This window comes from Streptomyces gottesmaniae (assembly GCF_031845845.1).
In the GTDB taxonomy this organism is placed as follows: Bacteria; Actinomycetota; Actinomycetes; order Streptomycetales; family Streptomycetaceae; genus Streptomyces; species Streptomyces akebiae.
Genome location: NZ_JAVRFJ010000028.1, coordinates 57672 through 113538, shown reverse-complemented (window position 1 = coordinate 113538; position 55867 = coordinate 57672). Strand labels below are relative to the sequence as shown.

The 55867-nt window shown below is 71.6% G+C and carries 56 protein-coding genes, 1 pseudogene and 1 riboswitch (2 of these 58 only partly in view); of the genes and pseudogenes, 27 read left to right on the top strand and 30 right to left on the bottom strand.

What is annotated here, in order from left to right; genetic code table 11:
• Together RM704_RS28715 and RM704_RS28710 are read right to left on the bottom strand one after the other, a co-directional pair.
• A protein-coding gene (locus RM704_RS28715) for a DUF397 domain-containing protein (RefSeq protein ID WP_033529020.1) crosses the window boundary here: on the bottom strand, positions 1–132 show its 5' portion. Its footprint begins 93 nt before the window's first position; 132 of the gene's 225 nt are visible here — the first part of the coding sequence; the start codon lies at positions 130–132; its stop codon lies off the left edge, out of view.
• A 9-nt stretch (positions 133–141) separates the two neighbouring features.
• The gene (locus tag RM704_RS28710; protein ID WP_033529021.1) at positions 142–1002 is read right to left on the bottom strand and encodes a helix-turn-helix domain-containing protein; all 861 of its coding nucleotides are present in this window, start codon (positions 1000–1002) and stop codon (positions 142–144) included.
• 248 nt (positions 1003–1250) lie between these two features.
• On the opposite strand from RM704_RS28710, the gene RM704_RS28705 reads away from it, so the two are divergent.
• Positions 1251–1709, top strand: coding sequence for an ATP-binding protein (locus tag RM704_RS28705; protein WP_033529022.1), 459 nt, complete (start codon positions 1251–1253; stop codon positions 1707–1709).
• Here RM704_RS28705 and RM704_RS28700 read toward each other — a convergent pair.
• The 4 genes from RM704_RS28700 to RM704_RS28685 form a co-directional block, all read right to left on the bottom strand.
• Positions 1681–2319 (bottom strand): DUF6328 family protein, encoded by a 639-nt coding sequence (locus RM704_RS28700; protein ID WP_311591357.1) that lies wholly within the window; start codon positions 2317–2319, stop codon positions 1681–1683. The two genes, RM704_RS28705 and RM704_RS28700, sit on opposite strands and share 29 nt — an antisense overlap.
• 77 nt (positions 2320–2396) lie before the next feature.
• Positions 2397–2870, bottom strand: a complete 474-nt coding sequence (locus RM704_RS28695) for a C40 family peptidase (protein WP_033529023.1) — start codon at positions 2868–2870, stop codon at positions 2397–2399.
• A gap of 3 nt (positions 2871–2873) precedes the next feature.
• Positions 2874–3044: riboswitch (cyclic di-AMP (ydaO/yuaA leader) on the bottom strand.
• A gap of 372 nt (positions 3045–3416) precedes the next feature.
• Positions 3417–3734, bottom strand: coding sequence for a hypothetical protein (locus RM704_RS28690; protein ID WP_033529024.1), 318 nt, complete (start codon positions 3732–3734; stop codon positions 3417–3419).
• A 7-nt stretch (positions 3735–3741) separates the two neighbouring features.
• Positions 3742–4383 carry an ATP-dependent Clp protease proteolytic subunit gene (locus RM704_RS28685; protein WP_033529025.1) on the bottom strand — a complete coding sequence of 214 codons (642 nt, stop codon included), beginning with the start codon at positions 4381–4383 and terminating at the stop codon, positions 3742–3744.
• Positions 4384–4616: 233 nt separating this feature from the next.
• On the opposite strand from RM704_RS28685, the gene RM704_RS28680 reads away from it, so the two are divergent.
• The gene (locus RM704_RS28680) at positions 4617–4895 is read left to right on the top strand and encodes a type II toxin-antitoxin system Phd/YefM family antitoxin (protein WP_033529111.1); all 279 of its coding nucleotides are present in this window, start codon (positions 4617–4619) and stop codon (positions 4893–4895) included.
• Positions 4896–5115: 220 nt separating this feature from the next.
• On the opposite strand, the gene RM704_RS28675 is transcribed toward RM704_RS28680, so the two are convergent.
• Positions 5116–6171 (bottom strand): ABC transporter permease, encoded by a 1056-nt coding sequence (locus RM704_RS28675; protein ID WP_033529026.1) that lies wholly within the window; start codon positions 6169–6171, stop codon positions 5116–5118.
• Between the two features lie 100 nt (positions 6172–6271).
• Between RM704_RS28675 and RM704_RS28670 the strand changes: the two genes are divergently transcribed.
• The 8 genes from RM704_RS28670 to RM704_RS28635 all read left to right on the top strand — a co-directional run bounded on the left by RM704_RS28670 (position 6272) and on the right by RM704_RS28635 (position 13662).
• Entirely contained in the window at positions 6272–6901 is a 630-nt protein-coding gene (locus RM704_RS28670) for a TetR/AcrR family transcriptional regulator (protein ID WP_033529027.1), read from the top strand.
• Between the two features lie 226 nt (positions 6902–7127).
• Entirely contained in the window at positions 7128–7430 is a 303-nt protein-coding gene (locus RM704_RS28665) for an urease subunit gamma (RefSeq protein ID WP_033529112.1), read from the top strand.
• A 12-nt stretch (positions 7431–7442) separates the two neighbouring features.
• Positions 7443–7754, top strand: coding sequence for an urease subunit beta (locus tag RM704_RS28660; protein WP_033529028.1), 312 nt, complete (start codon positions 7443–7445; stop codon positions 7752–7754).
• Positions 7747–9468 (top strand): urease subunit alpha, encoded by a 1722-nt coding sequence (locus RM704_RS28655; protein WP_033529029.1) that lies wholly within the window; start codon positions 7747–7749, stop codon positions 9466–9468. The genes RM704_RS28660 and RM704_RS28655 overlap by 8 nt, the downstream gene beginning before the upstream one ends.
• Positions 9468–10142: an urease accessory protein UreF gene (locus RM704_RS28650; protein WP_033529030.1), complete on the top strand. Its 675-nt coding sequence runs from the start codon at positions 9468–9470 to the stop codon at positions 10140–10142. Before RM704_RS28655 ends, RM704_RS28650 begins: the two co-directional genes overlap by 1 nt.
• A gap of 240 nt (positions 10143–10382) precedes the next feature.
• The gene (gene ureG, locus RM704_RS28645) at positions 10383–11066 is read left to right on the top strand and encodes an urease accessory protein UreG (protein WP_033529031.1); all 684 of its coding nucleotides are present in this window, start codon (positions 10383–10385) and stop codon (positions 11064–11066) included.
• Positions 11054–11908, top strand: a complete 855-nt coding sequence (locus tag RM704_RS28640) for an urease accessory protein UreD (RefSeq protein ID WP_438828960.1) — start codon at positions 11054–11056, stop codon at positions 11906–11908. Before ureG ends, RM704_RS28640 begins: the two co-directional genes overlap by 13 nt.
• 164 nt (positions 11909–12072) lie before the next feature.
• Positions 12073–13662 (top strand): alpha/beta hydrolase, encoded by a 1590-nt coding sequence (locus RM704_RS28635; RefSeq protein ID WP_033529032.1) that lies wholly within the window; start codon positions 12073–12075, stop codon positions 13660–13662.
• A 104-nt stretch (positions 13663–13766) separates the two neighbouring features.
• Here RM704_RS28635 and RM704_RS28630 read toward each other — a convergent pair whose 3' ends face one another.
• The 3 genes from RM704_RS28630 to RM704_RS28620 all read right to left on the bottom strand — a co-directional run bounded on the left by RM704_RS28630 (position 13767) and on the right by RM704_RS28620 (position 17359).
• The gene (locus RM704_RS28630) at positions 13767–14792 is read right to left on the bottom strand and encodes an NAD-dependent epimerase/dehydratase family protein (RefSeq protein WP_033529033.1); all 1026 of its coding nucleotides are present in this window, start codon (positions 14790–14792) and stop codon (positions 13767–13769) included.
• 196 nt (positions 14793–14988) lie between these two features.
• Positions 14989–15708: a lysophospholipid acyltransferase family protein gene (locus RM704_RS28625; protein WP_033529034.1), complete on the bottom strand. Its 720-nt coding sequence runs from the start codon at positions 15706–15708 to the stop codon at positions 14989–14991.
• 367 nt (positions 15709–16075) lie between these two features.
• Positions 16076–17359 carry a CdaR family transcriptional regulator gene (locus RM704_RS28620; protein ID WP_063774495.1) on the bottom strand — a complete coding sequence of 428 codons (1284 nt, stop codon included), beginning with the start codon at positions 17357–17359 and terminating at the stop codon, positions 16076–16078.
• Between the two features lie 200 nt (positions 17360–17559).
• Here RM704_RS28620 and RM704_RS28615 point away from each other — a divergent pair, with 200 nt between their 5' ends.
• The 4 genes from RM704_RS28615 to RM704_RS28600 are packed head-to-tail and all read left to right on the top strand — an operon-like array spanning position 17560 to position 21373.
• Complete coding sequence (locus RM704_RS28615) at positions 17560–18492, top strand: substrate-binding periplasmic protein (protein ID WP_033529035.1); 933 nt, start codon at positions 17560–17562, stop codon at positions 18490–18492.
• Positions 18493–18501: 9 nt separating this feature from the next.
• The gene (locus tag RM704_RS28610) at positions 18502–19278 is read left to right on the top strand and encodes an amino acid ABC transporter permease (RefSeq protein WP_033529036.1); all 777 of its coding nucleotides are present in this window, start codon (positions 18502–18504) and stop codon (positions 19276–19278) included.
• The gene (locus tag RM704_RS28605; RefSeq protein WP_033529037.1) at positions 19275–20078 is read left to right on the top strand and encodes an amino acid ABC transporter ATP-binding protein; all 804 of its coding nucleotides are present in this window, start codon (positions 19275–19277) and stop codon (positions 20076–20078) included. The genes RM704_RS28610 and RM704_RS28605 overlap by 4 nt, the downstream gene beginning before the upstream one ends.
• Positions 20075–21373, top strand: a complete 1299-nt coding sequence (locus tag RM704_RS28600) for an NAD(P)/FAD-dependent oxidoreductase (RefSeq protein ID WP_033529038.1) — start codon at positions 20075–20077, stop codon at positions 21371–21373. Before RM704_RS28605 ends, RM704_RS28600 begins: the two co-directional genes overlap by 4 nt.
• Before the next feature lie 110 nt (positions 21374–21483).
• Here the strand turns inward: RM704_RS28600 and rocD are convergent, their stop codons facing one another.
• From rocD to RM704_RS28585, 3 genes are all read right to left on the bottom strand, one after another.
• Positions 21484–22710 carry an ornithine--oxo-acid transaminase gene (rocD, locus tag RM704_RS28595; RefSeq protein WP_033529039.1) on the bottom strand — a complete coding sequence of 409 codons (1227 nt, stop codon included), beginning with the start codon at positions 22708–22710 and terminating at the stop codon, positions 21484–21486.
• Entirely contained in the window at positions 22707–23537 is an 831-nt protein-coding gene (gene ddaH / locus RM704_RS28590; RefSeq protein ID WP_033529040.1) for a dimethylargininase, read from the bottom strand. Before ddaH ends, rocD begins: the two co-directional genes overlap by 4 nt.
• Before the next feature lie 122 nt (positions 23538–23659).
• Entirely contained in the window at positions 23660–24151 is a 492-nt protein-coding gene (locus tag RM704_RS28585; protein ID WP_033529041.1) for an Lrp/AsnC family transcriptional regulator, read from the bottom strand.
• Positions 24152–24253: 102 nt separating this feature from the next.
• Here RM704_RS28585 and RM704_RS28580 point away from each other — a divergent pair, with 102 nt between their 5' ends.
• The 4 genes from RM704_RS28580 to RM704_RS28565 all read left to right on the top strand — a co-directional run bounded on the left by RM704_RS28580 (position 24254) and on the right by RM704_RS28565 (position 28560).
• Positions 24254–25021: a LytR/AlgR family response regulator transcription factor gene (locus RM704_RS28580; protein WP_033529042.1), complete on the top strand. Its 768-nt coding sequence runs from the start codon at positions 24254–24256 to the stop codon at positions 25019–25021.
• Between the two features lie 9 nt (positions 25022–25030).
• Complete coding sequence (locus RM704_RS28575) at positions 25031–25390, top strand: hypothetical protein (RefSeq protein ID WP_033529043.1); 360 nt, start codon at positions 25031–25033, stop codon at positions 25388–25390.
• Positions 25391–25450: 60 nt separating this feature from the next.
• The gene (locus tag RM704_RS28570; protein WP_033529044.1) at positions 25451–27196 is read left to right on the top strand and encodes a sodium/solute symporter; all 1746 of its coding nucleotides are present in this window, start codon (positions 25451–25453) and stop codon (positions 27194–27196) included.
• A 143-nt stretch (positions 27197–27339) separates the two neighbouring features.
• Positions 27340–28560, top strand: coding sequence for a sensor histidine kinase (locus RM704_RS28565; protein WP_033529115.1), 1221 nt, complete (start codon positions 27340–27342; stop codon positions 28558–28560).
• Between the two features lie 45 nt (positions 28561–28605).
• Here RM704_RS28565 and RM704_RS28560 read toward each other — a convergent pair whose 3' ends face one another.
• From RM704_RS28560 to RM704_RS28530, 7 genes are all read right to left on the bottom strand, one after another.
• Entirely contained in the window at positions 28606–28761 is a 156-nt protein-coding gene (locus tag RM704_RS28560) for a hypothetical protein (protein WP_033529045.1), read from the bottom strand.
• A gap of 22 nt (positions 28762–28783) precedes the next feature.
• Positions 28784–30799 (bottom strand): serine/threonine-protein kinase, encoded by a 2016-nt coding sequence (locus RM704_RS28555; RefSeq protein ID WP_033529046.1) that lies wholly within the window; start codon positions 30797–30799, stop codon positions 28784–28786.
• Between the two features lie 16 nt (positions 30800–30815).
• Complete coding sequence (locus RM704_RS28550) at positions 30816–32372, bottom strand: DUF6777 domain-containing protein (protein ID WP_311591356.1); 1557 nt, start codon at positions 32370–32372, stop codon at positions 30816–30818.
• Positions 32373–32577: 205 nt separating this feature from the next.
• Positions 32578–33522 (bottom strand): cytochrome c oxidase assembly protein, encoded by a 945-nt coding sequence (locus RM704_RS28545; RefSeq protein WP_033529047.1) that lies wholly within the window; start codon positions 33520–33522, stop codon positions 32578–32580.
• 162 nt (positions 33523–33684) lie between these two features.
• Complete coding sequence (locus tag RM704_RS28540; RefSeq protein ID WP_033529048.1) at positions 33685–34710, bottom strand: 6-phosphofructokinase; 1026 nt, start codon at positions 34708–34710, stop codon at positions 33685–33687.
• 243 nt (positions 34711–34953) lie between these two features.
• Positions 34954–35685 (bottom strand): type 1 glutamine amidotransferase, encoded by a 732-nt coding sequence (locus tag RM704_RS28535; protein ID WP_033529049.1) that lies wholly within the window; start codon positions 35683–35685, stop codon positions 34954–34956.
• Between the two features lie 38 nt (positions 35686–35723).
• Complete coding sequence (locus RM704_RS28530; RefSeq protein WP_033529050.1) at positions 35724–36962, bottom strand: Mur ligase family protein; 1239 nt, start codon at positions 36960–36962, stop codon at positions 35724–35726.
• A 152-nt stretch (positions 36963–37114) separates the two neighbouring features.
• Between RM704_RS28530 and def the strand changes: the two genes are divergently transcribed.
• The gene (def, locus tag RM704_RS28525; protein WP_192829721.1) at positions 37115–37654 is read left to right on the top strand and encodes a peptide deformylase; all 540 of its coding nucleotides are present in this window, start codon (positions 37115–37117) and stop codon (positions 37652–37654) included.
• A gap of 143 nt (positions 37655–37797) precedes the next feature.
• Here the strand turns inward: def and RM704_RS28520 are convergent, their stop codons facing one another.
• On the bottom strand, positions 37798–38442 hold the full coding sequence (locus RM704_RS28520; RefSeq protein WP_033529052.1) for a TetR/AcrR family transcriptional regulator: 645 nt from the start codon (positions 38440–38442) through the stop codon (positions 37798–37800).
• Positions 38443–38615: 173 nt separating this feature from the next.
• Here RM704_RS28520 and RM704_RS28515 point away from each other — a divergent pair, with 173 nt between their 5' ends.
• Together RM704_RS28515 and RM704_RS28510 are read left to right on the top strand one after the other, a co-directional pair.
• Complete coding sequence (locus RM704_RS28515; RefSeq protein WP_033529053.1) at positions 38616–39842, top strand: acyl-CoA dehydrogenase family protein; 1227 nt, start codon at positions 38616–38618, stop codon at positions 39840–39842.
• Between the two features lie 45 nt (positions 39843–39887).
• Complete coding sequence (locus RM704_RS28510) at positions 39888–40550, top strand: TenA family protein (protein ID WP_033529054.1); 663 nt, start codon at positions 39888–39890, stop codon at positions 40548–40550.
• A 25-nt stretch (positions 40551–40575) separates the two neighbouring features.
• On the opposite strand, the gene RM704_RS28505 is transcribed toward RM704_RS28510, so the two are convergent.
• The 5 genes from RM704_RS28505 to RM704_RS28485 all read right to left on the bottom strand — a co-directional run bounded on the left by RM704_RS28505 (position 40576) and on the right by RM704_RS28485 (position 45380).
• Entirely contained in the window at positions 40576–40809 is a 234-nt protein-coding gene (locus RM704_RS28505) for a DUF6213 family protein (protein WP_033529055.1), read from the bottom strand.
• 25 nt (positions 40810–40834) lie between these two features.
• Positions 40835–42220: an NADP-dependent succinic semialdehyde dehydrogenase gene (locus RM704_RS28500; protein WP_033529056.1), complete on the bottom strand. Its 1386-nt coding sequence runs from the start codon at positions 42218–42220 to the stop codon at positions 40835–40837.
• A gap of 64 nt (positions 42221–42284) precedes the next feature.
• Complete coding sequence (locus RM704_RS28495; protein ID WP_033529057.1) at positions 42285–42752, bottom strand: NUDIX hydrolase; 468 nt, start codon at positions 42750–42752, stop codon at positions 42285–42287.
• Positions 42749–44287 (bottom strand): ATP-dependent DNA ligase, encoded by a 1539-nt coding sequence (locus tag RM704_RS28490; protein ID WP_033529058.1) that lies wholly within the window; start codon positions 44285–44287, stop codon positions 42749–42751. The genes RM704_RS28495 and RM704_RS28490 overlap by 4 nt, the downstream gene beginning before the upstream one ends.
• Positions 44288–44441: 154 nt before the next feature.
• Entirely contained in the window at positions 44442–45380 is a 939-nt protein-coding gene (locus RM704_RS28485) for an NAD(P)/FAD-dependent oxidoreductase (protein ID WP_033529059.1), read from the bottom strand.
• Between the two features lie 78 nt (positions 45381–45458).
• On the opposite strand from RM704_RS28485, the gene RM704_RS28480 reads away from it, so the two are divergent.
• The 6 genes from RM704_RS28480 to RM704_RS28455 all read left to right on the top strand — a co-directional run bounded on the left by RM704_RS28480 (position 45459) and on the right by RM704_RS28455 (position 50813).
• On the top strand, positions 45459–46055 hold the full coding sequence (locus tag RM704_RS28480; RefSeq protein ID WP_033529060.1) for a helix-turn-helix domain-containing protein: 597 nt from the start codon (positions 45459–45461) through the stop codon (positions 46053–46055).
• 114 nt (positions 46056–46169) lie between these two features.
• A complete protein-coding gene (locus RM704_RS28475) occupies positions 46170–47147 on the top strand; it encodes an NADPH:quinone oxidoreductase family protein (RefSeq protein WP_033529061.1) in 978 nt (325 codons plus the stop codon).
• Entirely contained in the window at positions 47144–48328 is a 1185-nt protein-coding gene (locus RM704_RS28470; RefSeq protein WP_033529062.1) for an acyl-CoA dehydrogenase family protein, read from the top strand. Before RM704_RS28475 ends, RM704_RS28470 begins: the two co-directional genes overlap by 4 nt.
• Positions 48325–49428 (top strand): acyl-CoA dehydrogenase family protein, encoded by a 1104-nt coding sequence (locus RM704_RS28465; protein WP_033529063.1) that lies wholly within the window; start codon positions 48325–48327, stop codon positions 49426–49428. Before RM704_RS28470 ends, RM704_RS28465 begins: the two co-directional genes overlap by 4 nt.
• 203 nt (positions 49429–49631) lie before the next feature.
• Positions 49632–50501 carry a phosphatidylinositol-specific phospholipase C/glycerophosphodiester phosphodiesterase family protein gene (locus tag RM704_RS28460; RefSeq protein ID WP_033529064.1) on the top strand — a complete coding sequence of 290 codons (870 nt, stop codon included), beginning with the start codon at positions 49632–49634 and terminating at the stop codon, positions 50499–50501.
• Between the two features lie 117 nt (positions 50502–50618).
• Complete coding sequence (locus RM704_RS28455) at positions 50619–50813, top strand: hypothetical protein (protein ID WP_033529065.1); 195 nt, start codon at positions 50619–50621, stop codon at positions 50811–50813.
• A 31-nt stretch (positions 50814–50844) separates the two neighbouring features.
• On the opposite strand, the gene RM704_RS28450 is transcribed toward RM704_RS28455, so the two are convergent.
• The 4 genes and pseudogenes from RM704_RS28450 to RM704_RS28435 form a co-directional block, all read right to left on the bottom strand.
• Positions 50845–52071 (bottom strand): phosphodiester glycosidase family protein, encoded by a 1227-nt coding sequence (locus RM704_RS28450; protein ID WP_438828959.1) that lies wholly within the window; start codon positions 52069–52071, stop codon positions 50845–50847.
• Between the two features lie 57 nt (positions 52072–52128).
• A complete protein-coding gene (locus RM704_RS28445) occupies positions 52129–52503 on the bottom strand; it encodes a DUF779 domain-containing protein (protein ID WP_033529067.1) in 375 nt (124 codons plus the stop codon).
• A 72-nt stretch (positions 52504–52575) separates the two neighbouring features.
• Entirely contained in the window at positions 52576–54099 is a 1524-nt protein-coding gene (locus tag RM704_RS28440; RefSeq protein ID WP_052146204.1) for an alginate lyase family protein, read from the bottom strand.
• A gap of 140 nt (positions 54100–54239) precedes the next feature.
• Positions 54240–55867 (bottom strand): annotated as a pseudogene (locus RM704_RS28435) (pectinesterase family protein); it runs 435 nt beyond the window's last position.

Genomic DNA, 55867 nt, shown 5'->3' with positions numbered 1-55867 from the left:
GCCGGCCCAGCGGCCGGACGCGGGACGGGCCGTCTCCACGCAGTTGTTCATTCCCGTGCTGCGACTGCTGCGCAGCCATCGCACTCCGCGTAGTTCGGTACTGGTGGGTACGTTCCGAGGCAGTGCGGACATGGTGCCTCCTTACGCGCCGGCGGCTAGCCCGGCGATGTAATCCAACGAGTCCTCGGGCGAAAGGGCGTGGATCTGAAGGGCGTTGAAGGCCTCGACATACGCCTTGAGGTCTTCTTTCCGTTCGAGGTAGAGGCTACTCGTCAAGTGGTCGAGAACAACCACGTCCAGATCAGATGTGCTCCTAAATGAGAAAATTACGAAAGGGCCCGTGACGCCGATGTGGGCCCCGGCAGTGAACGGCAGCACCTGCAGTCGCACCTGGGGAAGGCGGGCCGCCTCGACCAGCCGGTCCAACTGCCGGGCCATGATCTCGGGCCCGCCCACCTCACGTCGCAGAACGCCCTCGTCGAGCACGGCACTCAGCTTCAGCGGCGGGTTCCCGCGCAGCACCTCCTGCCGCGCCAGCCGCACCTCCACGAGCGCGTCGAGTTTGTCGTCTTCCAGCCCCTCCACCGCGGCCCGTGTCACCGCCCGCGCGTACTCAGGAATCTGCAGCAGACCCGGCACCACCGAGGTCTCCAGCGTCCGCATCCCCCCGGCCTGCGACTCCAGGCTGATGAAGTCCCGGTACGTCGGCGGCAGTACGCCCCGGTACGCGTGCCACCAGTTGTGCCGCCCGCCGCCGTCCTCGGAGCCCGCCAACGCCAGGAGCAGCTCCCGTAATTCGGTGTCGTCGACCCCGTACGCGTCCAGGAGCTTGCGTACGTCCGCGGGCTTCACCCCGCTGGCCCCCGTCTCGATCCGGCTCACCTTGGACTGGTGCCAGCCCACGCGATGGGCCGCCTCGATACTGGTGAGCGCGGAACGGGTGCGCAGGACACGCAACTCGGCACCGAGCCTGCGGCGGCGCACCGCCGGACCGTACTGCATGGGATTCTCCTTCCGCCCGGCGCGCGAAGGTCGGGGTGACGACAGAGGATGGACGACAACCCCATCCAAATACGCTCGGCCGTCGGATAGTTCACCGCTTCGAGCGACAGATATATGCATATCTTGGTGGATCGCCACCCGTGACAGCCCAGGTAGTGGCAGTCTGGCGCGAAGCACCAGTCCGGGACCGTAGTCGAACCATCCGCTCCCTGTCGGACACCGGTCCCGTGGGAAAGGGACGCCTCGCCATGGCAGATCACCTGGAAGCATCCGTCACTCTGCCGAGCGATCCCGCCTCGGTGTCCACGGCCCGGAACTACGTCGCCGACGTGCTCGCCGAATGGGGCCTGCCGGGCGACACCGACATCGCGGACACCGTGCGCCTGATCGTGTCCGAACTCGCCACCAACGCCGTCCAGCACACTCTCGGTCAGTCACCCACGTTCACCGTGGACGTCGCCCTCGACCGGGACGAGCAGCTGCGTATCGGTGTCACCGACAGCCATCCACGCTTCCCGAAACGGCTGCCGGCCGCCGTCCAGCAGGACAACGGCCGGGGCATGGTCATCATCCGCTGGCTGACCGCCGAGTGCGGCGGCAGGCTCAGCGTCAGACCCACCCGGGAGGGCGGTAAGACAGTGGCGATCGAACTGCCGTGGACGGTCCCCGCGCAGCCGGTCAGCGCGAGCGGTCCGCAGGAGACCTGACGAGATCCGTGTCCGTGTCCGTGTTCGGGGGCGTAGACGTGGGCGTGGACGTGGTTGTGTTCGTGGCCTTGTCCGCGGGCTGCGCCGGTGTTGGTGGCCGTTCCGGTGTCGTCGAGTCCGCGCGGTCGGCGCGGTCGGAGAGACGGCCCACCAGTTTCGGGAGCACGGCCCACAGGAGCAGGCAGATGAGGAAGGTGCCGGCCCCGGCGGCGATCCCGGCCTTCCGGCCGAGCGTCACGTCCACGACGAGCAGGACGGATCCGGTGAAGGCCGGCATCAGCACGATCAACCCCGCGCTGGCCAGCCGGGACGAGACCTGGACGATGACGGGCTTGGCGTTCTGCTGGAAGAGCGAGCGGTGCAGGGCGGCCGGGGCGGTGAAGAGCGTCGCCGCGAGGACCGCGAGCAGCAGGGTGACGACGTACGTGGCGCGCTGGACCGAGTCAAGGTCGGGGAAGCGCGGGGTGAAGGCCAACGTCAACAGGAACGCGAAGAGGATCTGGACACCCGTCTGGGTGACGCGCAACTCCTGGAGCAGCTCGGCGAAGTTGCGGTCGGCGCGTTCGAGGGGGGTCTCGTTGCGTGCGGGGCGGGTGCGTTCGTCGGCCATGGTCGAACGGGTATCCAAAACCGCCGGTCGCACGCCTGCCGGGGGCGGCGGAGAACTCAGCCGCCCCCGACGGTGGGTCAGCGGACCCGGCCGTACCAGACGTTCTTCGTCCAGAGCTTCTGCAGTCGGACGACGTCACCCGTCTTCGGCGAGTGCCAGATCTTTCCCTTCCCCGCGTAGATACCGACGTGGTAGACGTTCGAGCCCGAGTGGAAGAAGACCAGGTCTCCGAGCTTGCGGCTGCTCGCGGAGATGTGCTTCGTCTTGTTGTACTGCTGCTGAGCAGTACGGGGCAGCTTCTTGCCCGCCTTCTTGAACGAGTAGAGCGTCAGCCCTGAGCAGTCGAACCTGCTCGGGCCCGTGGCGCCGTACTTGTAAGGGGAGCCCTTCTTGGAAGCCGCGACCTTGAGTGCCTTCGACGCCACCGTGGCGGCCTCGGCGTCGGCTGCGACGCCCGGGACCACGATGCTGCCGCTGACAGCGGCGATGGTCAGAGCCGAGGCCGTGCCGGCCCGGGTCAACAGCGACGGGACACGATTCAGCGCAGTCATGCGCAACCCTTCGTCAGCCGCCTGTGAAGGATGACCTGTCGGATTCGGGCTGGCGAAGTTGCCCGGCCGCTGACGCGGCTTCACCCCAAGGGCTGCTCGGCGCGGTCATGGCTTGACCGTTCCGGCGACCCGTCGTGCTTGGGTCCTCCACTCCTGCCGATGCACTTCTGTCGACCGGTCATCCGGGTAGCGGCAGGACTCGGCGTCCACCCGGATCGCCCCGCCGCTGCGGCGGGGGCTTGTCGTCAGGAAGGGATCTTGGCGTACGGACGTCCGAAAATCCCAACGGAACCGTGGATTTGTGGTCTTACTCACCACTCGCCCGTTCGGGTGGACAGAACGTTTTCGGCTGGTGTGTCCAGGCGGTCGAGGACGTCCGCACCAGCACCGGAATGAGGTGTTCCGGCCGCGTGCCAGCCATGTTGCGCAACTTCACAGGTCCTCACGACGTATGGGCCGATAGGTCGATCGCGGTAGGCCGTCCGGACGGCACGAAACCTGGACCGGACGCCCCGTCAGTAGTACGGCGACCGCCCCGGGGTCGGTTCAGGCCGGCGAGTCCTCGGGCTCCGGCGGCAACGCCACCCGGCCCGCCCGTCGCTCGCCGTCCAGGACCCGCAGGGCTCGCGCGAGCGTCGGGGCGTGCACCTCGTTCTCCCCGCGCCTGTGCATCAGTTCGAGCGCGTCGCGCAGAGCGGTCGCCTTGGCTACGAGCGCCTGCGCCGCGCGCAACCCGCGGTACGTATCGCCCGGTCGGGCCGGATTGATCCGGCCGAGCAGATCGACGACGTCCAGGTAACGGTCGATCAGCTCGGCCTCGGCGCGCGTGAGCGCGGGCAACGGCGGCAGTTCGGGCGGGAGCATCGACGGCTCACCTCGCGCCGGGGAGCGTGCGCGTGGTCCTGTGGCTCGGGATCACCCGATCGGCCAGGCCGTACTCCACCGCCGCCTCCGCGTCGAGGAACTTGTCCCGCTCGATGTCGGCGCTGATCCGCTCCGGGCTCCGGCCCGTGTGCCGGACGAGCATCTCCTCCAGCCTGCGGCGATTGCGCGTCAGTTCCTGGGCCTGGATCGCCAGATCGCTGGCCTGTCCCTCGATCCGGCCGGCCACCGCGGGCTGGTGGATCAGTACGCGCGCCCCCGGAAGCATGAACCGCTTGCCCGGTGTGCCCGCCGCGAGCAGCACCGCGGCGGCCGAACCCGCCTGCCCCAGGCAGACGGTCTCCACGTCGCAGGTGACGAAGCGGAGGGTGTCGTAGATCGCCGTCATCGCGCTGAACGAGCCGCCGGGCGAGTTGATGTACAGCGAGATGTCGCGGTCCGGCGACTGGTGCTCAAGGTGCATGAACTGCGCCATCACGTCGTTCGCCGACGTGTCGTCGATCTGCGTCCCGAGGAACACGATCCGTTCTTCCAGCAACTTGGCGTACGGATCCATCGTTCGGTGACCCGCACTGGTGCGCTCGGTGAACTCGGGCAGCACCTGGCGGGCCGACGGTCGGTTCGCGGGCATGGGACACGCCTCCTCTGATCGACTCTGTCAAAAATGTACAGGACGTACGTATGCGGGGAGGAGGGGATCGGCCGAAAGCGAAAATTCCCATGGAGCCGGCTCCGCAGGGAACGTGTGAGCGGTTCGGGTCGTCGGGCGGCGCGCGGGCGGGGGTGGGGGCGGGATCGGCGGAGGGGCCGGAAGGGGATCTTCCGGCCGGGGTGGTGCGGGGCGCCAGGTCTAAGCTGGGCTCCATGGCCTACGAGATTCCGGTGACGCAAGCCAGGGCTGAGCTCGCCGATCTGATCAACCGCGTGGTCTACGGCGGCGAGCGCGTCGTCGTGACGCGGCACGGAAAGCCCCTCGTCGCCCTCGTCTCCGCAGTCGACCTGGAGCAGCTCGAAGCCCTTCAGGAGCCGGCCGACGAGCCGGTGATCAGCGCCGTCTCCCGAGTCCGCGAGGTCGCACCCGCGGCGCGGGAGCAGCAGCGGTTCGGCATCGCGGCCGAGCATAGGGGGCCGGGGGCTTCCTGATGGCGCCGCGCCACGCCGGCACCGCACGTCAGTGCTGCCGGATGAGGGCTGCCAGGAGCATGCCCGAACGCGCACACTCTCCGAACGCGCACTCCCCGGAACGCACGCGCCCGGCGGAGCGCTGCCCGTGACGGTTGCCCGATGACCGCCGCCGAAACGACCGTGCGCCCCCGTCCGCTACAGCGGGGGCGACGGCCGTGCGGGGCAGCGGTCGGGCGAGTCAGTGGGCCGGGACCGGGGCCGGGGTCGGGGTGGACGGTTCGCTGGACCGGGTGCGGCGCTTGAGCAGGTCGCCCAGGAGGATCGCCGTCAGACCGAGGGCGGCCCACGCGGTCAGCACCAGGGTCGGGGCCAGGGCACCGGCGCCGTCGAAGAACGCCACCGACCTCAGGAGCGACGCCCCCGCACCCGGCGGGAGGAGCTGACCCAGGGTGCCCACCGGCTCGGGGAGCATCTGGGGTGCCGAGGAGGCGCCCGCGAACGGGTTGCCGAGGAACACGATCAACAGGGCGCCCAGACCGAGGCCCGCCCGGCCCAGCAGGGAGGCGAGTCCGGCCACGGTGGCGCCGACGGCCAGGGTCGCCAGGCTCAGCACACCGGCTTCGGCCCACCAGTGGCCGCCGAGCAGGCCGAGCCAGCTGTCGGCGAGGGTGGCGGCAGCGGTCCCGACCAGCGCGGCGGCCCCGATCAACGCGCCGACCGCGCGCCCACGGCGCAGCCCGAACAGGGTGACCATGGCGCCGGACGCCGTACCGGCCAGGGCCAGGGGCAGCACGCTCGAACCGAAGGCCGCGCCCCGCGGGTCGTTCGCCGGGCCGGCCACCACGTCGGTGGTCGTCACCCGGACGCCTTCCTCGGCGGCCTGCTGCGTCACGGCCTGCTGCAGTAGCTGGGCGACCATCGGGCTCGCGGCCGAGGCGGTGAGCAGCTTGGGCCCGGACCGGGTGACGACCACCGCGCCGTATACGGTCCGGTCCTCGATCGCGTCCCGCGCGGCCGCCTCGTCGGCGTAGCGGTGGATCTCGAACGCGCCGTCCCGCTGCTTCAGTTGCTGCTCGACCTGGGCCACGGCGGTCGCCGGTCCGGCCACGCCGAGCGGCAGGTCGCGGGGTGCGGTGCGGGCGTTGGGCCAGGCGAAGGCCCAGAGCGCGAGCGCCGCGACGAGCGGGATCAGGACGATCACCGCGACCATGCGGCGGCCGGGGGGTAGCGAGGGGGTCGTGGGCACCGTACCGGTGGCCTGGGGCGCGGTGGGTGCAGCGGATGGGGCGGACATGGCCTCTCCTTAAAAAGAAGGATCGTTCGTTTTCTTGAAATCACCATGCTCCGGGGTGTCGCGCTTGTCAAGAAGGAACGTTCGTTTTACGTTTGGTGGCATGCCCCGCGTATCCCAGGAGCGTCTAGACGCCCGCCGCCGCCAGATCCTCGACGCCGCCGCCCGCTGCTTCGCCCGCAACGGCTTCCATGCCACGTCCATGCAGGACGTGCTGAAGGAGGCCGACCTTTCGGCCGGGGCGGTCTACCGGTACTTCAGCGGCAAGGAGGAGCTGATCGCCGCGATCGTCCGCACGGTCCTCGGTGAGGTGCGCGAGGCGTTCGAGGAGGCCGCGAAGGAGGGCCCGCCTCCGCCGCCGGATGTGCTGATCGGCACCGTCATGCGCCGGATCCTGCACCGGCAGCCGTCGCTGGGGGAGGCGGGGGAGTCCCTGTATCCGAGGCTGATGGTGCAGGTGTGGGCCGAGACGCTGCGCAACCCCGAGCTGCACGCCATCCTGGAGGACGGTTTCGCCCAGGTCCGCAAGCCGTGGATCAAGATCGTCGAGGGGTACCAGGACGCCGGTCTGATGCGGGCCGACATTCCCGCGATCAGCGTCGCGCGGACCATGGTGGCGCTCGCCCAGGGGTTCGCCGCCCAGTACGCGCTCTTCGGGGACGTGCCGATCCAGGTGGTCGAGCTGGGAGTGAAGGCGCTGACGAGCATGGGGGACCCGCAGGCCCGGGACTGAGCGGGACCGGGCGGGGACGTGCGGTGCCTGCCGGGGGAGGGAGCACCCGGCAGGCGGCGGGGCGGGCGCGGCGCGGGGACCACGGTCCGGCGCGCGGGGATCACGGTCCGGTTAACGTCGCCGAAACGCCGCCCAATTAGCCTGCGGCCACGCCACCAGCGAATTTGCCCGGTGGTGAGGCAACCGGATCCCGCACGGTCCGGAGCGAGGATGTGAGGTGGACGCCGTGCAACTGACCCCGCACGAGCAGGAGAGGCTGCTGATCCATGTGGCGGCCGACGTGGCGGAGAGGCGCCGGGCCCGCGGCCTGAAGCTGAACCACCCCGAGGCCGTCGCGCTCATCACCGCGCACCTCCTCGAAGGCGCGCGGGACGGCCGTACGGTGGCCGAACTCATGGCGTCCGGGCGGCAGTTGCTCACCCGGGACGATGTCATGGAGGGCATCCCCGAGATGATCCACGACGTCCAGGTCGAGGCGACCTTCCCGGACGGCACCAAGCTCGTCACCGTCCACGACCCGATCGTCTGAGGGGGAGTGCCCGTGATTCCCGGAGAGATCCTGTTCGCCTCGGATCCGATCGTCTACAACGAGGGCCGTGAGGTCACCCGGCTCACCGTCCTCAACGCCGCCGACCGGCCCGTCCAGGTCGGCTCCCACTACCACTTCGCCGAGGCCAACCCCGGCCTGGAGTTCGACCGCGCCGCCGCGCGCGGCAAGCGGCTGAACGTCGCCGCCGGCACCGCCGTGCGTTTCGAGCCCGGGATCCCCGTCGACGTCGAACTCGTACCGCTCACCGGCGCCCGTGTCGTGCCCGGCCTGCGCGGGGAGACCGGAGGTGCTCTCGATGCCTGAGATCTCGCGTGCCGCGTACGCCGACCTGTTCGGCCCCACCACCGGAGACCGCATCCGGCTCGCCGACACCGATCTGCTCGTCGAGATCGAGGAGGACCGCTCCGGCGGGCCCGGACTCGCCGGGGACGAGGCCGTGTTCGGCGGCGGCAAGGTCATCCGCGAGTCCATGGGGCAGGCGCGTGCTACGCGCGCAGAAGGCACACCGGACACGGTCATCACCGGCGCGGTGATCATCGACCACTGGGGCATCGTCAAGGCCGACATCGGTATCCGTGACGGCCGGATCACCGGTATCGGCAAGGCCGGCAACCCCGACACCATGGACGGCATCCACCCCGACCTCGTCATCGGTCCCGAGACGGAGATCATCGCGGGCAACGGGCGGATCGTCACCGCGGGCGCCATCGACGCCCACGTCCACTTCATCTGTCCGCAGATCGCCGACGAGGCCCTGTCGTCCGGTGTCACGACCCTGGTCGGCGGCGGCACGGGACCGGCGGAGGGCTCGAAGGCCACGACCGTCACCCCCGGCCCGTGGCACCTCGCCCGGATGCTGGAGGCGATGGAGCAGTACCCGCTCAACATCGGCTTCCTCGGCAAGGGCAACACGGTCTCGCACGAGGCGATGCTGTCCCAGATCCGTGGCGGCGCCCTCGGCCTCAAGCTGCACGAGGACTGGGGCTCGACCCCCGCCGTCATCGACGCCTCGCTGACGGTCGCCGAACGGACCGGCATCCAGGTCGCCATCCACACGGACACCCTCAACGAGGCCGGTTTCGTGGGGGACACCCTCGCCGCGATCGCCGGACGCGGCATCCACGCGTACCACACCGAGGGCGCGGGCGGCGGCCACGCGCCCGACATCATGACCGTGGTCTCCGAGCCGCACGTCCTGCCCAGTTCCACCAACCCGACCCGCCCCTACACCGTCAACACCGCCGAGGAACACCTCGACATGCTGATGGTCTGCCACCACCTGAACGCGGCCGTGCCGGAGGACCTGGCGTTCGCCGAATCCCGGATCCGGCCGTCGACCATCGGCGCCGAGGACATCCTGCACGACCTGGGCGCGATCTCGATCATCTCCTCCGACGCGCAGGCCATGGGCCGGGTCGGCGAGGTCGTCCTGCGGACCTGGCAGACCGCGCACGTGATGAAGAGGCGCCGCGGCGCGCTCCCCGGTGACGGGCGCGCGGACAACCGACGAGTACGTCGATATGTCGCCAAGTACACGATCAACCCGGCGCTCGCGCAAGGCCTCGCCCGGGAGATCGGGTCCGTGGAGAGCGGGAAGCTCGCCGACCTCGTGCTGTGGGAGCCGGCGTTCTTCGGCGTCAAGCCGCAGCTCGTGATCAAGGGCGGGCAGATCGCGTACGCGCAGATGGGCGACGCCAACGCCTCCATCCCCACGCCGCAGCCGATCCTGCCGCGTCCCATGTACGGGGCGATCGGGCGGGCCCCCGCCGCGAACTCGTTCAACTTCGTGGCGCCGCTCGCCATCGAGGACGGGCTGCCGGAGCGGCTGTCGCTGGGGAAACGGTTCGTGGCCATCGAGTCGACCCGGGGGGTCACCAAGGCCGACATGCGGGAGAACGACGCGCGGCCCGAGGTGCGCGTCGACCCCGACAGCTTCGCCGTGCACATCGACGGGGAGTTGGTGGAGGCCACGCCGGCCGCCGAACTGCCCATGGCCCAGCGTTACTTCCTCTTCTGATGTCCCGGGCGACTCTTCTCGTCCTGGCCGACGGCCGCTTTCCCGCCGGGGGGCACGCGCACTCCGGCGGGGCCGAGGCGGCCGTCAAGGCGGGGTCGATCACCGGGGCGGAGGGGCTGGAGGCGTTCTGCCGGGGGCGCCTGCACACCGTCGGGCTGGTGTCGGCGTCTCTCGCGGCGGCCGCCGCGCTGGGCGTCGACCCGGGCGAGCTGGACGCGGCCGCCGACGCCCGTACGCCGTCGCTCGCGCTGCGGGTCGCCTCGCGGAAGCTGGGGCGGCAGTTGATGCGGGCGGCGCGGGCCACGTGGCCCTCCGGGGAACTGGACGCGGTGGCGCGGGTGTTCCCCAAGGGGGCGCATCAGCCGGTCGTGCTGGGGGTGGCGGCCCGGGGCGCCGGGCTCGGTGCGGACGATGCCGCGTACTGCTCCGTGTACGAGAGCGTGAGTGGGGCGGCGAGTGCGACGGTGCGGTTGCTGAGTCTCGATCCCTTCGCCGCGACGGGGGTGTTGGCGCGGTTGGCTCCTGAGATGGATGTCGTGGTGGGGGCGGCGGTCGAGGCGGCGCGAGGGGTGTCGGTCGGTGGCGTGGGAGTGCTGCCGGCGGCTTCCGGGCCGTTGTCGGAGATCAGCGCGGAGGTGCATGCGGCTTGGCCGGTGCGGTTGTTCGCGTCCTGAGCCTGGTTCGCCCCCGCCGCCCCTACCCGTCCCGTCCTCCAGGGGCTGCGCCCCTTCGACCCCGGACGTCCGTCCAGTGGGGGTTGTTCGCGCAGTTCCCCGCGCCCCTGAAGAGCAGGGGCTGGCCCCGTGCTTTCTGGCCCGCAAAGCCTGGCCTTCCAGGGGCGCGGGGAACCGCGCGAGAACCCCGACCCACCCGCACCCGTCCTACCTGACCCATCCGAACAAGGAGCCGCAGTCATGCATCTCGACCACACCCACTCCCACGACGGCCCCTCAGCCATCGGCGCGGACGCGCATCGGCCCGACGGGACCCGGCGTGCCCTGCGCGTGGGGCTCGGTGGGCCCGTCGGGTCCGGTAAGACGGCGACGGTCGCCGCGCTGTGCCGGGCGTTGCGGGACGAGTTGTCGCTCGCGGTCGTGACGAACGACATCTATACGCGCGAGGACGCCGAGTTCCTGCTGAAGGAAGCCGTGTTGCCGCCGGAGCGGATCACCGCCGTGGAGACGGGGGCGTGCCCGCACACGGCCATCCGGGACGACATCTCCGCGAACCTGGAGGCCGTGGAGGACCTGGAGGACGAGGTCGGTCCGCTCGACCTCATCCTCGTCGAGTCCGGCGGTGACAACCTCACCGCCACCTTCTCCAAGGGGCTCGTCGACGCGCAGATCTTCGTCATCGACGTGGCAGGCGGGGACGACATCCCCCGGAAGGGCGGGCCCGGTGTCACCACCGCCGACCTGCTCGTCGTCAACAAGACGGACCTCGCGCCGTACGTCGGGTCCGACCTCGCCCGGATGGCCGCGGACGCGAAGGCGCAGCGTGCGCAGCTGCCGGTGGTGTTCCAGTCGTTGCGTGGTGAGTCGGGGGTGGCGGAAGTCGCCGCCTGGGTGCGCGAGAAGCTCGCGGCGTGGACGGCATGACGGCGGTCCGAGGGGCTGCCGTGGACCGGGACCGGGGCCGGGACCGGGACAGGGGCCGGGACATGGGCCGGGACCGGAACAGGGGGACCACCGGCGTCAGGGCCACCGCGCGTATCGCGGCCCGCGTCGACGGGCGGGGCGGTACGGCCCTGCCCGTGCTGGAGAGCGACGGGCCGCTGGCGTTGCGCCGCACCCGGGGGAGGGGTGACGCGGCGCGGGTCATGCTGGTCGGGGCGATGAGCGGGCCGCTCGGCGGGGACCGGTTCGCCGTCGAGACGGAGGTCGGGGAGGGGGCCCGGCTGGACGTCGGGTCGGCCGCCGCGACGATCGCGTTGCCGGGGCAGGCCAAGGGGGAGGCTCACTACGGCGTACGGATCGACGTGGCGGCGGGAGGTGAACTGCGGTGGCTCCCCGAGCAGTTGATCTCCGCCAACGGCAGCGATCTGGCGGTCTCGACGCGGGTCGAACTCGCCGCCGGGGCGCGGTTGGTGTTCCGCGAGGAGCAGGTGCTCGGCCGGACCGGTGAGGAACCGGGGCGGTTGCGGAGTCGGCTCACCGTGCTGCTCGACGGGCGGCCGTTGCTCGATCAGGAGGTGGCCTGTGGGCCCGGGGCGCCCGGCGGCTGGGACGGACCCGCGGTGCTGGGCGGACACCGGGCGTTGGGGCAACTCCTCGTCGTACGACCGGAGTTCGTCGTCGAGCAACCCGAGCCGCGGGTGCTGGCGGAGACCGCCGCGCTCACTCCGCTCGCCGGACCCGCCGTGCTCGTCAGCGCGCTCGCGACCGACGCGCTGCGGCTGCGGCGCGTGCTCGACCAGGCCCTTGCCGAGCTGGACGGTTGAGCGGGCGTGCGCTCCGGCATCCGCTGAACGGGACTTTCCGCACCGGTTATCGGATTAGTAAAGAACGTGTCGGCCCCCTGTTCGCAGGTGCCTCACAGGTACGAGGATCCCCGTGACCATTCGAAACTTCGAATCGATGTACGGGGAGTTCCCTCTTGAGAGGTATGAGGCCGACGAGAAGGGCGGGAGCGTTCGGCTCCGCCGGACTGCTCGTCACGGCGACCCTGATAGCCAGCGCTGTCACCGCGCCCGCGGCCGGCGCCGCGGACGGCGCGAGTGCGCGGGACCGCGAGGCCAAGGGTGTCGCCGTCGCCGCCGCGAAGGCGGCGAAGGAGGGCGTCACTTGGCAGGACTGCCCCGAGAGCTGGGGGCTGGAGAAGCCCATCCAGTGCGGTTGGGTCACCGTGCCGCTGGACTACGCCAAACCGAACGGCAAGCAGATCAAGCTGGCCGTGGACCGGATCGGCAACACCGGGACGAAGGAGGAGCGTCAGGGCGCGCTCGTCTACAACCCCGGCGGTCCGGGCGGCTCGGGCCTGCGCTTCCCGCGTCGGGTCACGACCAAGAACCCCTTGTGGGTCAACACGTCCAAGGCCTACGACTTCGTGGGCTTCGACCCGCGGGGTGTCGGCAAGTCGGCGCCCATCTCCTGTGCCGACCCCGAGGAGTTCGTGAAGGCGCCCAAGATGGACCCGGTCCCGGACTCCGAGGCCGACAAGCGCAAGCAGCGGAAGCTCGCGGCGAAGTACGCGGCCGGCTGCAAGGAGCGCAGCGGCGCGATGCTGCCGCACATGACCACCCCGAACACCGCGCGTGACCTGGACGTCATCCGGGCCGCCCTCGGGGAGAAGAAGCTCAACTTCCTCGGTGTCTCGTACGGCACGTACATCGGCGCCGTCTACGGCACCCTCTTCCCGAACCGCGTGCGCCGCATGGTCGTCGACAGCGTGGTGAACCCCTCCCGCGAGAAGATCTGGTACCAGGCCAACCTGGACCAGGACGTCGCCTTCGAGATGCGCTGGAAGGACTGGACGACGTGGGTCGCGGCGAACGACGCGACCTACCACCTCGGTGACACCCAGGCGAAGGTGCAGGCGAACTGGCTGAAGCTGCGCGCCACCGCGAAGAAGAACCCGATCGGCGGGCTGGTCGGTCCGGCCGAGCTGATCTCCTTCTTCCAGAGCGCCCCGTACTACGACTCCGCGTGGGCGCCCACCGCCCAGGTGTGGAGCAAGTACGTCGCCGGTGACACCCAGGCGCTCGTCGACGCGGCCGCCCCGGACCTCGGCGACACCGCGGGCAACGCCGCCTCCGAGAACGGCAACGCCGTCTACACGGCGGTCGAGTGCACCGACGCCAAGTGGCCCACCAGTTGGAAGAAGTGGGACCGCGACAACACCCGGCTGCACAAGAACTACCCGTTCATGACCTGGGCCAACGCCTGGATGAACCTGCCGTGCGCCACCTGGCCGTCCAAGCAGTACACCCCGGTGGACGTGAAGACCAGGAAGGGCCTGCCGCCCGTCCTGATCGTCCAGTCCGAGCGGGACGCGGCCACGCCGTACGAGGGCGCCGTCGAACTGCACAAGCGGTTCAAGGGATCCCGGCTGATCACGGAGAAGAAGGCCGGCTCCCACGGAGTCACCGGCCTGGTCAACCCGTGCGTCAACGAGCGCGTGGACACCTACCTGCTCACCGGCGAGGTGGGCAAGGCCGACGTGACGTGCGCCCCGCACGCCACGCCGACCCCGTAGGACCAGCAGGGCCGTAGGGCCGTGAAAGCGGCGAGGGGCGACCGTCGATGACGGTCGCCCCTCGCTCGTGCGCCCCTCGCTCGTGCGCTCATGTGCTCATGTGCTCACGCCTGGCGTCCAGCCAGCCAGGCGTCCTCCGCCGCGTAGTCGAAGAGGTCCCCGTACACCTCGGCCATCTTCGGGTAGGCCTCCCGCCAGTCCCGTCCGCCCGCGAGCCGGCCCTCGATCCAGGCGACCGTCTCCGGCAGCGACTCGGCGTACCGGACCACCGGCCGGTAGCCCAACTCCCGCTCGGCCGCGGACATGTCGCACACCACGGGCACCGGCACGGACCACGGGGTGTGGCCCACCGTGGGCGACGGGGCGGGGCCGTCGACGAGCACGTTCTCCGTTCGTACGCCCATCACCGCGTCGACGGCGGCGGCGATCTCCACGACGGTGGGTGCGTCGGGGTCGACCGCGTTCAGCGCCCGGGAACCGGGCCGGGCGGCGGCCAGCCGGGTCAGCTCGGCGATGTTGTGGACGCTCGCCGGATGGAAGCGGCTGGCACCGCCGTGCGCGAGGATCCGGCGCTCTCTGCCGTCCAGGTTGCGCTTCACGAAGTACAGCTCGCGCGGGGTACGGCAGTGCGGCCCGTGGATGGCGCCCGCGCGCAGCAGGGTCGTGGGCAACCGGTCGGCCCCGGCGAGGAGTTCACGCTCCAGGCCCGCCTTGCGGGTGCTGTACGAGGTGTCGCCCGGCTGGATCGTGCGCTGGCTCTCGGGCAGGGGCAGCGGGTACTCGGGGAAGCCGCCCGGCTCCGCCTGCGTGTCGAAGTTGCGGCCCTTGTCGTCCTCGTACACCGAGACGCTGGAGACGACGACCGCCGAGCCCACCCGGTCGGCCAGCGCCAGCAACTGCCGGGCGTGTTCGGGACCGTAGGCGACCATGTCCACCAGCACGTCGCAGCCGTCACCGACCGCGGCCGCGAGCGCCGCGTCGTCGCTCCGGTCGGCGGAGACGGTCCGTACCTCCTCGGGCCAGCCGTCGTCCCGGCCGCCGCCCCGCGAGACGGCCGTCACCGCCCACCCGTCGCGCGCCAGCGCGCCCACGGCCACCCGGCCGATCTGTCCCGTCGCTCCGACCACCACAGCACGTCGTGTCATGGCCCCGACCGTACGACGCCCGGGTGCCGGGCGCCGGGACGCTCTGCTACCGGCAGAACACCTTGCCTTCCTGCCGCCCTGCCGCCGAGACATCAGAACATCAGGGCATCAGGGCGCTAGGAAGCCTGGACACCGTCCGCCGTGGGCAGGCCCCGACTCGGTGTGATCCGCCCGGGTCCGCTCAACTCAGTGGCAGGCGCGGGAACTTGCGCTCCTTGGCCGCGGCGGCCTCCTCCGCCTTCACGACGGCCGCGTACTGGTCGACGTACTCCTGCTCGGAGAGTGTGAGGATCGCGTACATGATCTCGTCGGTGATGGCCCGCAGCACGGCCTTCTCGTTCTCCATGCCCTCGTAGCGGGAGAAGTCCAGGGGCTTGCCGAAGCGGATGACGACGGGGTGGATGTTCGGGATGACCTTGCCCGGGGGCTGCGCCTCGAAGGTGCCGATCATGGCGCACGGGATGACGGGCACGCCGGCCTTGAGCGCCATGACCGCGACGCCGACCTTGCCCTTGTAGAGACGGCCGTCGTGCGAGCGGGTGCCCTCCGGGTAGATGCCGAGGAGTTCGTCCTTGCTCAGCACGCCGAGCCCCTCGCGGATGGCGGCCTGGCCCGCCTCCTTGCCGGAGCGGTCGACCGGGATCTGCCCGACGCTGTGGAAGAAGAACGCCGTCAACCGGCCCTTGAGCCCGGGGCCGGTGAAGTACTCGGCCTTCGCCAGGAAGGTGATGCGGCGCTTGAGCATCGCGGGCATCAGGAAGTGGTCCGAGAAGGACAGATGATTGCCCGCGACGATGGCGGCGCCCGACGACGGCACGTTGTCGAGGCCCTCGATGCGAGGCCGGAAGACCAGTCTCAGCAGGGGTCCCAGAAGCACGTACTTGAGCAGGTAATAGAACACGGCGTCTCCCTCGCGCTACCGGGTCGGCTCTGTGGACGTGTTCGGACTCACGAGGACTCCTCGCTGACCTCGCTGACGCTGCGTCAGGCGCATGAGCGCTGGTGGGCCTCGTCCTGCGTGTCGACGATTGATCGTAGCCCTACGTGCCACGTCACCGGGAGGAGGCCGGACGAAACCGAACAGCGTGGGCGTCCCGCACCTGGCGGACCGGTGGTCACGGGAGGACGGGGCGCGGCACGCCGGCCGCACCGCTCGACCCGCCCGTCACCGGGCCCCCGCGGGCGATCGGTGCCGACCGTACCCGCCCCCGGCCGGCCGCCGGTCTCTCGGCCCCGATCCGCGGCAGTCATGGAGAAGGGGCTTCCCCTCAACCCGTACGCCTGGGTCTCGGCGGCACGTCGTCGACGGCGGTCTCCTTGGGCCGGGTGGGTGTCTCGCCGCCCCCGCCCAGCTCGTCGGAGAGGCAGGCGAGGTACAGGGCCATGGTGGTGCGGTGGTCGCGCAGCGGTCGGCCGGTGAGCTGCTCGATCTTCTGCATGCGGTAGACCACGGTGTTCCGGTGGACGTGCAGCGCCTCGGCCGCCCGGACGAGATTGAAGCCGCCCTCGCACCACGCGGTGACCGTGTCGCGGAGCACCGGCCAGTCCGGCTGCTCCCGCAGCTCCGCGGCCGTCACCGCGAGCAGCCGGCCGCGGGTCGGCTGGCCCACCGCCGCCAGGAGCTGGTGGATCCGCAGATCGGCGATCAGATGGACCGGGGCGCCGCCCGCCCCGCGGACGGCCGGGCGCCCGGCCGAACCGCTCGTCCGCCGGGCGGTCAGGTGGAGCGCGTCGCACGCGTCCTGGTAGGAGTCGTGGAGCGCACCGACGGAGTCGGCCGGCTCGCCGATGCCGGCGCGGGCGGTGAGGGAGCTCTGCGCGGCGATGACGTCGCCGACCCGGCGGCAGTCCGCCACCAGGGACTCCGTCGTCCGGTCGGGCCGCAGCCGGTGCAGCACGCCGAGCCGGCCGGGAGCCGTGCCGGCCACGATGTCCTGGGGGTCGGCGAAGACCTCGCGGACGGTGCGGAGCAGCTCCGAGCGGACCAGGGCCATGTCCCGGGTCGGCGCGCCGTGCCGACGGTTCCCCGGCTCCGCCACGGTCACCTCGAAGGCCACCGCGACCCGGGGCAGCCGCAGGTCGAAGCCCAGTTCGGCGGCGCGGAAGAGGAGGAAGTCGCCCTCGACCACCTGCGGGTCGTACGAGGCGATGTCGGCGAACAGCTTCTCGGCCGCCCGCTCGGCGAGCAGCCGGGAGCGCAGCATCACCGACTCACGCAGCAGGATCTCCGTCTGCCGTTTCACCAGCAGGCCGAACCGTCGGACCTGGGCCGGGGTTCCGGTGATCCCGACCGTGCCCACCGCCCGCCCGTCCGTGATCAGCGGCAGCGTGATGCCGGAGCGTACGCCCCGCAGCCGAAGGGCCTCCGAGGCGGTGTGCGCGGCCGGTTCCTGGGTGCGGATCACCTCGACGGAGGCCTCGTGGAAGGTGCCGACCCGGCTGCTGTCACCGCTGCCGATGACCATGCCCTCCGCATCGGTGATCAGCACGTTGAAACCGATGACCGCCGAGGTGTCACCGGCGATCTCCTGCGCGAGCGACGGGCTCAGCACGGGCTTTCCTCCCGTCGGGGACGGACCGGAGCTGGACGCACCGTACAGCGAACGGGGTATCGACCACCACAAGTTCGTACGAAGCGAACAGTGACCCCGGCCCGGCCCGCTCATACCTTTGGGCCCAGCACATCCCATCCCGCCGCAGCACATCGCGGTGAACGGCGGGTCCCGCAGGCCGAAACGGAAGGCCCACGCCGATGAACCGTCTGCGTCCACTTGTCGCCGCACTGTCCGCGACCCTCCTGCTGTCCACCGTCGGTGCCTGTGGTGCGGACGGCGACGACGGCCCGAAGAACGTGTCCGCGAAGACCGCCGCGCTCGGCACCCTCACCCCCGGCGTCCTCAAGGTCGCCGTCCAGCCGTACGCGCCGTACACCAGCGTCCAGGGCGACAAGATCGTCGGGCTGGACGGCGACATCCTCAACCACGTCGCCGACGAGCTCGGTCTCCGGGTCGAGCCCCAGGTCACGGACTTCGCCGGCATGCTCGCCGGGGTGCAGTCGCGCCGGGTGGACATCACGATAGGCGGGGTCGCCTGGTCGGCGGAGCGGCAGAAGCAGGGACTGTTCACGGACCCGCCCTACTACTCGCCCCCGGCGATGGCCGTGCGGTCGGGGAAGACGTACCGGACCGTCGACGACCTCGAGGGCCTGCGGCTCGGGACGGTCGAGGGCTATGTCTGGGTCAAGTCCATCCAGGCCGTCCCCGGCGCCGAGCTGCACGCCTACCCCGACGCCAACGGGGTCTTCGACGACCTCGGCGCGGGCCGGATCGACGTCGGCTTCCTCGACCCGCTGCTCATCATCGCGGCCCAGAAGGAACGGCCCGACCTGAAGATCGACACCCAGTACATGACACCGCCGACCGCCGCGCAGGTGAAGGCCGAGCCCGCCTACCAGTACTTCCAGCCCTACCAGACCGGCTTCTACCTCCCGAAGAAGGCCACCGCGCTGGAGAAGGCGATCTCCGCCGAGATCGACGCCATGTACGGCGACGGCGACCTGACGAAGCTCGTCGAGAAGTGGGGCGGCGACCCCGAACAGTTCCTGAAGCCGGCCGCCGACGTCGCCACCGCACGCCGGGGCGTGGACCGGCCCCAGGACTGGACCCCGCCGTCCGCCGCGAGGTGAGGGGCTGACATGTCCGATCTCGCCGCCTTTCTGGAAGTCCCCTGGTCCGACTACCGGCCCGACCTGCTCGACGCACTCGGGCGCACCCTGTCCTACACGGCGGTGAGCTTCGCCGGAGCCGTCCTCCTCGGCCTCGCGGTCGCCCTGCTCCGGCTGAGCGGCTCCTGGCCGGCCCGTGCCGCGGCCGCCGTCTACACCGAGGTCTTCAAGAACGTCCCGCTGCTCGCCATCATCTTCCTGACCTACTTCGGCCTCGCCTCCGCCGGGCTCCGGCTGGACGTGTTCACGGCCGGCTGCCTCAGCCTCGTCGTCTTCTACGCCGCCTATCTCTCCGAGATCTTCCGCTCCGCGATCAGCGGGGTGCACGCCGGACAGACGGAGGCGGGGGAGGCGCTGGGACTGGGCAGGGCGGGCATCTTCGGCCACATCATCCTGCCCCAGGCCGTCCGGCAGGCGCTGCCCGGCACCAACACCATGCTGGTCGACCTGCTGAAGTCCACCTCGCTGCTCGTCACCGTCTCCGCCGCCGAGCTGATGTCCGAGGGCCGGCTCATCACCTCGGCCACCTTCCGCGCCCTGGAGGTGTACCTCGTCATCTCGGCCGTCTACTTCGCCCTCTGCTACCCCCTCTCCCAGCTCCTGCTGTTCCTGGAACGCAAGGTACGGGCCGGTGTCCCCCTGTCCCCGTGGCGCCGCCGACGGCTGCGCGCGGCCCGCACCCTGCTCGGCGCCGACCTGATCACGCACACCGGCGCGGACGCCGGCCCGAAGGAGGCGACGGCATGAGCGACTCGGTCACCTCGGCGAAGCCCGGGGCCGCCACTCCGGCGGCGGCCCCCGAGGCCGTCGTACGCATCGAAGGCCTGAGCAAGTCCTTCGACGGCCGCCTCGTCCTCGACGACGTCCACCTGGAGGTCCCGCGCGGCCGCATCGTGAGCGTCATCGGACAGAGCGGCGGCGGCAAGACGACCTTGATGCGCTGCGTCAACCTGCTCGAACGCCCGGACCGGGGCACGGTCGAGGTCGCCGGGGAGGTGGTGCACCAGGGCGGCCGCACCGTCTGCCGCGACCTGGCCCGGCTGCGCCGCACCGTCGGCATGGTCTTCCAACGGTTCAACCTCTTCCCGCATCTCACGGCCGTCGAGAACGTCGTCCTCGCCCAGCGCAAGGCAGGCGTCCCCGAACCACAGGCACTCGAACGGGCCGTCGCCCTGCTGCGCCGGGTCAAGGTCGCCCACCGCGCCCTCGCCCTGCCCGACCAGCTCTCCGGCGGCGAACAGCAGCGCGTCGCCATCGCACGCGCCCTCGCCCTCACCCCCGAAGTGCTGCTCTTCGACGAACCCACGTCCTCCCTGGACCCGGAGGCGACCCGGGAGGTACTGAGCGTGATGCGCGAACTCGCCGCCGACGGCATGACCATGCTCCTGGTCACCCACGAACTGCCCTTCGCCCGCGAGGTCTCCGACCACGTCGTCTTCGTCGACGGCGGCCGGATCGTGGAGGAGGGCCGTCCCGAGGAGGTCCTCGACCGTCCGGCCCGCGCCCGCACCCGGGAGTTCCTCGCCTCCTACGGGACCACCTCATGACCGGTGCGCCCGGCGCGGGGGGCCCGGTCGGCGACGCCCCGGTCGTGGTCGTCGGCGGTGGCGTCGTGGGGCTGTGCACGGCGTACTACCTGGCCGCGGCGGGGGTGCCGGTGGAGATCGTCGAGCGGCGCGGTCTGGGCTCCGGGGTGTCCCGGGGCAACGCCGGCTGGGTCTGCCTCAGCCACTCGACGCCGGTGCCGGCCCCGGGCGTCCTGCGCTACGCGCTGCGCTCCCTCGGCCGCCCCGACTCGCCCCTGTATCTACGGCCGCTGCCCGACCCGGCGTTCGTACGGTGGCTGTGGCGGTTCTGGCGCAGCAGCACACCGGCCGCGTTCCGGCACGGCTACGCGGCGATCGCCGAGCTGAACGACACCACCTTCGAACTCTTCGAGGGCCTGCGCGAGGCGGGGATCGACACCACGCTGACCCGGCCCGGCATGGTGCACGCCTTCCTGTCGCCGGCCGAGGCCCGCCATCACCTCGCGATCCAGCGGGAGATGGCGGACGGCCGCTACCCGCTGCCCGACGACGTCACCACGGGCGCCGACGCCCGGCTGCTGGACGACGCGCTGTCCGCCAAGGTGCGCGCGGCCTACCTGGTGGAGGGGGAGGGCGTGGTCGACCCGGAGGCCTTCGCCCGCGCGCTCGGGGAGGCGCTCGCCGCGGCCGGGGTGAAGGTCCACGAGAACGCCGAGGCCACGGGGTTCCGGTCCACCGCCGGACGGGTCACCGCGCTGCGCACCGCACAGGGCGACATCCCCTGCTCGGCCGTGGTCGTCGCGGCCGGGATGCGGTCCCCCGGGCTGCTGCGCGCCCTCGGGAGCCGACTGCCGCTGCAGGCCGGCAAGGGCTACAGCTTCTCCGTGGACCTGGATCCGGCGCCCCGTCACACGCTGTACTTCGGTGAGCGCCGGGCCGTCGCCTCACCGATCGGGGGCACCACGCGGATCGGCGGCACGATGGAGCTGAGCGGCAACAACAACCGCCTCGACTGGCGCCGGGTGGTCGCCGTCGCGCTCGCCAGCAGGCACTATCTGGGCCGCTGGTTCGACGATCCGGACGACCTGGTCGGCCTGATCCGCGACCCGTGGGTGGGCGGACGGCCCTTCCTCCCGGACGGGCTGCCCGTCGTCGACCGGGTCCCGGGCGTCGACAACGCGTACGCGGCGACCGGGCACGGGATGCTGGGGGTGACGTTGGGGCCGGTGACGGGGCAGCGGCTGGCCGAGTACGTCGTCACGGGGCGGCGGCCGGACGTTCTCACACCGTTCCGGTTCGATCGGCTGCGGTCGTGAGCCGTCCCTGTGGGCGCTGATGATGCCGCGCGCCGTCCGCGCGCCGTGGTGGCTCGCGCGCGCCCGTTTCCCGCGCCCCTTTCGGGGCGCGGGCGGGCGGACTCCGAGTCTCAGGAGCCCTCCTTCAGAACCTCCCCCAACGTCCCCAGCGCCGACCGGAGTTCCGTCCCCGTGATCGTCAGGGGCGGAGCCAGGCGGATGGTCGAGCCATGGGTGTCCTTGACCAGGATGCCGCGCTCCATGAGCCGGTGACTGATCTCGCGGCCCGTGCCGAGCGCGGGGTCGACGTCGACACCCGCCCACAGTCCGCGCGCCCGGAAGCCGACCACGCCCCGGCCGACCAGTTCCGTGAGCCCCTCCCGCAGCACTCCGCCCAGTTCGGCGGCCCTGAGCTGGAACTCCCCGGTGCGCAGCAGCTCGACCACCGCCGAACCGACCGCCGCGGCCAGGGGGTTGCCCCCGAACGTCGAGCCGTGCTCGCCGGGACGCAGGACCGACAGCACCTCACGGCGGGCCACCACCGCCGACACCGGCACGATGCCGCCGCCGAGCGCCTTGCCGAGCAGGACGGCGTCGGGCAGGACGTCCTCGTGCTCGACGGCGAGCGTGCGGCCGGTGCGACCGAGGCCCGACTGGATCTCGTCCGCGACGAACAGGCAACCCGTGCGCCGGGTCAGCTCGCGGACCCCGCGCAGATAGCCGTCGTCGGGGATGAGCACGCCCGCCTCGCCCTGGATGGGCTCGATGAGCACCGCGGCCGTCGTCTCGTCGACCGCCGCCTCCAGCGCGGCGAGATCGTTGTACGGGACCACCCGGAAGCCCGGCGTGAACGGCCCGAACCCGTCGCGGGCCACCGGGTCGGTGGAGAAGCTGACGATGGTCGTCGTACGGCCGTGGAAGTTGTCGGCGGCGACGACGATGGTGGCCCGGTCGGCGGGGACGCCCTTCACCTCGTACGCCCACTTGCGGGCCACCTTGATCGCGCTCTCCACCGCCTCGGCGCCCGTGTTCATCGGCAGCACCATGTCCAGGCCGGTCAGCTCGGCCAGCGACTCGGCGAACTCGGCGAGCCGGTCGTTGTGGAAGGCCCGCGAGGTGAGGGTGAGGGTGTCGAGCTGGCGGTGCGCGGCCTCGATCAGCGCCGGGTGGCGGTGACCGAAGTTGAGGGCGGAGTAGCCGGCCAGCATGTCCAGATAGCGGCGGCCCTCGACGTCCTCGACCCAGGTGCCCTCGGCGCGGGCGACGACCACGGGCAGCGGATGGTAGTTGTGCGCGAGGACGGGCCCCTCGGCGCGGATCAGGTCGGCCGACGAACGCGCGCGGACGGGAGCGGTCATGAGCGGATCTCCTGAGTGACGCACTTGATGCCGCCGCCGGCCTTCTGGAACTCCGACAGGTCGACGGGGACGGGGACGTAACCCTGCCGGGCGAGCTGGTCGGCGAGTTCCTTGGCACGGGGCGAGATGAAGACATGGCGGCCGTCGGACACCGAGTTCAGACCGAAGGCCATGGCGTCCTCGCGGGTGGCGATCACCGCGTCCGGGTAGAGGCGGGCGAGGACCGCGCGGCTGCCGGGCGAGAACGCCTCCGGGTAGTACGCGATGTTGCCCGCGGAGCCGTCGCTCCCGTCCTCCAGGACGAACAGCGCCGTGTCCAGATGGTAGAAACGCGGGTCCACCAGCTGGAGGCTGATCACGGGGACGCCGAAGAATTCCTGCGCCTGGCGATGCGCCTCACGGGTGGTGCGGAAGCCGGTCCCGGCGAGCAGATAGCGACCGGTGGGCACCAGATCGCCCTCTCCCTCGCACACCGACTCGGAGCGGAACACCTCGTACCCGGCGCTCTTGAACCAGGCGTCGTAGGCGGTGGACTCGGGGCGCCGCTCGGGCGCGTGGAACAGCGAGCCGAGGACGCGGCCGCCGAGGACGAGCGCGCAGTTGGCGGCGAACACCATGTCCGGCAGCGCCGCCACCGGCTCCACGGTGTCCACGGTGTGACCATGGGACCGATAGGCGCGGATCAGCTCCTGCCACTGATCCTGGGCCAGGTCGACGTCCACGGGGGTGTCCGGATGCATCCAGGGATTGATCGAGTACTGCACGGCGAAGTGTCTGGGTTCGCAGACGAGAAAGCGCCGAAGGCGCGGCACACGGCTGTCGGGCACAGAGGGTTTCTCCGCTTCCTGACGGTGTCGACGGGGATGACACCACGGTAGGAATCGGGACCGGCGCACGACAAGAAACGAACGTTGCGTGTTCACGCAGTAATGCTGCGTAGAGAACCGGCTCAGCGCAGGTTCGCTGCGTCCTGTGTCGCCCCGGCCTCCGGAGCCTCCGGCAGCAGGTGCGACAGCACCATGTAGCTGATCGTCTTCCGGATGAACGGCTCGGTGCGGATCCGCTCCAGCACCTCCTCGAAATGCTCCACGTCCACCGCCCGCACGTGCAGCAACGCGTCGGCGCCGCCGGTCACCGTCATCGCCGCCGTGATCTCCGGATGGTTGCGCACCACCTCCGCGAGCCGCCGGGGCGGCGCCGCGCCCTCGCAGTACACCTCCACGTACGCCTCCGTGCGCCAGCCGAGCGCCGCCGGCTGCACCGTCGCCGTGAACCCGGTGATCACCCCGGTCTCCCGCAACCGGTCCACCCGCCGCTTGACCGCGGTGGCCGAAAGGCCGACGGCCGCGCCGATCTCGGCGAAGCTGGTCCTCGCGTTCGCCATCAACGCCGTGATGATCTTGCGATCGAGCTCGTCGAACGCCGCGGACTTGCTGTTCATGCGGGCACTGTATCCAGCGGGCGGCCTCCACGACCCCCGGCGCCGAGGCCTCCGGCGCGCGGCCGTGTGCAGGCGTGCGAATTGCTCCTACACTCCACGTTCATGCTGCGCGCGCTCGCCGTCGATGACGAGAAACCCTCCCTGGAGGAGCTGCTGTACCTGCTGAACGCGGATCCACGGGTCGGCAGCGCCGAGGGCGCGAACGACGCCACCGAGGCACTGCGGCGGATCAACCGCGCCCTGGAGTCCGGCCCCGACGGGCCCGAGGCGATCGACGTCGTCTTCCTCGACATCCAGATGGCCGGCCTCGACGGCCTCGACCTCGCCCGCCTCCTCACCGGCTTCGCCCGGCCCCCGCTGGTCGTCTTCGTCACCGCGCACGAGGGCTTCGCCGTCCAGGCCTTCGACCTCAAGGCCGTCGACTACGTCCTCAAACCCGTACGCCGGGAGCGCCTCGCCGAGGCGATCCGCCGGGCCGTCCAGCTCCGCGAGGCGACCACGGCACCGGCCCCGCCGATACCGGTCCACGAACCCGACCCCGACCAGATACCCGTCGAGCTCGGCGGGGTGACCCGCTTCGTCAGCGTCGACGACATCACCCACGTCGAGGCCCAGGGCGACTACGCCCGACTGCACACCCCGCAGGGCAGCCACCTCATCCGCATCCCCCTCTCGACCCTCGAAGAGCGCTGGCGCGCACGCGGGTTCGTCCGCATCCACCGCCGCCATCTCGTCGCCCTGCGGCACGTCGGCGAACTCCGCCTGGACGCGGGCACGGTCAGCGTCCTCGTCGGCTCCGTGGAACTCCAGGTCAGCCGTCGTCACGCCCGCGAGCTGCGCGATCTGCTGATGCGCCGGACCACGGGCTGAGGAGCCACCATGCCGAGCGACCCCACCGAACGCCGTGTCGTCGTCACCGGAGTGCCCCGCCGCACCCCGCGCCCGTCCGGCCATCAGCGCCCCCGCACCGAGATCGACGAACAGACCACCCTCGGCCACACCTACGTCCGCTCCCTCATGCGCAGCCAACTCCGCGCCGCCCTCGCCGTGTTCGCGGTCCTGGTCCTGCTGGTCGCCCCGCTGCCCCTGGTCTTCGCCGCGATGCCGGACGGCGCCGGCCTGGAGTGGGCCCTCCTCGGCTTCGGCGTCTACCCGCCGCTGGTCCTCCTCGCCCGCCGGCACGTGCGCCGCGCCGAACGCAACGAACAGGACCTCGTCCGCCTCGTCGAGGACCGCTGAGGCGAACCACCGAGGCGACGCGAGCAGTGAACCCGTGAACGAGGAGACCGGAAGCAAGGCATGAACGAGAACTACGCCGTCCCCGCGGTCGCCCTCGTCGTCGTGGCGACCGTCTTCGTCGGCGCCTTCGGCCTGCGCATCTCCCGCACCACCTCCGACTTCTACGTCGCCTCCCGCACCGTCGGCCCCCGCCTCAACGCGGCCGCGATCAGCGGCGAGTACCTCTCCGCCGCCTCCTTCCTCGGCATCGCCGGCCTCGTCCTCGTCCAGGGCCCCGACATGCTCTGGTACCCGGTCGGCTACACCGCCGGCTACCTCGTCCTCCTGCTCTTCGTCGCCGCCCCGCTGCGCCGCTCCGGCGCGTACACGCTGCCCGACTTCGCCGAGGCCCGGCTCGCCTCCAAGACCGTACGACGGCTCGCCGGGGCCTTCGTCGTCGGTGTCGGCTGGCTCTACCTCCTGCCCCAACTGCAGGGCGCCGGACTGACGTTGAACGTGCTCACCGACGCCCCCGAGTGGCTCGGCGGCGTCATCGTCGCCGTCGTCGTCTCCGCCACCGTCGCCGCCGGCGGCATGCGCAGCATCACCTTCGTCCAGGCCTTCCAGTACTGGCTCAAGCTCACCGCCCTCCTCGTCCCCGCCCTCTTCCTCGTCCTCGCCTGGCAGGGCGACGGCGCCCCCCGGCACGCCTTCGACGAGCCCGCGACCTTCCGCGAACAACGCGTCGTCCGCGTCGACGAGACCCTCGACCTGAAGCTCGGCGGCCCGCTCACCGTCACCGCCACCGGCACGATCGACGGCCGCCGCCACGACGACCGCCGCGTGGAGCTGCCCGCCGGCACCCACCGCATCGACCGGGGCACCCGCCTGACCTTCACCGAGGGCGACCCCGTCCCCGTCGCCGACCGAGGCACCAACGGCGGCATGTCCACCTCGCTCGCCGCCGGCCGCGAGGAACGCCCCCTGTACGCCACCTACGGGCTGATCCTCGCCACCTTCCTCGGCACCATGGGCCTGCCCCACGTCGTCGTCCGCTTCTACACCAGCCCCGACGGTGTCGCCGCCCGCCGCACCACGGTCGTCGTCCTCGGCATGATCGGCGTCTTCTACCTCCTCCCCCCGATCTACGGGGCACTCGGCCGCCTCTACGCCCCCGACCTCACCCTCACCGGCGACGCCGACGCGGCCGTCCTCCTGCTCCCCGACCGCATGATCGGGGGCCTCGGCGGCGACCTGCTCGGCGCGCTGGTCGCGGGTGGCGCCTTCGCCGCCTTCCTGTCCACCGCCTCAGGACTGACCATGGCCGTCGCCGGCGTGCTCACCCAGGACGTGCTGCCCGCCCGGGGCGTAGGGCACTTCCGGCTCGCCGCGGTCCTCGCCATGGCGGTGCCGCTCGCCGCGAGCGTCCTGGTCGGCGGGTTGCCCGTCGCCGACGCGGTCGGCCTCGCCTTCGCCGTCTCGGCCTCCTCGTTCTGCCCCCTGCTCGTCCTCGGCATCTGGTGGCGCCGCCTCACCCCGCCGGGTGCCGCGGCCGGCATGCTCGTCGGAGGCGGAGCGGCCCTCCTCGCGGTCGCCGCGACCATGGCCGGTTACCCCGGCACCGGAACCCTGCACGCCCTGCTGGCCTGGCCCGCCCTCTGGTCCGTACCGCTCGGCTTCCTCACGATGGTCCTGGTGTCCCTGGCCACCCCCGGCAAGGTCCCGCCCGAGACACCGGCGATCCTGGCCCGCTTCCACCTCCCGGAGGAACTCGTCGGCGGCCGGACCCGCGCGGCGACCAAGGAGATCGAACTGTGGCGGCGGTGAGGGGCACCCCGCCCGGGACGGCGGCCGGACCGACCGACCTGCAGCGGCACGAGAAACCCTTGCAGCGGCACGAGAAACCGAAAAGGGAACCCACGGCCGGTGAGCGGTGTACCACATGCAGGAGGTGAGCGATGAGCGGTGAAGTGACCGGCTTCCTGGCCGGGTTCTGCGTGGCCGTGCTCCCGCTGCTCGCGGCCGGCTTCTGGCTCGGCCGCCGTACGGCACGCCCGCGCAACAGCCTCGGCGGGCTCGGCACACCCGTCGAGCACGCCACCTTCCAGACCCTGCACACCGCCACCCTCGCCGCGCCCCCGCTGCGCGCCGGCCTCACGGAGGAGACTGCCCGCAGATCGGCCAAGCGGCTGCGCACCCTGCTCGGCACGGACGCGCTCTGCCTCACCGACCACGAGTCGGTCCTCGCCTGGGAGGGCGTCGCGGAGCACCACCGCGCCGAGATCATGGGACGCCTGGCGGGCCCCCTGGAGACCGGCCGGGGCGAGGCCTTCCGGCTGACCTGCGACATCATCGACTGCCCCGTGCGCTGGGCGGTGGTCGCCCCCCTCACGGTCGACGACCGCGTCCACGGGGCGCTCGTCGCCTGCGCGCCCCGCGAGTCCGCCGTCCTCGTCCGGGCGGCCGGCGAGGTCGCCCGCTGGGTCTCCGTCCAGCTCGAACTGGCCGATCTCGACCAGTCCCGCACCCGCTTGATCGAGGCCGAGATCAAGGCCCTGCGCGCCCAGATCTCCCCGCACTTCATCTTCAACTCGCTCGCGGTGATCGCCTCGTTCGTCCGCACCGACCCCGAGCGCGCCCGCGAACTGCTGCTGGAATTCGCCGACTTCACCCGCTACTCGTTCCGCAGACACGGCGACTTCACCACCCTCGCCGACGAACTCCACGCCATCGACCACTACCTGGCGCTGGTCCGGGCCCGCTTCGGCGACCGGCTCTCGGTCACGCTCCAGATAGCCCCCGAGGTCCTGCCGGTCACCCTGCCCTTCCTCTGCCTCCAGCCCCTCGTGGAGAACGCGGTGAAGCACGGCCTCGAAGGCCGTTCCGTGACCGCCGCGGGCAAGAGCCACATCAGCATCACCGCGCAGGACGCCGGAGCCGAGGCGCTCGTCGTCATCGAGGACGACGGCGTCGGCATGGAACCCGAGGTGCTCCGCCGCATCCTCGCCGGCGAGAGCAGCCCCTCCGGCGGCATCGGCCTCAGCAACGTCGACGAGCGGCTCCGCCAGGTGTACGGCGACGACCACGGCCTGGTCATCGAGACCGCGGTGGGCGCGGGCATGAAGATCACCGCCCGGCTGCCCAAGTACCAGCCGGGCGTACACCCGGACGGGGGAATACCCCGGACCTGAGGATCACCCCGGCTCGAACCCGTGGGTCGAGCCGGCGATTGCGCCTCAGGTGCGCGACGCCACCATGCCCAGCGTCAGCAGGCCCAGGACGACCCAGCCGAACCACAGCCAGCCGTTGCTGCCGAGGGCCACCGAGTAGGCAGTCACCATGACCAGCCCACCGACGGTGAGCACCCCCATGGCCTTCGTCGAACCGGGCATCGCAACACCCCTTCTCAGGTCCTCAGGCTTCTTCTCCCTCCATGGTGCCCCCACTGGCGGAAATGACAGTGCAGACGACGAAATGTGCCCCCTTTTTCCAGCCGTCCTCGCTGACCCAGAAACCGGAACCGGTCCGGCCGGGCTCATGGCCGTACTGCTTCGGCGGCAGGTTCTTCTCGCAGGCGGCGAGAGCCTGCCGCTGCGCTTCCTCGTAGGTGGTGCCGGGGCTCATCTCATGGAACCCGAGCACCTTCTCCCGATGGCGGTCCTGGCAGGAGACCAACCGGAGCTCGTTGCCGGAGATCCGGTCGAGGCAGTCCTGCTTCTGCAGGGTGGCCACGTCGTCGATCACCGTCTCACCCACCGTCCGGTACTCCCCGATCGGCCCGTGCACCGGCCTGCGTTCGCCCAGCACCAGACAGGCGACCCGATGCCCGGCGGCGTCGAACCCGTCGCCGGTCGGCAGCACGGCGTGGGCGCGGACGTCCACGAGCTTGTCCCGGGCCTCCATCGTGAGCTGCTCGCACTGGGCGGCTCCGCCCGCGCGGGCGTCCTCGGCGGACGAGGCCTCGTAGGAGGCCATCACCTGTCCGTCCATCGCGGGCCCCGCACATCCGGGCACGATGCGAAGCCGGGCGGCGTCCGTGAACGGAGTGCCGGTCCAGGTGACGTCGACACAGTCGCCGTCCTTGAGCAGCTCGGTCAGCCCCACGGTCCCGCCGTAGGGCAGGACCGCGCTCCCGGTGCCTTGGCCGCCGAGGCCTTCCGTCAGCTCCCGCATGTTGCCCATGGCGTACCAGGTTCCGCCGACGACCAGGGCGAGACCGAGGGTGGTGGCCATGCCCGCGAGGAGGGCCCGGCTGCGGTGCCGGCGGCGATGTCCGCCGGAGCCGGGCGCAGGGCCGGCCCCGGTGAATGGCGGGGGAGGGGCGAAGCCGTCTCCGTCGGCGCCCGCCGCCCGGTGCTCCGCCGGGGACCAGTCGACCTCGCCTCCCTGTGCGTTCCCTCCTCCCGGCCCGCCGCGTCCAGCGGTGCCGCCCGACGGCACGTACCACGGTGTCTCGTGCGCGACCGGCGCGGCGAGGGGCTGCCCCGGCTCCGCCGTGTGCGTCGGCTCGCTCGCCCACTGCGGTTGCGAGCCGAGGTCCGGCGCGGTGCGCGGGTGGGCCTGGGGCATGACGATCGCGGAGAGCGCTGCCTCGGCCTCGGTGGCGGTGATCCGGCGCACGGGAACCTTGGTGAGCAGGGCGGCCAGCACCGGCTCCAGCGCCCCCGCCCGCAGCATGGGACGCGGCTCCTCCAGGACGACGGCGGTGAGCGCCGCGATGTCCGAGTCGCGGTCGAAGGGCCCGTACCCCTCGACGGCGTGGTAGAGCGTGCAGCCCAGCGAGAACAGGTCGGACGCGGCGGTCGGCGGCCCGCCCTGTGCCCGCTCGGGTGCCAGATACCCGGCGGTCCCGACCAGGACATGGGTCCTGGTGTACCGGGTCTCCTGGGTGTCGGGCTGGACGGAGATGCCGTAGTCGGTGAGGAGGACACGTGCGTACGGCGATCCGGTGCGGTCCGGTGCGAGCAGGATGTTGGCCGGCTTGACGTCCCGGTGCATGACGCCGCGTTCGTGCCCGGCGGTCAGCGCGTCCAGCACGGCGAGCCCGATCCGGGCGCACTCGGCAGGTGCGAGGGCGCCTCGCAGCGCCACCAGCGCCTTCAGGTCGAGAGCGCCCGGCACGTACTCCATGACGATCCACGGCAGCGCGTCGTGTTCCAGGACGTCGTGCACGGTGACCACGTTCGGGTGGTCGCGCAGTCCGGCGGCGTGCCGGGCCTCCGCGCGGGCGCGGGCCACGCGGGCGGCGCGTTCCTGCTCGGCCTCGCCCGGATGGCGGAACACGATCTCCTTGAGTGCCACCTCGCAGTCCAGCTGACGGTCGTGCGCCAGCCAGACATGGCCCATGCCGCCGCTGCCCAGCCGGTTCAGCAGGAGATAGCGGTCGGCGATGACCCGGCCGACTCCCGAATGCGGTGCTCCTGACTGCATCGGTCACTCCCAGGGTTCAGATCCACATGAACTGGGCCGGTTCCTCGTCGAAGCCGCCCGGGGCCCCCGCGTCGCTCGGTTCCCCGGGGCTTCCCGGGGCGCCGGACGGTGGATCACCGGTCGGATCGGGCGCGCTCGTCGGGATGTCGGTGGGCGGTCCGCTCTCCTCCGGTGGAGTCGGATCGGGGTCGGGGGTGGTCGGCGGCCTGCTCGACCTCGTGGGAGTGGGACTGGGCGGTGTCGAGGGAGCGGTGGAGGTGGGGGCGGACGTGGGGGTGGGGTCCGGCGTAGGCCCCTCGGAGGACCGGGAGGGCGACGGCGTGAGAGAGGTGCCTCCCGTGGGCGGGGGAGTGGTGGACGCCGTGGGCGGCGGCGTGTCGTCCGTCGGGGAGGAGCCACCGTCCGTGGGCGTCGGGTCGGGGTCCGTGGGCGTCGAACCGCTCTCCGACGGCGAACCCCCTGACGACGATCCGTCCGACGGAGCCCTGTCCGAAGGCGAACCGCCGGGGTCGGAGGGATCCGTCGCCCCCGGGTCCGTCCCCGTGGGCCCGCCGTCCACGCCCGCCCCGCCGTCCGCCCCGCCGTCCGACCCGGAGCCGCCCTCGGAGTCCGAGCCGCCGTCGGAGCCCGAGCCGGACCCCGATCCGTCGGTGCCGTTCCCGGAAGCCTCGCCCGGCCACTCCACGTGCAGCGCCACCGCGTCGCCGAACCGCAGCTCGGCGCCCGGCCCGGGACTCGACCCGGTCACCGGCGCGTCACCCGGCGGCATCCCGGCGCCCTCGACCGTCACCGCCAGGCCCTTCTCCGCCATGGCCGCGCTCGCCTCGCCGAAGGTCATCCCCCGTACCTTCGGCACGGCCCGCCGCGCACGTGCGTCGAACGTCGTGTCGGACTCGCCCGTGGTGCCGACCTTCCGGTTGATGCCCCGGTCCGGGTCCTCGACGTCGACGAGCTTGATCTCCTTCAGCTGCTCGGGCGCGGGCTTGACGACGACCACGGCGGCCTTGTCGTAGCCCGCCCACCGCGCGTTGTCACCGGCGAAATCCACGGTGATGCGGCCGGGGTCCGCGGCGAACGAGCGGAGCGGATTTCCGCAGCTGCACTTCACGGCCGGCAGCCCCTGGGCGTCCACCAACACGGCGATGCCGGCTTCCAGCAACGCGTCGAAGGGGACGGCCCTGCCCTTCTTGTAGTCGTGGTTCTTCACGAGGGTGTCGTGGCGCAGAAGAACAGGTGTGAGGTCGTCGAGATAATCCGGGACGCGGTCGACACCGATCCCGACGATCCGGGCCCATTCCTGAGCCTTTTTCGTGTTCTCGGGTGCGGTGAGGAAATCCTCCAGCTTGCCCACGTCGCAGATCTTCGGCTTCCGTGAGCCCCCGTACAGGCCGGGGGTGCTGCCCTGCTGGAGACCGCTGTGCGGCGCCAGGGACCGCAGGTCGGGCTCGTCCCGGCCGAGCCGCTCGCCCTCGTCGAAGAAGGGGGCGAGGGACGGTATCCCCGCGGCCACCGCCGTCACCGCGAGCAGTGACGGGGTCGACTCGCCGCAGCCGCTGAGAACCAGTACGCCCACCAATAGCAAACATGTTCGCAAGCGCGCGCGCATGGTCATGACCGCTCCCCCCGCGGTTTCCCCCGTCACCCCGCAGAGGATATGCGGGGCTCACGCATCATGCTACGGAGGGGCAAAGCCTTTCCGTCAAGAGAAAGGAAAGGGGCACGGTTGTGTGGCCAAAGAAAAGAATGGGGACACGACCGACAAGAAAAAGAAATGGAGCTCAGCGACTACGTGCGTCGAGTGAGGCGAGGTAGGCGTTGTACGCCTCCAGTTCCTTGTCGCCGTCCCGGTCGGCCGCGCGGTCCGTGCGCCGGGCCTGCCGCTGCTCGGAGTTGTACCACTGGAAGAGCAGCGCCAGCAGCACGAGCACCGAGGGGATCTCGCTGAAGGCCCAGGCGATGCCGCCGGCCGCGTTCTGGTCGGCGAGCGCGTCGATGCCGAGGGACGCGGGCGGGTTCTCGTACGTCTTGATCATCGGGGCGGACGCCATCATCAGCGCGATGCCGAAGAAGGCGTGGAACGGCATGCCGGCGAAGAGCTCCAGCATGCGCATCAGATACCCGGGGCGGTGCGGGCCCGGGTCCACGCCCATGATCGGCCAGAAGAAGAACAGCCCGACCAGCAGGAAGTGCGTCATCATCACGATGTGTCCCGGCGTCGACCCCATCAGGAAGTCGAACAACGGCGTGAAGTACAGCCCGTACAGGCTTGCGATGAACATCGGGATCGTGAACGCCGGATGCGTGACGATCTTCATGTACCAGCCGTGCAGGAACATCAGCAGCAGCTCGCGCGGTCCCTTGCGCCCCTTCCCCGCCACCGGCAGCGCCCGCAGCGCCAGGGTGACCGGCGCCCCCAGCAGCAGCACGATCGGTGCCAGCATGCTGATCACCATGTGCTGCACCATGTGCACGCTGAACATGACCATGCCGTAGTCGTTCAGTCCGGTACACGTCACCAGCATCACGAGCAGCACACCGGCGACGAACGCGACGGTCCGCCCGACGGGCCACTTGTCCCCCCGCCGCACGAGCCGCACGACGCCCCAGCCGTACAGACCGAGCCCCACGAGGCAGGCGACCAGGAAGAACGGATCCGCCGACCACGCGAGTCCCCGCCCGAGGGTGAAGGGCAAGAGCCCCATACCGTGCCCGCTGTGATCCATCCGCCGGCTCCTGCTTCGTGGGGGGTTGTGCTGTCTGTCCGCCCCCAGACTAGAACCGCCCCCGGCCGCGTCTGCGGCCGGGGGCGGGGCGGCGGCCCCCGTCAGGAGTGCGGGGGACCGCGTGACCGGTCATGGCCCCGACGACCCGCACCCGCCGGACGGCTAGAGCACGCACTCCGCCTCGGCGTACCGCTCCTCCGGCACCGTCTTCAACGTCTCCACGGCCTCGGCGAGCGGCACCATCACGATGTCGGTCCCCCGCAGCGCGGTCATGTGCCCGAACTCACCCCGGTGCACGGCCTCCACCGCGTGCCAGCCGAACCGGGTCGCCAGCACCCGGTCGTACGCGGTCGGCGTACCACCGCGCTGCACATGCCCGAGGATCACCGGCCGCGCCTCCTTCCCGAGGCGCTGCTCCAGCTCGATCGACAGCTGCCGGGCGATCCCCGCGAACCGCTCGTGCCCGTAGATGTCCTTGCCGCCCTCGTCGAAATCCATCGAACCGGCCTTCGGCTTGGCCCCCTCCGCGGCGACGACGATCGCGAACCGCTTGCCCGCCGAGAACCGCTCGGCGACCTTCGTGGTCAACTCCTCGATGTCGAAGGGCCGCTCCGGTACGACGATGGCGTGCGCCCCGGCCGCCATGCCGGAGTGCAGCGCGATCCAGCCGGTGTGGCGGCCCATGACCTCCACGACCAGGACCCGCTGGTGGGACTCGGCGGTGGTCTTCAGCCGGTCCAGGGCCTCCGTCGCGACCCCCACGGCCGTGTCGAAGCCGAATGTGACGTCCGTGACGGCGATGTCGTTGTCGATGGTCTTCGGCACGCCCACGACCGGCAGGCCGCTGTCCGACATCAGCCGGGCCGCCTTCAGCGTGCCCTCGCCACCGATGGGGATGATCGCGTCGAGCCCGAGTTCCTCGACGTGGCCCTTCGCCCGCGCCACCCCGTCCCGCAGGTGCGAGGGCTGGACCCGGGAGGAACCGAGGATCGTGCCGCCGCGGGCCAGGATGCCCGCCACGGCGTCCAGGTCGAGCTTGAGGTAGTCGCAGTCCAGGAGACCTTTCCAGCCGTCCCGGAAGCCGATGACCTCGTCGCCGTGGTCGACGACGGCGCGGTGCACGACGGACCGGATGACGGCGTTCAGTCCAGGACAGTCGCCGCCGGACGTGAGGACACCAATGCGCATAGCCCGAATACCTTCTCGACGTGGGCCGGGGACCGGACCACGCTGTCCGGCTGGAATCCCCGCCACCCTACCGGCGGCAGGGGGCGGGGCCGTAGCGGGCGTCCGCCTGCTGGACGGCCCCGCACAGGTGAGCGGAGGCCTGGTCAGACGGGCTTTCACAGGTGAGCGAGGGCCACTACGGATGGGCTTTCGTACGGGCACTGAGGAACCGTTTCTCAGGTGCCCCGGCCCCTGCCGGACGCGCTACGCGGGCTGCTGCTGGGCCGTCGAGATCCGCTCGTCGCGCAGCGCCTCGAACCAGCGGTCGTCGGTCGGCGGCAGCGCGTTCACATCCAGCGCCAGCTTCAGCAGCAGGTCCGCGATCTGCGGGTTCCGTGCCAGCACCGGCCCGTGCATGTACGTACCGAACACGGTGTCGTTGTACGCGCCCTCCGTGCCGTCGCCCGTGCCGTTGCCCTTGCCGAGCCGCACCTGTGCCAGCGGGCGGGCGGTGGGGCCGAGGTGGGTGACGCCCTGGTGGTTCTCGAACCCGGTCAGCTGCGGCAGCCCGAGGCGCGGGTCGATGTCGGCGAGGACGTCGCCGACGCACCGCTCGCCCTCGCCCCGGGTCGTCGTCACGTCGAGCAGACCGAGGCCCGGCTCGCGCTGGCCGAGGTCGTTGACGAACTCGTGGCCGAGGATCTGGTAGCCGGCGCAGACCGCGAAGACGATCGCGCCGTTGTTCACGGCCTGGTACAGATGCCGGTCGCGGCGCAGCCGCTCGGCCGCCAGCCGCTGCGGACGGTCCTCGCCGCCGCCGATCAGGTAGATGTCGCCGGAGGTCGGGATCGGCTGGTCGCTGCGCACGTCCAGCCGGGCCACGTCCAGGCCGCGCTGGCGCGCACGGCGCTCGACGACGAGGACGTTGCCCTGGTCGCCGTAGGTGCTGAGCAGATCCGGGTAGACCCAGACGATCCGCAGGCTGTTGTCACTCATGAAGTCAGTGCCCCTCAGAGTCGTATGTGGTCGGCTGCTCAGTTGCCCACGCGACGGCGCAGGTCCTGGAACGCGGTGTAGTTCGCGATGACCTCGATCCGGCCCGGCGGGCACATCTGCACCGCCTGGTCGAGGGTGTCGCAGACCTGGAAGTGCTGGCCCGCCACTTCCAGACGCACCGCGAGGTCCAGCTTGCGGTCGCCGAGCACGAAGATCGGGTGGCCGGTGAGCCGGGTGTAGTCCACGTCCCACAGCCAGGAGGTGTCCGTGCCGTCGGCGCCGCGCGCGTTCACCGAGAGGATCACCGGTGACGGCGGCGGGTCGATCAGGGAGAACGTCTCCAGCCAGCCCGCCGGGTTCTTGGCGAGCAGCAGCCGCAGGTCGCGCTGCATGAACTGGACCACGTCGTACCGTCCGGCGACCGCCTGAACCTGGTACATGCGTTCCAGGGCGACCTGCGGCGGCACGCCGAAGACGGCGGCGGTGGCGGCCGAGGAGGCGGCGTTGGCCTTGTTGGCGCGGCCCGGCAGCTGCAGGTGGATCGGCCAGGCCGAACCGTGCGGGTCGAGGACGTGGTCGCCGGAGAGCGCCCAGCTCGGGGTGGGACGGCGGAAACCGCACTCCCCGCAGAACCAGTCGTCGCCGGGGCGCTGCATCACACCGCCGCAGGACGGGCAGGACCAGGCGTCGTCCTTCCACATCTGGCCGACCGCGACCCAGATGACGTTCGGGGACGACGAGGCCGCCCACACGATCAACGGGTCGTCGCAGTTGGCCACGACGACGGCCTTGGTGCCGGCCAGGCCCTCCCGCCACGCCTCCGCCATCATGCGGGTCTCGGCGGCGCGGTCCAGCTGGTCGCGGGAGAGGTTGAGCAGCGCGATGCACTTGGGGTCGGTGTCCCGCGCCACACCGGCCAGGTACTTCTCGTCGACCTCGATGACCGCGAACTTCGCGTCCGAGTTCCCGGCGAGAGCCGAGGTGATGCCCGCGGGCATGTTGGCGCCGAGCGCGTTCGAGACGACCGGGCCCGCGGCCCGCAGTGCCTCGGCGATCAGCCGGGTCGTGGTGGTCTTGCCGTTGGTGGCGGAGACCAGGACGACGTCCAGGCTCTGTGCGAGCCGGGCGAGGAGGTCGGGGTCGAGTTTCAGTGCCACCCGGCCGCCGATCACAGATCCGCTACCGCGCCCCGCGGCACGCGATGCCGCCGCGACCGCCTTGCCCGCCGTCACGGCCAGCTTGGCCCGCGGCGTGAGCGGGTCCGAGTTGCCTGCCATCAGTTCTCGATCCTCCTTGCGTACAGCGCCGCGCCCAGTCCCGGCAACGTGTGGACCAAAGCCTATCGAGATCCACTCACGCGCCCGAATCTCGACCGGGCCGTCGCACTGGTCGGACCGGCGATATCGGGTCCGACCGTACCCTTGCGCCCATGCGAAGCGGCTCGATTCCCGGCGCCCGAGGGCGCGTTCTCCCCATGACACTGCTCGGGGACCCCGTATTGCAGGCGCCCTGTGAAGAGGTGACGGAGTTCGGGCCCGAACTGGTGCGGCTTGTGGAGGACATGTTCGCGACGATGTACCACGCGCGGGGGGTGGGGCTCGCCGCGAACCAGGTGGGCCGGGGGCTTCGGGTGTTCGTGTACGACTGCCCGGACGACGACGATGTGCGCCATCTCGGCCATGTCGTGAACCCGAGGCTCGTCTCCGCGGAGGGGATCGTGCTGCGGGGCCCCGAGGGATGCCTGTCGCTGCCGGGGCTGGAGGCGGGTGTGGAGCGGTACGACGAGGCCGTCGTCGAGGGGTTCACCGCGGACGGGGACCGGGTGCGGGTGCGGGGGAGCGGCTTCTTCGCGCGGTGCCTGCAGCACGAGTGCGATCACCTGGAGGGTCGGGTGTATGTCGACCGGCTTTCGGGCTGGAGACGTTCTCGGGTGATGAGGAAGGCCGCGAAGGCGTCGTGGGGGCGGTGAGCTCGGCGGGCGACGCGGGTGCGGGTGGTGCGTGGCTGCTCGCGCCCACGCGGCGGAGCCGCGTATCGACTCGGCCCGCGCCCCTGACGGGGCGCGATCCCCTGCCTGAGCGACGAGCGACCCTCCAGTGCCGCGGCAGGGCACTAGAAACCGGGGCCGCCGACCTTGTCGCCCGCGGCTGCCAGGCGACCCCAGAGCAGGTCCGCGAGGCTGCGGACCAACTCGGCCCTGGTGAGCGGGCGTTCGCCGAGCCACCAGTCGCCCGCCGCGTGCATCATGCCTACGATGCCGTGGCCCCAGACGCGTGCCAGCTGGCGGCTGTCGGGGCCGAGGTCGAGACGCTCCTCTATGACCGTGCCGAGTTCTTCGCCCATGCGCCGCAGGAGGGGGGCCGAGTGCTTGCCGACGTCGAAGCCCTGGTCGCCGGGCTGGCCGCCCTCGGCGGGGTGCATGAGGAAGCGGTACACCTGGGGGCGGGCCTCGATGGCCGCCAGATAGGTGTCGAGGGTCGCCTCGACGCGTTCGCGGCGCTCCGCCGGGGCGTCCAGCGCGGCCCGCAGCGAGTCGAGGAGGGCATCGGTGTGACGCTGGGCGAGGGCGGCGTAGAGTCCGCCCTTGTCGCCGAAGTGGCGATACAGAATGGGCTTGGTGATGCCGGCCTCGGCGGCGATGGCGTTCATCGACGCTCCGGGGCCGTCGCGGAGCACGACTCGGTCCGCGGCCTCCAGCAGCTCGCGCCGACGGCGGTCGGCGGACCGTTCCTGGTCGGTCCGCTGCGTGGTGTCCATGAGTCTCTCCCCCACATGCTGATGACGGTGACGCCTTGCGCAAACTAACACTGATTGGCGTGACCCGATCGAACGGGCTACCGAGCCCTGCTCGGGAGTTGACTTTTCCTACCGACCGGTAACAGACTCCTGTTACCGCAGGTAACATCTTAGTGCAGTGCTGGAGGCGCGTCATGGCCGAGTTCACCATGGAACTCAACGAGGAACAGCGAGAGGTCCGCGACTGGCTCCACGGATTCGCCGCCGATGTGATCCGCCCCGCGGCGGCCGAGTGGGACGAGCGCGAGGAGACCCCCTGGCCGGTGATCCAGGAGGCCGCGAAGGTCGGCATCTACTCCCTGGACTTCTACGCCCAGCAGTACTTCGACCCCACCGGCCTCGGCATCCCCATGGCGATGGAGGAGCTGTTCTGGGGCGACGCGGGCATCGCCCTGTCCATCGTCGGCACCGGCCTCGCCGCCGTCGGCGTCCTCGCCAACGGGACCGAGGAGCAGATCGGCACCTGGATCCCCCAGATGTACGGGGACGCGAGCGATGTCAAGGTCGCCGCGTTCTGCTCCTCCGAGCCCGACGCCGGTTCCGACGTGGCGTCCATGCGCACCCGGGCCGTGTACGACGAGGCCAAGGACGAGTGGGTCCTCAACGGCACCAAGACCTGGGCGACCAACGGCGGCATCGCCAACGTCCATGTCGTCGTCGCCGTGGTCGACCCCGAACTCGGCTCCAAGGGCCACGCGTCCTTCATCGTCCCGCCGAACACGCCCGGCCTCTCCCAGGGCCAGAAGTTCAAGAAGCACGGCATCCGCGCCTCCCACACCGCCGAGGTCGTCCTGGAGGACGTGCGCGTGCCCGGCTCCTGCCTCCTCGGCGGCAAGGAGAAGCTCGACGAGCGCCTGGCGCGCGCCCGTGAGCGGGCCAAGGCCGGGGGCGAGCGCGTGAAGAACGCGGCGATGGCCACGTTCGAGGCGTCCCGCCCGGCCGTCGGCGCCATGGCGGTGGGCACCGCGCGTGCCGCGTACGAGGTCGCCCTCGACTACGCCAAGACCCGCGAGCAGTTCGGCCGGCCCATCATCGACAACCAGGGCGTCGCCTTCCAGCTCGCGGACATGCGGACCTCCGTGGACGCGGCGCGGCTGCTGGTGTGGCGGGCGTCCTGGATGGCGATCAACGGCAAGCAGTTCACGGCGGCCGAGGGGTCCCAGTCGAAGCTGTTCGCGAGCGAGACGGCGAAGAAGGTGACCGCGCAGGCGATCCAGATCCTGGGCGGCAACGGGTACACCCGGGAGTACCCGGTCGAGCGGATGCACCGGGACGCGGCTATCTACACCATCTTCGAGGGTACGAGTGAGGTGCAGCGGCTGGTGATCGCCCGGACCGTGTCGGGGATGCCGATCCGGTAGGCACGGGGAGCCGCGCGACCACACGTGGACCCGAGGGAGCGCCCGATGACTCGCACGGCCGGGGAACTGCTGGAAGCCACGACCGTGCGACTCGCCCCGGATCCCGGCGCCAACCCTCTGCTGCCGCTGATCGCCTCCGGTGCGGCCGACCGTGGCGTCCTCGCCGCACTCGCTCTGGAGCAACGCCTCGTCATCGCCGCCGACCTGCGCTCCTTCCGCCATCTGGCCGGGCGGTCGGCGGTCGAGGAGCCGGCCTGCGCCCCCTTCTTCGAGATGCTCGCGGAGGGGGAGGCGGTGGCGGCGGGACGGCTCGGGGCGTTCGCCGAGGCGTGCGGTGCGGACGGGGGGAGAACGGCGGCGTACGAGCCGCTGCCGGGCTGTCAGGCCTACCCGTCGTACGTCGCCCGGCTCGCCCTGGGCGCGGCACCGGCCGATGTGGTGCTCGCCCTGAGCGCCAACTTCGCATCCTGGGGCGGCTATTGCGCCACGATCTCGCGGGCCCTGCGCGACCACTACGGCTTCGCCGACGAAGCCCGCGCCTTCTTCGACTTCTTCGCCGAGCCGGCACCGGAACTGCAGGAGCGGGCGAGGGCGGCGGTGCAGGCCGGGTTGGACACCGGGCGGATCAGTGAGAAGCGGGCGCACACCTACGGCCGCCTGCTGCAGAGCTACGAGGCGATGTTCTGGACCACGCTGGCGCGCCCCTGAACGCCGAACGCCGTGCGGGGCCGTATCACTGCGCGGCCCCGCTGCTGTGGGCGATGCACGCCACGTCGATACGGTCCGCCAGCTTCGCCAGCTCGATCGTCAGTGCCGCCACCGTGTCCTCGTCGAGCTCCTCACCCGCCTCCACCAGGTGCAGCCAGCGCCCGCCCACCGTCCGCAGCAGCTTGCTCACATCGGCCGCAGACACCTGCAGGGTCCCGCGGTCGTCGACGATCAGAGGCAGAGTCACTTCGCGGTTCACAACGGGGATGGTAGCCGCGGAACGCTCACGCCCCGTGCCATACGGTGGTGATGTTGCAGAACTCCCGGATTCCGTGTCCGGACAGCTCACGCCCGTAGCCGGACCGCTTGACCCCGCCGAACGGGAACGCCGGGTGGGAGGCGGTCATCCCGTTGACGTAGACCGCGCCGGCGTCGAGGTCCCGGACGAAGCGGTCGACCTCGGCGGAGTCCCGGGTCCACACGTTGGAGCTGAGCCCGAAGGGCGTGTCGTTGGCGATCGCGATCGCTTCGTCGACGTCGGCGACCCGGTACAGCGTGGCCACGGGACCGAAGGTCTCCTCCTGGTGGACGCGCATCTCGGGGGTGATGTCGGCGAGGACGGTCGGCGGGTAGAACCAGCCGGGTCCGTCGGGGCGTTCGGCGCCGCACAGGACGGTGGCGCCGCTCTCCACGGCCTCGTCGACCAGTTCCTCCAGGTCCGCGCGGCCCCGCTCGCTGGAGAGCGGGCCGACGTCGGTGTCCTCGTCCAGCGGGTCGCCCACCCGCAGCGCCTTCATGGCTTCGACGAACCGCTCGGCGAAGGCGTCGTACACGTCGGCGTGCACGATGAACCGCTTGGCGGCGATGCACGACTGCCCGGTGTTCTGCACCCGGGCCGTCACCGCGATCTCCGCCGCCTTCTCGATGTCGGCGGACGGCATCACCACGTACGGATCACTGCCGCCCAGTTCCAGGACCGTCTTCTTGATCTCGTCCCCGGCGACCGAGGCGACGGCCCGCCCGGCCGGCTCGCTGCCGGTGAGGGTGGCGGCCTTCACCCGGGGATCGCGCAGGATGTCCTCGACGGCGCCGGAGCCGACGAGCAGCGTCTGGAAGCAGCCCTCGGGGAATCCCGCCCGGCGGAAGAGATCCTCCAGGTAGAGCGCGGTCTGCGGGACGTTGGACGCGTGCTTGAGCAGGCCCACGTTGCCCGCCATCAGGGCGGGTGCGGCGAAGCGGATCACCTGCCAGAGCGGAAAGTTCCAGGGCATCACGGCGAGCACCGGACCGAGCGGCCGGTAGCGGACCAGGACACGGGAGGCGCCCGAGTCCTTCACATCCGCGTCGGACGGCTCCACGTCGGTGAGCAGCACCTCGGCATGGTCGGCGTACCAGCGCATCGCCTTCGCGCACTTGGCGGCCTCGGCACGGGCCTGCTTGACGGGCTTGCCCATCTCCGTGGTCATCACCCTGGCGACGTCCTCGGTGTCCTCGTCGAGGAGGTCGGCGGCCCGGCGCAGCAGCCGGGCGCGTTCCGCGAAGGAGGTGGTCCGGTAGGTGCGGAACGTGGCGTCGGCGGTGGCGAGGCGGTGCTCGATCTCCTCCTCGCCCAGGGCGTCGTACGTCTTGAGGGTCTCGCCGTTCGCCGGGTTGACCGTGGCGATGGGCATGCTGGCCTCCTGCGTGGACTGTCCTTCGACCTTCCCGCGCGACGGCGCACGCCGCAACGCGGACTCAGGACGAGTGCTCCAGGAGGCGGTCGAGAAACTCCGCCTGTGCCGGGACGATCACGGCCCGGGCCCGCTCGACGCCGAGCCACTCCACGCGGTCCAGCTCAGGGAACTCCTGGAGCTGCCCGGACCTCGGCGGCCACTCCATGCGGAAGGTCCCCGGTACGACGGTCGCCGGGTCGAGGTCCGCCTCGATCGCCCAGGCCGTGACGATCTTGCCGTTCTTCTGCCGTACCTCGCCCAGCGGTACGGCCTCCCCGTCGGGCGGCGCCAGCCCCAGCTCCTCCTGGAACTCCCGGCGGGCCGCGTCCCAGGCGGGCTCGTCCGGCTCGTACTCGCCCTTGGGCACGCTCCACGCCCCCGCGTCCCTGTGCGCGAAGTACGGGCCACCCATATGGCCGAGCAGTACCTCGACGCCGTGCTCGGTGCGGCGGTGGAGCAGCAGGCCGGCACTGCGCTTGGGTGTGGTCAACGCGTCACCTCGGGGTGTGCGGCGAGCAGGGTCTCGACCGTATCGGCTTCGGCGGGGGTCTTGTCCTCGCGATAGCGGATCACGCGGGCGAAGCGGAGGGTGACGCCGGCCGGGTAGCGGGTGGAGCGCTGCAGGCCGTCGTAGGCGATCTCGACGACGAGTTCGGGGCGTACGGTCAGGCCCCAGCGGTGTTCCTCCACGGCCAGCTCCCTCAGCCGCTCGGTCTGCCAGGCCAGCAACGCGTCGGTCATGCCCTTGAAGGTCTTGCCGAGCATGGCGAAGGAGCCGTCGGCGGTGCGGGCGCCGAGATGCAGGTTGGAGAGCCTGCCCGTGCGGCGGCCGTGTCCCCACTCGGCGGCCAGGACCACCAGATCGAGGGTGTGCACCGGCTTGACCTTCAACCAGGACGCCCCGCGCCGGCCCGCGCTGTAGGGGGCGTCGAGAGCCTTCAGCACGACGCCCTCGTGACCGCGTTCCAGCGTGGCGGCGAGGAAGCCCTCCGCCTCGGCGAGATCGCCGGGGCCGTCCACCAGGGTGCGGCGGACGCGCATCGGCTCGGGGACGAGGCGGGACAGTTCGGCGTGGCGATCGGCGAAGGGCAGGTCCAGCAGGTCCTGGCCGTCGACGGAGAGCGCGTCGAAGAAGACCGGCGAGACGGGTACCTGTTCGGCCGCCGTCGCCACGTCCAGCCGGGAGCCGACCCGTCCGGCGGTCTCCTGGAAGGAACGCGGCCGTCCGTCCTCGTCGAACGCGATCACCTCTCCGTCCAGGATGAACCGTTCGCCCCTCAACTCCCTTGCGGCGGAGGTGAGTTCGGGCAGCCGGTCGGTGATGTCGTCCAGGGTGCGGGTGTAGAGGCGTACGTCGTCGCCGTCACGGTGGACCTGGACGCGGATGCCGTCGAGTTTCTCCTCGACCGCGCACGCGCCCAGCTTCGCCACCGCCTCCGCGACGGACGACGCGCTGTGCGCCAGCATCGGCTGGACGGGCCGCCCCACGGTGAGCCGGAACGCTTCGAGGGCCGACGAGCCCTCCGCGAGCAGGGCCTGGGCCACGGTCTGGAGCGAACCGGCCAGCATCACCGCCCGGCGTACGTCGGCGGCGGGTACCCCGGTGGCGCCCGCCAGCCCCTCCACGGCGAGGGCGTCCAGGGCGCCCTGGCGGACCTCCCCGGTGAGCAGGCCGAACAGGTAGCGCTGCTCGTCCTCGGTGGCCGCCGCCAGCAACTCGCCGACCAGGCGCCTGCGTTCGGCCTGGGAGCCGGTGCCGGTGACCGCGCCGATCACCGTCAGCCGGGCGTCCACCTCGCGGACCGTGAGGGTGGGGGCGGTGGCCGGCAGGATCTGCTGGTCCAGGACCTTCCAGCCGATACCGAGTCTGCCCTGGGGCAGTCGGCCCGCGAGGTACGGGATGACGATCGGGACGTCCGCCGCGTCGGCGTCCCGGAAGAGTTCGGCGAGCAGGGCGGTCTTGCGGGACCGCGCCGAGGCGGCGGCGATCTCTTGCGACACGCGGGCGAGCCGGGCGAAGAGCATGGAGCCATGGTGCTACGGAGTCTCGCCGAGCGCCTACAGGGGCGGGGGCGCCGGTGTGGTGGCGGGTGCCGGTGAGGGGGCTTCTCGCGCAGTTCCCCGCGCCCCTTCGGCGATGGCCCTTCGGGCCGATCGCCTCGGGCGGGTGTCCATGGCGCTAGGCCCGCGTCGCCGCGTCCAGGTCCGTCATCAGCAGGTCTCCGTTGATCGTCGCGCCCGCTCGGTAGCCCGAGGAGGCCGCGTTGATCACCTGTTCGGAGAAGCCCATCGCGTTGCCGACGGCCCAGACGCCGGGGACCGAGGTCAGGCCGGTCGGGTCGATCACGGGGTAGGAGCCGAAGGGGGTCTCGTGCAGGTCGGCGCCGAGTTTCTCCAGCAGGCCCGTCTGCGGGACCGGGCGGGGGGCGGTGAAGAGCACCGAACGGGCGTGGTCCGTGCCGTCGGCGAGCCCGACGGCGGTGAGACGGTCGTCCTCCACGACCAGGCCGGCGACCTCGCCGGGGACCACGCGGACCCCGGCCGCGGCGAGGCGGCGCAGGTCGTCGTCGGAGAGGTCGCTCTCGGGGACCTCGTGCAGGAACAGGGTCACGTCCTTGGACCACTGCGAGACCATCAGGGCCTGGTGGACGCTCATCGGGGTCGTGGCGAGGACACCGAAGGGCTGGTCGCGGACCTCCCAGCCGTGGCAGTAGGGGCAGTGCAGGACGTCCCTGCCGAAGCGTTCGGCGACGCCGGGCACGGCCGGGAGCTCGTCCTTCAGCCCCGTCGCGACGACCAGGCGCCGGGCGCGCACGGTCCGGCCGTCCCCGAGGGCGACGGTGAAACTCCGGCCGTCGTCGTCCCGGGTCACGTCGACCGCCCGGCCGCGGACCAGTTCCACGCCGTAGCGGGCGATCTCCTCCCGGCCGACGGCCAGGAACTCGGCCGGGGACATGCCGTCCCGCGACAGGAAGCCCTGCATGTGCGCGGCGGGCGCGTTGCGGGGCTCGCCCGCGTCGACGACCAGGGTGCGGCGCCGGGCCCGGCCGAGGACCAGGGCGGCGGAGAGCCCCGCCGTGCCGCCGCCGATGACGATCACTTCGTACTGCTCGGTCATGGTGACCACCTCCACGACCGACGGTCGCGCGAGTGCTGCCGCATTGACAAATGTCTTTGCCGAAACTGCAATGTCGGCATGAGTGACACGGATGAGGTGACGGGCGGCACGGACGAGGTGCTCGCCGGAGTGGGGCCGCGGCTGCGGCGGATCCGCAAGGAGCGGGAGGCGACGCTCGCCGGGCTGTCGCAGGCGACCGGCATCTCGGTGAGCACGCTCTCGCGGCTGGAGTCGGGGCTGCGCAAGCCCAGCCTGGAGCTCCTGCTGCCGATCGCGCGGGCCCACCAGGTGCCGCTGGACGAGCTGATCGGGGAGCCGCCGGTGGGCGATCCCCGGGTGCGGTCGAAGCCGATCCAGCGGCACGGGCGGACGTACTGGCCGCTCACCCGGCAGCCGGGCGGCCTCCAGGCCTTCAAGGTGCTCGTTCCCCAGTCGAAGCAGGAGCCGGAGCCGCGCAGCCACGAGGGCTACGAGTGGCTCTATGTGATGTCCGGGAAACTGCGCGTCGTGCTCGGTGAACATGATGTGGTGATGGTGGCCGGGGAGGCCGCCGAGTTCGACACCCGGGTGCCGCACTGGTTCGGGTCGACGGGGGAGGGACCGGTGGAGTTCCTCAGCCTGTTCGGACCGCAGGGGGAGCGGATGCACGTACGCGCGCGGCCGACGCGGTCGTGACGCACGCTACTGGGCCCGGACTGTTCCCCGGAGGGCAAGCGACCGCTTAGTATGCATGCGGCAGTCGGCCCCGGGGTCCGGCGAGGCAGTCGAAGCAGTCCGTGGAGGCACCGCATGCAGGCATGGCAAGTGCACGAGAACGGCGAGCCGAGCGAGGTGATGCGGCTCCAGGACGTGGAGCGGCCCACGCCCGGCGACGGCCAGGTCCTGCTGAGGGTGCGTGCCGCGAACATCAACTTCCCCGATGTGCTGATGTGCCGGGGGCACTACCAGGTCCGGCCGCCGCTGCCGTTCACCCCGGGTGTGGAGATCTGCGGGGAGACGGAGGACGGGCGCCGGGTCCTCGCCAATCCGGCGCTGCCGCACGGCGGCCTCGCCGAGTACGCGGTCGCCGATGCCGCCGCTCTGCTGCCCGCACCCGAGTCGCTGGACGACGCCGAGGCCTCGGCCCTGCACATCGGCTACCAGACCGGCTGGTTCGGCCTCCACCGCCGGGCCCGCCTCGAAGCGGGGGAGACCCTGCTCGTCCACGCCGCCGCGGGAGGCGTCGGCAGCGCGGCGGTACAGCTCGGCAAGGCGGCCGGGGCGACGGTCATCGGCGTCGTGGGCGGTGCCGAGAAGGCCGTCGTGGCCCGGGAGCTGGGCTGCGACGTGGTGATCGACCGGCGGAGCGAGGACGTCGTCTCCGCCGTGAAGGAAGCCACCGCGGGCCGGGGCGCGGACGTGATCTACGACCCCGTGGGCGGCGAGGCCTACACGCAGTCGACCAAGGTCGTCGCCTTCGAAGGGCGCATCGTGGTCGTCGGCTTCGCCAGCGGGACGATCCCCAGCCCCGGCCTCAACCACGCCCTCGTCAAGAACTACTCGATCCTCGGCCTGCACTGGGGCCTGTACAACACCAAGAACCCGAAGCTGGTCCAGCACTGCCACGAGCAGCTCACCGAGCTGGCCGCCCGGGGCGTCGTCAAGCCGCTGGTGAGCGAGCGCGCCCCGCTCGACGGGGCCGCGGCCGCCGTACAGCGCGTAGCCGACGGTGTGACCACCGGCCGGGTCGTCGTGGTGCCCTCGCCGGAGAACGGAGCCGCCGCATGACCGACGCAGCCGACCTCAGGCGCCGCACGGCCGAGTTGCTGGCCGCGTACCCGCCCGCCACCACCGACCGCCTGGACTTTCTGCGCGCCCGCTTCGACGCCGGGCTCGCCTGGGTGCACTACCCCGAGGGCCTCGGCGGACTCGGCGCCCCGCGCTCCCTCCAGGCCGTCGTGGACGCCGACCTGGAGGCGGAGGGCGCCCCCGACAACGACCCGCGCCGTATCGGCATCGGCCTCGGCATGGCCGCGCCGACGATCCTCGCCTACGGCACCGAGGAGCAGAAGCGGCAGTACCTGCGGCCGCTGTGGACGGGGGAGGAGGTCTGGTGCCAGCTCTTCAGCGAGCCCGGCGCCGGCTCCGACCTCGCCGCGCTCGGCACCCGGGCCGTCCGGCAGGGCGACGGCGACTGGGTGGTCAACGGACAGAAGGTGTGGACGTCCAGCGCCCACATCGCCCGCTGGGCCATCCTCATCGCCCGCACCGACCCGGACGTGCCCAAGCACCGCGGCATCACGTACTTCATCTGCGACATGACCGACCCGGGCATCGAGGTCAGGCCACTGCGGCAGGTCACCGGCGAGGCCGAGTTCAACGAGGTGTTCATCACCGACGTCCGCATCCCGGACGCGCGTCGCCTCGGCGAGATCGGTGACGGCTGGAAGGTCGCGCAGACCACCCTCAACAACGAACGCGTCGCCATCGGCGGCATGCGGCTGCCCCGTGAGGGCGGCATGATCGGCCCGGTCGCCAGGACCTGGCGCGAACGCCCGGAGCTGCGCACCCACGACCTCCACCAGCGGCTGTTGAAGCTCTGGGTCGAGGCCGAGGCCGCCCGGCTCACCGCCGAGCGGCTGCGACAGCAGCTCGTCGCCGGACAGCCCGGCCCCGAGGGCGCCGGCATGAAACTCGCCTTCGCCCGCCTCAACCAGGAGATCAGCGGCCTGGAGGTCGAACTCCGCGGCGAGGAAGGCCTGCTGTACGACGACTGGACCATGCGCCGTCCCGAGCTGGTCGACTTCGTCGGCCGGGACGCCGGCTACCGCTACCTCCGCTCCAAGGGCAACAGCATCGAGGGCGGGACCACCGAGGTCCTGCTGAACATCGTCGCCGAGCGCGTCCTGGGCCTGCCCGGCGAGCCGCGCACCGACAAGGACGTCGCGTGGAAGGACCTCGCCCGATGAGCACCCAGCCGAACCGGCGCGCCGAGCCCGACCTGCTGTACTCGGAGGACGAGGAGGCCCTCCGCGCGGCCGTCCGCGACTTGCTGACCGACCACTGCGACGCGGCCGGTGTCATCGCCCGCGCCGAGTCGGACGCCCCGCACGACCGTGAACTGTGGAAGCTGCTCGCCGACGGCATGGGCCTCGCCGGCCTCCTCGTCCCCGAGGAGCTGGGCGGCCAGGGTGCCACGCATCGCGAGGTCGCCGTCGTCCTGGAGGAGCTCGGCCGGGCCGTCGCCCCGGTGCCGTACCTCACCAGCGCCGTCGTCGCCACCGAGGCCCTGCTGGCCGCCGACGCCGGAGACCTGCTCGGCGAGCTGGCATCGGGCCGCAGGATCGGCGCCCTGGCCGTCGCCCTGAACATCCCCGCAGGCAGCGCCTACCAGGTCGTACGGTTCGAGGACGGCGCCCTGCACGGGGAGTTGACCGGCATCGCCGACGCGGCCGCCGCCGATGTGCTGCTGGTGCCCGCCGATGACGGGGGCCTCTACGCGGTCGACGCCTCGGCGGCGACCGTCACGCCGCAGGTGTCGCTGGACCTGACCCGGCCGCTGGCGAAGGTCACGCTCGACGGTGCGCCGGGCCGCCTCCTCGGGGACGCCGAACCCGCCGTACGCCGTGCGCTGCGGGCCGGCGCCGGGCTCCTCGCGTCCGAGCAACTCGGCCTCGCCGAATGGACGTTGACCGAGACGGTCCGCTACCTCAAGGAACGCAAGCAGTTCAACCGGCCCGTCGGCGGCTTCCAGGCGCTCAAGCACCGCCTCGCGCAGCTGTGGCTGGAGGTCGTCAATCTGCGGGCCGCTGCCCGGAACGCGGCCGACCAACTCGCCACCGGCGGCGACGACGCCGACCTCGCCGTGGCCGTCGCCCAGGCCTTCGCGGCGCCCGTGGCCGTCCACGCGGCCGAGGAGGCGCTCCAACTGCACGGCGGTATCGGCATGACCTGGGAACACCCGGTCCACCTGTACCTGAAGCGGGCGAAGGCGGACTCGATCGCGTACGGCACGGCGGGCGCCCACCGGGCGGCCCTGGCCGAACTGGTCGACCTCCAGGCCCCCTGACGTACGCCGGGAGCAGAGCCGACAAGAGCGAGGAAGGCCCGCCCCACCTGGGGCGGGCCTCTTCGTGTGCGCCCGGCGGCCGGGGCGGAGGTGGGTGAACGCACGACGGCGGTCCGGCCAACTCCCCGCACGGACCTGCTCATCGGCCCCTTCCGGCTCGCATACTCGCTGGGTCCGCAACCGGCCCACCCGGGAGGCAGAGCATGGCCCTCACCACCCGTCGCAGAGCCCTCACCACCCTCGGCGCCGCCCTCACCGGCGCCCTCGCCCTGCCCGCCACGAGCGCGCTGGCCGGCGAACACAAGCACCGGCCGCGCCCGTTGTGGCGGGCCCACGCGCACAACGACTACGAGCACCCGCGGCCCCTCCTCGACGCCCTCGACCATCGCTTCGGCAGCGTCGAGGCCGACATCTTCCTCGTCGGCGACCGACTCCTCGTCGCCCACGACCCCGCCGACCTCGACCCCGCCCGCACGCTCGAAGCCCTCTACCTGGACCCGCTCGCCGCCCGCGTCCGCGCCCACCACGGCTCGGTGTACCGGGGGCACCGGAGGCCGCTGCACCTGCTCATCGACATCAAGACCGAGGGCTCCTCCACCTATCTGGAGCTCGACCGTCATCTGCGGCGCTACCGGCACCTGTTCACCACGTACGCGCACGGCCGGGTCCACCGGGGCGCGGTCACGGCCGTGATCTCCGGGGACCGGGCCGCCAGAGTGCCCATGGAGGCGCAGACCGTGCGGCGCGCCTTCTACGACGGCCGACTCGCCGACCTCATGTCCCCGACGCCCGCGCCCGCCTCCTTCATCCCGCTGATCTCCGACAACTGGCTGCTCAACTTCACCTGGCAGGGCGTCGGTCCGTTCCCGGAGGCCGAGCGCGCCAAGCTCCGGCAGATCGTCTCCACGGCGCACGGGCGCGGACAGAAGGTGCGGTTCTGGGCGACGCCCGACCTGGCGGGTCCCGCCCGGGACGCGCTGTGGGGCGAACTGCTCGCGGCCGGTGTCGACCACCTCAACACGGACGACCTCGCTGGTCTCGAAGCGTTCCTGGACGCCCGCCGGTCGGCGTAGCCACGACACGGTCGACACCACTCGTTCGGCGGACACGTCAGCCGCCCGGACGAACCCTCCGCTACGCCACACTTACGGCCAAATGCCGCGAAGTGGGCGTGGCGGAGGAGGTTGACGATGGCCATTTCCATCTCAGTGGTCGTGTTGCTCATGATTCTCACGGTGGTCTTCCTGCGCAACGGCGCGCTGAAGTTCTCGCACGCCGCGGTCTGCGTGTTGCTGGGGTTCTCCATGGCCGGCACGAGTCTGGCGCCGACCGTGCACAACGGGCTGACGGCCACGGCGGACATCGTGAGCCGCGTGAAGCCGTGAGGGTGCGGGCTTCTCGCGCGGTTCCCCGCGTTCATGCCTTGGTGAAGACACCGATGCCGTTCGGTACGGCTCGTTCCGTGCCGTCGCTCGGGTGGTTGCGGACGGTGACCGCGCTCGCCCCCGGGGCGCGGGCCACGAGCGTGGAGGAGCCGCCGCCGTCCAGGCTGAACGCGTCGACCGCGCCCAGGCCCCGCATGGTGTCGGCCACTTCGGCGATGGTCAGCCCGGTGCGGTAGGCCGCGGCGCCGTCCAGGGCGAGGAGCAGCAGGCGTCGGCCGCCGTCGGCGACGCCCGCGGCCGTGCGGACCGCCGAGGTCGTGGCGTCGAGACCGGGCAGCGGTCGGCCGCCCCGCAGGACCGGGTAGCCGCCGAGCGCGAACGCGTACGGCGAGCCGGTCGAGGAGACGAGGAGGTGCCGTACCTCCACCGCGTCACCGGGGGCGAGCTTGCGCAGCTGCTGGGCGCCCGCCTCGCGGCCGACCAGAACGGTCGCGCCGGCCGCGATCGCACCGCTGCCGGGCGTGCCCGCCGTTCCGACCACGCGGCCGTCCTCGACCAGCACCTCGTGCGTGTCGGTGCTGCACGGCGCGGCCCGGTCGGTGTCCGTGCCGCAGACCGCGCGCATCCGGGAGACGCTGCCCCAGTCCGAGGTGAACGCCCCCACGGAACCGACCGGCAGGGCGTACTGGTTGAGGCCGCGCAGCGGAAGATCGCCCGCGGCGGTGGTGACGGAACCGTCGAGGGTGATGCTGTCGAGGCGGGCCGTCCCGTCGGTGGTGACACCCAGCACGTCCGTGGTGCCGGTGCCCGGCGGCAGCGCCGGGCCGAAGCGCTGGCCCTTCGGTACGGCGGCCTTGAGCGGGTGCCCGCCGGCGATCGCCGGGCCGACCGGCGCCCCGGTGGCCGCGACGCCGGGGTGCTGGGTCTCGGTGATGTTGAAGAAGTCGCCGTTGACCCCGGCCACGGCACCCGCCGCCCCGGCCAGCCGGGACACGGTCGCGCGCGAGGCCACCTTGCCCGGGTACAGCAGTCCGACGCCCACCCGGGCATCGCTCAGGTCGACGCTCAGCACATGGGCGTGCGCCGGGCCCCTGGCCGCCTGGATGCCGAACTGGCTGTACTCCACGCCCGGTGCGACGACGACGGCCCTGGGCGCGCCACTGGCCGGTGCCGCCCCCACGAGGGCCGCGCCGGCCAGCACACTCCACGCCGAGAGAACCGTCAGTACCGTCCTGAACCGTGCGGTACGACGTGTCACGGTGCCCCCTGATGTCTCGTCAAATGTCGCAGGACTCAGGGGAAGTGCACCAGACGACTACCGGCCGGGCGGGGGCTCCGCCTCGACGACGCGGGAACGGATGAGAAAACGCACCCCTTCGGGTGCTTCCAGGGAGAACCCGCTGCCCCGGCCCGGTACGACGTCCACGATGAGCCGGGTGTGGCTCCAGACCTCGTACTGGCCGCGGGACATCCAGAAACCCACCGCCTCGTCGACCCCGTCGACGGTCAGCTCCGCGAGGAGGACGTCCGCGTTCCCCGTACGGAACTCGCCGTCGGGATAGCACATGGGGGCGCTGCCGTCGCAGCAGCCGCCCGACTGGTGGAACATCAACGGGCCGTGTGCCGCCCGCAGCCGCCGGACGAGATCGGCGGCCGCGGGGGTCAGCTCAACACGCGGGACGACATCCATGAGCGCAGTGAACGCCTCGTCAGGTTGCGAGGACGTTGCACGGGCGCCGTACGGCGCGGCCCGGGGGACGGGTCAGCCCTGCGGCGTGTCACCGCCGCCCGAGCGGGTGCGGCGGCGCAGCAGGAGCAGGCCGCCCGCGAGGGCCGCGATTCCGCCGGCGGCGGTCCAGGCCGGGAGGTCGGAGGTGCCGGTCGCGGCCAGGTCCTCGTTTCGGCCGCCCTGGGCGCTCGCGGAGGAGGACGAGGAGGTGTCCCGGGCGCCCTTCTTGCCCGCGCCCGAGCCGGAGTCCGCGGCGGAACCGGTGTCGGCGGTGGTACCGGTGTCCGAGCCCGACGCGGTCGGTGCCCGGTCCGCCTCGGCCGCGGTCGCCCGGTCCCGGGTGAACGCCAGTGTCCCGAAGCCCAGTTGGTCGTAGCCGCCGCTGTCGGGGCCGTAGTCGCCGCCACCGCCCTCGGGCGCGGTCTTGGCCGCCATGCGGGTGAGGTAGGAGGCGTCGAGGCCCCGGCGCTTGGTGTAGTGGTTGGCGATCATGGCCCAGATGGGGCGCGTCATGTTCGGGTCGACACCGGCCGCGTCGGACGCCGTCTCCCTGCCCGACCAGCCGTTGACCGCGCCCTTCGCGCGGGTGTTGGCGGTGTAGGCGACCTTGCCTCCCATGGCCCACTTGGCCACGTACTGGGCGCCCTTGAGGAAGCGGTTGTCGTCGTAGCCGTACAGGTCGACGCCCTGGTTCCAGGCCATCTCGCAGAAGGTGCCCATCAGGCCGACACCCAGCAGCGCGTGGCCCTGGTCGCGGCCCGCCTCCAGCCACTCGGCGAGGCCGTCGTCGTGGACGACGGGGATGGCCTTCCTGACCGCGCCGAGGCCTTCGCCGTTCTTGAAGTAGTCGACGGCGCGCGCCACTTGGGCCTTGTCGTCGCAGAAGATGCCGGTGGCCAGGACGCAGGCCATGTTGGCGAGGTCCCAGTTGGGCCAGTAGTTGGTGATCACGGCGCCGTTGTGGCGGACCAGGAAGTCGTCGCTGAGCGGGGCGAAGACCTCGCTCAGCATCGTCTTGAAGCGGTCCAGCTCGAAGTCGTCGTGGTCGCGGACGAGTTCGGCGGCGTTGGCGAACTGGTAGCCGTACAGGCCCGCCGCGAGGAACCGGTCGGCGCTGCCCTGCACGCTGGTCAGCGTCCCCGACCAGGCGTTGAGGATCCGCACGGCGGTGTCGGCGTGCGCCCTCTCGCCGGTGATGTGATGGCGCAGGGCGTTCTGGTAGGCGGCGTGGACGTCCTTGTACAGCTGGGCGTAGTTCTGCGGGGATCCGCTGCCCCGGTAGACCGTGGCGACGGGTCGGGGGGTCCAGGAGCTCTGGGAGTGCGGGTTGGCGGTCAGCTTCGCGAAACCCGCGGTGTGGGGCCGGGCACCGGCCTTCACCTCGGCCGCCATCCGGGCGAGGTCGGCCGACGTGTGGAGCAGACCGGGGTGCGCGAAGGCGGTGCCCGCCGCGGAGGCGGGCGTCGCCGCCAGGCCCGTGCCGACTCCCAGGCCCGCCGCACCCGCGGCGATACCGGCGATCTTCAGCGTGCTCCGGCGGCTGATCTGTGCAGTCACGTGGGGGTCCTCGGGTCTCGGGTACAGGTCGCGGCTCGTGCCCGCGTCGGCCCGCGCGGGCGGCCGCACACAGGAGACGCACCGGCCCCGGGGCGGATAACAGAAACCGGAGCGGTGCGTCCCTCGCCGTACCCGCCGGGTCAGGTGCCCGGGGTCCACCCGCCCAGCCAGTCCGCGACCTCCTGGTCGGCGGCCTGGGCGTCCGTCAGCTGCGGGCGGTCGCCGCTCGCACTGCCGGAGCCCGCGCCGGTGTTCTTGTACTCGGCGAAGCGGTCGTCCTTCCAGGAGAAGCCGCCCATGTCGGACCAGGGCGTCGACTTGATCGCGGCGCTGAGGGTGGAGTTGCGGACCGTGGTCTGCGGGTCGACGGTCGTGTCGCCGCCGGGGTGCCAGTTGCGGCCGAGGAAGAAGCTCGCGGCGGACACGTCGCCGTTGACCGTGGAGCGGTTGATCAGGATGCCCTTGCGGTTCGCGGGCGTGCTCGGCGCGGTGATGTACCCGGCGGAGGTGCCGTTCCAGCGCTTCTTCAGGGTGATGACCGACTTGTCGACGACCACGGTGGCCCGGCCGAAGACGAAGTCGACGTTGCCGGTGATGTAGGAGTTGGTGACGTAGACGCGGCCGAGCTTGTCCTTGGCGGCGGTCTCCAGCTCCAGGGTGTCCTGGTCACCGTTGACGATGACCCCGTCGAGGACGATCCGATCGGCCTGGGTGAGGAGCGCGACGGCCTGGTGTCCGTTCAGGGACTGGTTCGCGGCCTCGTCGAAGTCGTTGGTGACGGTCAGGTTGCGGACCTGGGAGTCGTCGGACTGGATGGACACGGTGGCGCTGCCGGGTGTGCCGTAGGTGCCCGAACCGTCCGGCTTCTGCATGCCCGCGGCGTTGCCGTAGACGATCGTGGTGTCCTTGCGGCTGCCGCCCGAGCCCTGGATGGTGACGTGCGGCTTGTTGGACGGGACCTTGACGACCTCGCGGTACGTGCCCGGCGCGACCGAGATCACCACCCGCGCTGTGTTCCCCGCGGGGACCGCGTCGACGGCCTTCTGCACGGTGGTGAACTGGCCGCTGCCGTCCTTGGCGACGGTGAGCGTGGTGGCCGCGGCGGCCTTGGGCGTCGTCGTCGCGGTCGTGCCGATGGAACCGCGCGGGCCCGCACCGGACTTCAGGAGCGCGGGCACGTCGGCGGCCTTGTCGAGGGTGTAGCTGTAGTACGTCTTCGGTCGAAGGCCGTGCCGCCGCTCTCGTTGCGGCCCGAGGTGCCGGAGAAGACGTTGCCGCGCTGGACCAGGGCGGCCGTGGAGTCCTTGGTGACCGGGTTCTTCAGGCCCTGGAAGTAGCTGTTCTCCAGGACCATCTTCGTGTTGCCGCGCGCGTAGTTGCCGTACGAGGAGGCGATGTCCGTGCCGGAGACGTCCTCCAGGAAGTTGTTGTACAGGTGCGCGTGCGCCACGTTGTCGGTGGACGGGTTGCGCTGCTCGGTCTCGCGGAACCAGTTGTGGTGGATCGTCAGGTCGGCGGTGGTGTTGGTGGTCCAGCCGATGCCGAAGGTCTTGTTGTTCTGGCTCAGCCTGTTCCAGGAGACGGTGACGTAGGTGGTGTCCTTGCGGCTGTCGATCAGGCCGTCCGCCATGTGCCGCAGGTCGTTGTGGTCGATCCAGACGTGGTGGGCCCCGTCCATCTGGATGGCGTCGAAGTCGTGGTCCTTGTCGTTCCAGGTGCCCTGGTAGGAGTCCCGGATCGTCAGGTTGCGGATGATGACGTTGTGGAC

Coding starts and splice junctions, on each gene's coding strand:
- RM704_RS28635 (WP_033529032.1), top strand. CDS start 12,073: ATGAGGCCGACGAGAAGGGCGGGAGCGTTCGGCTCCGCCGGACTGCTC.
- RM704_RS28545 (WP_033529047.1), bottom strand. CDS start 33,522: ATGGATCACAGCGGGCACGGTATGGGGCTCTTGCCCTTCACCCTCGGG.
- RM704_RS28710 (WP_033529021.1), bottom strand. CDS start 1,002: ATGCAGTACGGTCCGGCGGTGCGCCGCCGCAGGCTCGGTGCCGAGTTG.
- RM704_RS28490 (WP_033529058.1), bottom strand. CDS start 44,287: ATGCTCTTCGCCCGGCTCGCCCGCGTGTCGCAAGAGATCGCCGCCGCC.
- RM704_RS28575 (WP_033529043.1), top strand. CDS start 25,031: ATGCCGAGCGACCCCACCGAACGCCGTGTCGTCGTCACCGGAGTGCCC.
- RM704_RS28570 (WP_033529044.1), top strand. CDS start 25,451: ATGAACGAGAACTACGCCGTCCCCGCGGTCGCCCTCGTCGTCGTGGCG.
- RM704_RS28695 (WP_033529023.1), bottom strand. CDS start 2,870: ATGACTGCGCTGAATCGTGTCCCGTCGCTGTTGACCCGGGCCGGCACG.
- RM704_RS28610 (WP_033529036.1), top strand. CDS start 18,502: ATGTCCGATCTCGCCGCCTTTCTGGAAGTCCCCTGGTCCGACTACCGG.
- RM704_RS28650 (WP_033529030.1), top strand. CDS start 9,468: ATGTCCCGGGCGACTCTTCTCGTCCTGGCCGACGGCCGCTTTCCCGCC.
- RM704_RS28655 (WP_033529029.1), top strand. CDS start 7,747: ATGCCTGAGATCTCGCGTGCCGCGTACGCCGACCTGTTCGGCCCCACC.
- RM704_RS28555 (WP_033529046.1), bottom strand. CDS start 30,799: ATGCAGTCAGGAGCACCGCATTCGGGAGTCGGCCGGGTCATCGCCGAC.
- RM704_RS28680 (WP_033529111.1), top strand. CDS start 4,617: ATGGCCTACGAGATTCCGGTGACGCAAGCCAGGGCTGAGCTCGCCGAT.
- RM704_RS28520 (WP_033529052.1), bottom strand. CDS start 38,442: ATGGACACCACGCAGCGGACCGACCAGGAACGGTCCGCCGACCGCCGT.
- RM704_RS28530 (WP_033529050.1), bottom strand. CDS start 36,962: ATGGCAGGCAACTCGGACCCGCTCACGCCGCGGGCCAAGCTGGCCGTG.
- def (WP_192829721.1), top strand. CDS start 37,115: ATGCGAAGCGGCTCGATTCCCGGCGCCCGAGGGCGCGTTCTCCCCATG.
- RM704_RS28585 (WP_033529041.1), bottom strand. CDS start 24,151: ATGAACAGCAAGTCCGCGGCGTTCGACGAGCTCGATCGCAAGATCATC.
- RM704_RS28540 (WP_033529048.1), bottom strand. CDS start 34,710: ATGCGCATTGGTGTCCTCACGTCCGGCGGCGACTGTCCTGGACTGAAC.
- RM704_RS28600 (WP_033529038.1), top strand. CDS start 20,075: ATGACCGGTGCGCCCGGCGCGGGGGGCCCGGTCGGCGACGCCCCGGTC.
- RM704_RS28685 (WP_033529025.1), bottom strand. CDS start 4,383: ATGCCCGCGAACCGACCGTCGGCCCGCCAGGTGCTGCCCGAGTTCACC.
- RM704_RS28675 (WP_033529026.1), bottom strand. CDS start 6,171: ATGTCCGCCCCATCCGCTGCACCCACCGCGCCCCAGGCCACCGGTACG.
- RM704_RS28465 (WP_033529063.1), top strand. CDS start 48,325: ATGAGCACCCAGCCGAACCGGCGCGCCGAGCCCGACCTGCTGTACTCG.
- RM704_RS28470 (WP_033529062.1), top strand. CDS start 47,144: ATGACCGACGCAGCCGACCTCAGGCGCCGCACGGCCGAGTTGCTGGCC.
- RM704_RS28705 (WP_033529022.1), top strand. CDS start 1,251: ATGGCAGATCACCTGGAAGCATCCGTCACTCTGCCGAGCGATCCCGCC.
- RM704_RS28455 (WP_033529065.1), top strand. CDS start 50,619: ATGGCCATTTCCATCTCAGTGGTCGTGTTGCTCATGATTCTCACGGTG.
- RM704_RS28515 (WP_033529053.1), top strand. CDS start 38,616: ATGGCCGAGTTCACCATGGAACTCAACGAGGAACAGCGAGAGGTCCGC.
- RM704_RS28445 (WP_033529067.1), bottom strand. CDS start 52,503: ATGGATGTCGTCCCGCGTGTTGAGCTGACCCCCGCGGCCGCCGATCTC.
- RM704_RS28690 (WP_033529024.1), bottom strand. CDS start 3,734: ATGCTCCCGCCCGAACTGCCGCCGTTGCCCGCGCTCACGCGCGCCGAG.
- RM704_RS28485 (WP_033529059.1), bottom strand. CDS start 45,380: ATGACCGAGCAGTACGAAGTGATCGTCATCGGCGGCGGCACGGCGGGG.
- RM704_RS28480 (WP_033529060.1), top strand. CDS start 45,459: ATGAGTGACACGGATGAGGTGACGGGCGGCACGGACGAGGTGCTCGCC.
- RM704_RS28535 (WP_033529049.1), bottom strand. CDS start 35,685: ATGAGTGACAACAGCCTGCGGATCGTCTGGGTCTACCCGGATCTGCTC.
- RM704_RS28460 (WP_033529064.1), top strand. CDS start 49,632: ATGGCCCTCACCACCCGTCGCAGAGCCCTCACCACCCTCGGCGCCGCC.
- RM704_RS28615 (WP_033529035.1), top strand. CDS start 17,560: ATGAACCGTCTGCGTCCACTTGTCGCCGCACTGTCCGCGACCCTCCTG.
- RM704_RS28475 (WP_033529061.1), top strand. CDS start 46,170: ATGCAGGCATGGCAAGTGCACGAGAACGGCGAGCCGAGCGAGGTGATG.
- RM704_RS28605 (WP_033529037.1), top strand. CDS start 19,275: ATGAGCGACTCGGTCACCTCGGCGAAGCCCGGGGCCGCCACTCCGGCG.
- rocD (WP_033529039.1), bottom strand. CDS start 22,710: ATGACCGCTCCCGTCCGCGCGCGTTCGTCGGCCGACCTGATCCGCGCC.
- RM704_RS28500 (WP_033529056.1), bottom strand. CDS start 42,220: ATGCCCATCGCCACGGTCAACCCGGCGAACGGCGAGACCCTCAAGACG.
- RM704_RS28580 (WP_033529042.1), top strand. CDS start 24,254: ATGCTGCGCGCGCTCGCCGTCGATGACGAGAAACCCTCCCTGGAGGAG.
- RM704_RS28560 (WP_033529045.1), bottom strand. CDS start 28,761: ATGCCCGGTTCGACGAAGGCCATGGGGGTGCTCACCGTCGGTGGGCTG.
- RM704_RS28510 (WP_033529054.1), top strand. CDS start 39,888: ATGACTCGCACGGCCGGGGAACTGCTGGAAGCCACGACCGTGCGACTC.
- ureG (WP_033529031.1), top strand. CDS start 10,383: ATGCATCTCGACCACACCCACTCCCACGACGGCCCCTCAGCCATCGGC.
- RM704_RS28700 (WP_311591357.1), bottom strand. CDS start 2,319: ATGGCCGACGAACGCACCCGCCCCGCACGCAACGAGACCCCCCTCGAA.
- RM704_RS28670 (WP_033529027.1), top strand. CDS start 6,272: ATGCCCCGCGTATCCCAGGAGCGTCTAGACGCCCGCCGCCGCCAGATC.